This is a genomic window from Pseudomonas sp. UBA5666 (assembly GCF_002420785.1).
Lineage (GTDB): Bacteria > Pseudomonadota > Gammaproteobacteria > Pseudomonadales > Pseudomonadaceae > Aquipseudomonas > Aquipseudomonas fulva.
Window position 1 is genome coordinate 56,885 of sequence record NZ_DIIQ01000042.1, and the last position, 57,671, is coordinate 114,555.

Annotated in this window: 48 protein-coding genes and 1 riboswitch (1 of these 49 cut by a window edge); of the genes, 20 read left to right on the forward strand and 28 right to left on the reverse strand. The window is 61.5% G+C overall.

The features are described 5' to 3' along the window. Positions 1-94 precede the first annotated feature (94 nt). On the reverse strand, positions 95-3,904 hold the full coding sequence (locus B2Y33_RS18225) for a dermonecrotic toxin domain-containing protein (protein WP_206405518.1): 3,810 nt from the start codon (positions 3,902-3,904) through the stop codon (positions 95-97). Between the two features lie 314 nt (positions 3,905-4,218). Here B2Y33_RS18225 and B2Y33_RS18230 point away from each other — a divergent pair, with 314 nt between their 5' ends. The 3 genes from B2Y33_RS18230 to B2Y33_RS18240 all read left to right on the forward strand — a co-directional run bounded on the left by B2Y33_RS18230 (position 4,219) and on the right by B2Y33_RS18240 (position 7,392). After that, complete coding sequence (locus B2Y33_RS18230; protein ID WP_206405519.1) at positions 4,219-5,370, forward strand: hypothetical protein; 1,152 nt, start codon at positions 4,219-4,221, stop codon at positions 5,368-5,370. Between the two features lie 66 nt (positions 5,371-5,436). Further along, positions 5,437-6,567 carry a glycosyltransferase 61 family protein gene (locus B2Y33_RS18235; protein ID WP_027914924.1) on the forward strand — a complete coding sequence of 377 codons (1,131 nt, stop codon included), beginning with the start codon at positions 5,437-5,439 and terminating at the stop codon, positions 6,565-6,567. Between the two features lie 36 nt (positions 6,568-6,603). Next, positions 6,604-7,392, forward strand: coding sequence for a helix-turn-helix transcriptional regulator (locus B2Y33_RS18240; RefSeq protein ID WP_206405520.1), 789 nt, complete (start codon positions 6,604-6,606; stop codon positions 7,390-7,392). Here B2Y33_RS18240 and B2Y33_RS18245 read toward each other — a convergent pair. Next, positions 7,385-7,966 carry a LysE family translocator gene (locus B2Y33_RS18245; RefSeq protein ID WP_027914926.1) on the reverse strand — a complete coding sequence of 194 codons (582 nt, stop codon included), beginning with the start codon at positions 7,964-7,966 and terminating at the stop codon, positions 7,385-7,387. The two genes, B2Y33_RS18240 and B2Y33_RS18245, sit on opposite strands and share 8 nt — an antisense overlap. Before the next feature lie 285 nt (positions 7,967-8,251). Here B2Y33_RS18245 and B2Y33_RS18250 point away from each other — a divergent pair, with 285 nt between their 5' ends. Then, positions 8,252-9,823: a TerC family protein gene (locus B2Y33_RS18250; protein ID WP_206405521.1), complete on the forward strand. Its 1,572-nt coding sequence runs from the start codon at positions 8,252-8,254 to the stop codon at positions 9,821-9,823. On the opposite strand, the gene rarD is transcribed toward B2Y33_RS18250, so the two are convergent. Beyond that, on the reverse strand, positions 9,786-10,673 hold the full coding sequence (gene rarD, locus B2Y33_RS18255; protein WP_027914928.1) for an EamA family transporter RarD: 888 nt from the start codon (positions 10,671-10,673) through the stop codon (positions 9,786-9,788). The two genes, B2Y33_RS18250 and rarD, sit on opposite strands and share 38 nt — an antisense overlap. A gap of 33 nt (positions 10,674-10,706) precedes the next feature. Continuing rightward, the gene (locus tag B2Y33_RS18260; protein WP_206405522.1) at positions 10,707-12,293 is read right to left on the reverse strand and encodes an EAL domain-containing protein; all 1,587 of its coding nucleotides are present in this window, start codon (positions 12,291-12,293) and stop codon (positions 10,707-10,709) included. A 296-nt stretch (positions 12,294-12,589) separates the two neighbouring features. Between B2Y33_RS18260 and hppD the strand changes: the two genes are divergently transcribed. Then, positions 12,590-13,666 (forward strand): 4-hydroxyphenylpyruvate dioxygenase, encoded by a 1,077-nt coding sequence (gene hppD, locus B2Y33_RS18265; protein ID WP_027914930.1) that lies wholly within the window; start codon positions 12,590-12,592, stop codon positions 13,664-13,666. A gap of 15 nt (positions 13,667-13,681) precedes the next feature. Here the strand turns inward: hppD and B2Y33_RS18270 are convergent, their stop codons facing one another. Then, positions 13,682-14,494 (reverse strand): CSS-motif domain-containing protein, encoded by an 813-nt coding sequence (locus tag B2Y33_RS18270; protein ID WP_206405523.1) that lies wholly within the window; start codon positions 14,492-14,494, stop codon positions 13,682-13,684. Between the two features lie 473 nt (positions 14,495-14,967). On the opposite strand from B2Y33_RS18270, the gene B2Y33_RS18275 reads away from it, so the two are divergent. Further along, entirely contained in the window at positions 14,968-16,860 is a 1,893-nt protein-coding gene (locus B2Y33_RS18275) for a hybrid sensor histidine kinase/response regulator (protein ID WP_080992871.1), read from the forward strand. 18 nt (positions 16,861-16,878) lie between these two features. On the opposite strand, the gene B2Y33_RS18280 is transcribed toward B2Y33_RS18275, so the two are convergent. The 7 genes from B2Y33_RS18280 to B2Y33_RS18310 all read right to left on the reverse strand — a co-directional run bounded on the left by B2Y33_RS18280 (position 16,879) and on the right by B2Y33_RS18310 (position 26,518). Then, entirely contained in the window at positions 16,879-17,934 is a 1,056-nt protein-coding gene (locus B2Y33_RS18280) for a hypothetical protein (protein ID WP_027914932.1), read from the reverse strand. A gap of 188 nt (positions 17,935-18,122) precedes the next feature. Further along, positions 18,123-19,538: an efflux transporter outer membrane subunit gene (locus B2Y33_RS18285; protein WP_027914933.1), complete on the reverse strand. Its 1,416-nt coding sequence runs from the start codon at positions 19,536-19,538 to the stop codon at positions 18,123-18,125. Beyond that, positions 19,535-22,714: an efflux RND transporter permease subunit gene (locus B2Y33_RS18290; RefSeq protein ID WP_206405524.1), complete on the reverse strand. Its 3,180-nt coding sequence runs from the start codon at positions 22,712-22,714 to the stop codon at positions 19,535-19,537. The genes B2Y33_RS18285 and B2Y33_RS18290 overlap by 4 nt, the downstream gene beginning before the upstream one ends. A 12-nt stretch (positions 22,715-22,726) precedes the next feature. Beyond that, positions 22,727-23,968, reverse strand: coding sequence for a multidrug efflux RND transporter periplasmic adaptor subunit MexE (mexE, locus tag B2Y33_RS18295; RefSeq protein WP_027914935.1), 1,242 nt, complete (start codon positions 23,966-23,968; stop codon positions 22,727-22,729). A 175-nt stretch (positions 23,969-24,143) separates the two neighbouring features. Continuing rightward, complete coding sequence (locus B2Y33_RS18300; protein WP_027914936.1) at positions 24,144-24,431, reverse strand: hypothetical protein; 288 nt, start codon at positions 24,429-24,431, stop codon at positions 24,144-24,146. Between the two features lie 85 nt (positions 24,432-24,516). Continuing rightward, entirely contained in the window at positions 24,517-25,869 is a 1,353-nt protein-coding gene (locus tag B2Y33_RS18305; protein ID WP_027914937.1) for a GntP family permease, read from the reverse strand. A 109-nt stretch (positions 25,870-25,978) separates the two neighbouring features. Beyond that, complete coding sequence (locus B2Y33_RS18310; protein ID WP_028687460.1) at positions 25,979-26,518, reverse strand: gluconokinase; 540 nt, start codon at positions 26,516-26,518, stop codon at positions 25,979-25,981. A 205-nt stretch (positions 26,519-26,723) separates the two neighbouring features. Between B2Y33_RS18310 and B2Y33_RS18315 the strand changes: the two genes are divergently transcribed. Then, entirely contained in the window at positions 26,724-27,743 is a 1,020-nt protein-coding gene (locus tag B2Y33_RS18315; RefSeq protein WP_206405525.1) for a LacI family DNA-binding transcriptional regulator, read from the forward strand. Positions 27,744-27,771: 28 nt separating this feature from the next. Here the strand turns inward: B2Y33_RS18315 and B2Y33_RS18320 are convergent, their stop codons facing one another. The 8 genes from B2Y33_RS18320 to B2Y33_RS18355 form a co-directional block, all read right to left on the reverse strand. Then, entirely contained in the window at positions 27,772-31,053 is a 3,282-nt protein-coding gene (locus B2Y33_RS18320; protein WP_028687459.1) for a transporter substrate-binding domain-containing protein, read from the reverse strand. A gap of 16 nt (positions 31,054-31,069) precedes the next feature. After that, positions 31,070-31,684, reverse strand: a complete 615-nt coding sequence (locus tag B2Y33_RS18325; RefSeq protein ID WP_027914941.1) for a response regulator transcription factor — start codon at positions 31,682-31,684, stop codon at positions 31,070-31,072. A 220-nt stretch (positions 31,685-31,904) separates the two neighbouring features. Then, entirely contained in the window at positions 31,905-32,147 is a 243-nt protein-coding gene (locus tag B2Y33_RS18330; protein WP_206405526.1) for a DUF1272 domain-containing protein, read from the reverse strand. A gap of 63 nt (positions 32,148-32,210) precedes the next feature. After that, positions 32,211-32,957, reverse strand: coding sequence for a precorrin-4 C(11)-methyltransferase (gene cobM, locus B2Y33_RS18335; RefSeq protein WP_027914942.1), 747 nt, complete (start codon positions 32,955-32,957; stop codon positions 32,211-32,213). 34 nt (positions 32,958-32,991) lie between these two features. Further along, complete coding sequence (locus B2Y33_RS18340; protein ID WP_028687457.1) at positions 32,992-33,378, reverse strand: cobalamin biosynthesis protein; 387 nt, start codon at positions 33,376-33,378, stop codon at positions 32,992-32,994. After that, positions 33,375-34,061: a CbtA family protein gene (locus tag B2Y33_RS18345; protein WP_028687456.1), complete on the reverse strand. Its 687-nt coding sequence runs from the start codon at positions 34,059-34,061 to the stop codon at positions 33,375-33,377. The genes B2Y33_RS18340 and B2Y33_RS18345 overlap by 4 nt, the downstream gene beginning before the upstream one ends. Before the next feature lie 10 nt (positions 34,062-34,071). Continuing rightward, positions 34,072-34,263, reverse strand: a complete 192-nt coding sequence (locus tag B2Y33_RS18350; RefSeq protein WP_027914945.1) for a CbtB domain-containing protein — start codon at positions 34,261-34,263, stop codon at positions 34,072-34,074. 88 nt (positions 34,264-34,351) lie between these two features. Continuing rightward, positions 34,352-34,574: riboswitch (cobalamin riboswitch) on the reverse strand. A gap of 44 nt (positions 34,575-34,618) precedes the next feature. Then, a complete protein-coding gene (locus B2Y33_RS18355; protein WP_028687455.1) occupies positions 34,619-35,098 on the reverse strand; it encodes a GNAT family N-acetyltransferase in 480 nt (159 codons plus the stop codon). A 134-nt stretch (positions 35,099-35,232) separates the two neighbouring features. Between B2Y33_RS18355 and B2Y33_RS18360 the strand changes: the two genes are divergently transcribed. The 4 genes from B2Y33_RS18360 to B2Y33_RS18375 all read left to right on the forward strand — a co-directional run bounded on the left by B2Y33_RS18360 (position 35,233) and on the right by B2Y33_RS18375 (position 38,187). Further along, positions 35,233-35,856: a LysE family translocator gene (locus B2Y33_RS18360; protein ID WP_033736985.1), complete on the forward strand. Its 624-nt coding sequence runs from the start codon at positions 35,233-35,235 to the stop codon at positions 35,854-35,856. Between the two features lie 20 nt (positions 35,857-35,876). Beyond that, complete coding sequence (locus tag B2Y33_RS18365; RefSeq protein ID WP_088523472.1) at positions 35,877-36,797, forward strand: alpha/beta fold hydrolase; 921 nt, start codon at positions 35,877-35,879, stop codon at positions 36,795-36,797. Positions 36,798-36,842: 45 nt separating this feature from the next. Continuing rightward, positions 36,843-37,706: a pirin family protein gene (locus B2Y33_RS18370; RefSeq protein WP_206405527.1), complete on the forward strand. Its 864-nt coding sequence runs from the start codon at positions 36,843-36,845 to the stop codon at positions 37,704-37,706. A 220-nt stretch (positions 37,707-37,926) separates the two neighbouring features. Continuing rightward, a complete protein-coding gene (locus B2Y33_RS18375; protein ID WP_027914949.1) occupies positions 37,927-38,187 on the forward strand; it encodes a DUF1652 domain-containing protein in 261 nt (86 codons plus the stop codon). A 33-nt stretch (positions 38,188-38,220) separates the two neighbouring features. Here B2Y33_RS18375 and B2Y33_RS18380 read toward each other — a convergent pair whose 3' ends face one another. Together B2Y33_RS18380 and alkB are read right to left on the reverse strand one after the other, a co-directional pair. Then, the gene (locus tag B2Y33_RS18380; protein ID WP_049695925.1) at positions 38,221-38,508 is read right to left on the reverse strand and encodes a hypothetical protein; all 288 of its coding nucleotides are present in this window, start codon (positions 38,506-38,508) and stop codon (positions 38,221-38,223) included. A 142-nt stretch (positions 38,509-38,650) separates the two neighbouring features. Further along, the gene (gene alkB, locus B2Y33_RS18385; RefSeq protein ID WP_027914951.1) at positions 38,651-39,298 is read right to left on the reverse strand and encodes a DNA oxidative demethylase AlkB; all 648 of its coding nucleotides are present in this window, start codon (positions 39,296-39,298) and stop codon (positions 38,651-38,653) included. Between the two features lie 171 nt (positions 39,299-39,469). Between alkB and B2Y33_RS18390 the strand changes: the two genes are divergently transcribed. The 8 genes from B2Y33_RS18390 to B2Y33_RS18425 all read left to right on the forward strand — a co-directional run bounded on the left by B2Y33_RS18390 (position 39,470) and on the right by B2Y33_RS18425 (position 48,781). After that, positions 39,470-40,213, forward strand: a complete 744-nt coding sequence (locus B2Y33_RS18390; RefSeq protein WP_028687450.1) for a gluconate 2-dehydrogenase subunit 3 family protein — start codon at positions 39,470-39,472, stop codon at positions 40,211-40,213. Between the two features lie 3 nt (positions 40,214-40,216). Beyond that, positions 40,217-42,001, forward strand: coding sequence for a GMC family oxidoreductase (locus tag B2Y33_RS18395; RefSeq protein ID WP_027914953.1), 1,785 nt, complete (start codon positions 40,217-40,219; stop codon positions 41,999-42,001). Between the two features lie 12 nt (positions 42,002-42,013). Beyond that, complete coding sequence (locus tag B2Y33_RS18400; protein WP_206405528.1) at positions 42,014-43,333, forward strand: cytochrome c; 1,320 nt, start codon at positions 42,014-42,016, stop codon at positions 43,331-43,333. A 300-nt stretch (positions 43,334-43,633) separates the two neighbouring features. Beyond that, positions 43,634-44,653 carry a LacI family DNA-binding transcriptional regulator gene (locus B2Y33_RS18405; protein ID WP_104926241.1) on the forward strand — a complete coding sequence of 340 codons (1,020 nt, stop codon included), beginning with the start codon at positions 43,634-43,636 and terminating at the stop codon, positions 44,651-44,653. 74 nt (positions 44,654-44,727) lie between these two features. Further along, complete coding sequence (locus tag B2Y33_RS18410; RefSeq protein WP_027914956.1) at positions 44,728-45,516, forward strand: sugar phosphate isomerase/epimerase family protein; 789 nt, start codon at positions 44,728-44,730, stop codon at positions 45,514-45,516. Then, positions 45,509-46,474, forward strand: coding sequence for a sugar kinase (locus tag B2Y33_RS18415; protein WP_027914957.1), 966 nt, complete (start codon positions 45,509-45,511; stop codon positions 46,472-46,474). Before B2Y33_RS18410 ends, B2Y33_RS18415 begins: the two co-directional genes overlap by 8 nt. A 43-nt stretch (positions 46,475-46,517) precedes the next feature. Beyond that, entirely contained in the window at positions 46,518-47,822 is a 1,305-nt protein-coding gene (locus B2Y33_RS18420; RefSeq protein ID WP_028687445.1) for an MFS transporter, read from the forward strand. Beyond that, a complete protein-coding gene (locus B2Y33_RS18425) occupies positions 47,819-48,781 on the forward strand; it encodes a 2-hydroxyacid dehydrogenase (protein ID WP_104926239.1) in 963 nt (320 codons plus the stop codon). Before B2Y33_RS18420 ends, B2Y33_RS18425 begins: the two co-directional genes overlap by 4 nt. Positions 48,782-48,805: 24 nt before the next feature. Here B2Y33_RS18425 and B2Y33_RS18430 read toward each other — a convergent pair whose 3' ends face one another. The 5 genes from B2Y33_RS18430 to B2Y33_RS18450 form a co-directional block, all read right to left on the reverse strand. Then, entirely contained in the window at positions 48,806-49,756 is a 951-nt protein-coding gene (locus B2Y33_RS18430) for an endonuclease (RefSeq protein ID WP_027914959.1), read from the reverse strand. Between the two features lie 122 nt (positions 49,757-49,878). After that, positions 49,879-50,874 carry an aldo/keto reductase gene (locus B2Y33_RS18435; RefSeq protein ID WP_206405529.1) on the reverse strand — a complete coding sequence of 332 codons (996 nt, stop codon included), beginning with the start codon at positions 50,872-50,874 and terminating at the stop codon, positions 49,879-49,881. A gap of 94 nt (positions 50,875-50,968) precedes the next feature. Next, positions 50,969-51,820: a LysR family transcriptional regulator gene (locus B2Y33_RS18440; RefSeq protein ID WP_206405530.1), complete on the reverse strand. Its 852-nt coding sequence runs from the start codon at positions 51,818-51,820 to the stop codon at positions 50,969-50,971. 160 nt (positions 51,821-51,980) lie between these two features. Continuing rightward, positions 51,981-53,165, reverse strand: coding sequence for an MFS transporter (locus B2Y33_RS18445; RefSeq protein ID WP_027914962.1), 1,185 nt, complete (start codon positions 53,163-53,165; stop codon positions 51,981-51,983). A gap of 155 nt (positions 53,166-53,320) precedes the next feature. Then, complete coding sequence (locus B2Y33_RS18450) at positions 53,321-54,202, reverse strand: LysR family transcriptional regulator (RefSeq protein WP_027914963.1); 882 nt, start codon at positions 54,200-54,202, stop codon at positions 53,321-53,323. A gap of 168 nt (positions 54,203-54,370) precedes the next feature. Here B2Y33_RS18450 and B2Y33_RS18455 point away from each other — a divergent pair, with 168 nt between their 5' ends. Beyond that, positions 54,371-56,014, forward strand: a complete 1,644-nt coding sequence (locus B2Y33_RS18455; RefSeq protein ID WP_027914964.1) for an acetolactate synthase large subunit — start codon at positions 54,371-54,373, stop codon at positions 56,012-56,014. 128 nt (positions 56,015-56,142) lie between these two features. Here B2Y33_RS18455 and B2Y33_RS18460 read toward each other — a convergent pair whose 3' ends face one another. After that, positions 56,143-57,671, reverse strand: the 3' portion of a protein-coding gene (locus B2Y33_RS18460) for an HWE histidine kinase domain-containing protein (RefSeq protein ID WP_206405531.1). The gene runs 1,018 nt beyond the window's last position; 1,529 of the gene's 2,547 nt are visible here — the last part of the coding sequence; its start codon lies off the right edge, out of view — the gene reads right to left on this strand; its stop codon occupies positions 56,143-56,145.

The following is a 57,671-nucleotide window of genomic DNA, read 5'->3' on the forward strand; positions in this document are numbered from 1 at the left end:
GTTCAGCGACGAGCATGCGCCTGAGGCGACCAGAATACCAGCGCACAGCAAGCGCTTGAGCAGTGCGCCGGTCGCCCGGCGCCTGATCAGGGTGTCACAGGTCGAGCTCGAACAATCTCTCTGCTGGTTGTTCCAACAGGGCCTGCCGGTCTGGCCCTGCGTTATCGATCACAGACAGCCGACGCCAGAACTCCCGGCGCGCTCGTTCGGGGTAGGTGAGGAAAGGATCGTCGTCCAGCAGCGCCCTGAGGTCGCGCCGATATTGCAATGGCAAGCGGCGCCACAGGCTGTATTCATGCGGGCCTGCAAGTTCGAAGAATTCAGTGTAGTCGCCCTCGTTCACTAACAGATCCACGTCATGAATCTCATTGTACGTTTCGATCTGACTCAGTATCGGCTCTGCCAGCCAACTGCTTTCCATGGACAGGGTGTCAGCTACGGGAACGGGCAAAGTGAAGTCCTCGGGTAACTGCACGAACTGGTTGTTCGTCAGGTCAACGGCGAGCGGCTCCGTTAATTGCGCCAACCCCTGTGGCAACTCGGTCAGCGAGCATCCCGACAGGAACAGCGATCTGATGTCGGGATGCAGGCGCAGATCGGGCGCGACCAGCAGCGGGTTTTCACTCAGATCAAGTACGGCCAGGCCGGGGTATCGTTGCAGGGTAATTTGATCCGTAGGGTCCCAGGTAATCCGGTTGCGGTCCACATCCAGCCAGCGCAGGCGCTGACCGAAGGCCAGGCGAGGCAGGTGGTCGAAGCGGCAATCGCTGAGCAGTAACCGCGTGAGGTTCGGGAGTCGCTGGTGGAAGACCGCAGGCAGTTGGCTGAGTGCGGGGTTGCCGCACAACGTCAGGTGCTCGATGTGATGGAAGTCATCCCTCAGTGGCAAGCTGGCCAAGTCATCATGAGTCAGGCCCAGCCCGGAGAGATCGAGGCTGTACAGACAACCGCCGCCATCGAGTACCGTGCACGAAACCCGTCGCCAGGCATTGATGATGGGCTGCACGGCAAGGTGGCGTTGATGTGGGCGCTGGGGGTTGGGGGCGGCCCACTGGGCCAGATCACGACGCAAGTTCTCTAGGCGCGCTTGTAGGTCGCGCAAGCGTTGGGTGGGTGAGCGCATGTCATGCAGGTTGTCCTCGTCTTCCCCTTCATTGAGCCAGTCGGCAAATTCTGCGTCGGTCGCAGTGGGGTAGAGACGCCGATAGGCCGCGCTCAACGAGGTGGTCTGGCGTGGCGCTGCCGGCAGTGGTTCGAGCGGCTTTCCACCCCGCAACCAACCCCGTGTTACCAGGCGTTGGCTGCGTTGCCCATAGAGCCTGGGGGCGAGCGTGGCGCGGTTTGCCCTGACCCAGGTCATCACCCGACGGCGAAGGTGGACGCCGTCAGGGTGCTCGATACCCAGCAGGTCGCGACGGGCGCGGGGCAGTGCCTGTTCGATGGCGCGGCAAAGATCGATACTCACCACGCCGGGCGCAGGACGCTCTCCCAAGAAAGCTTCATAGCCTTGGCTTGATTTGATCACACGAATGAGCTTACCTGTGCCGGTATGAGCGAGGGTGGGACCGTCAGGGTTGCCGGCACGCAGTTCCAGACGTATGTCGGCTTGCCAGTCCGACATGGCCTCCAGTGCGCTGAATAGCAGGCGCTCGGTCTCAGCGTTGGCGAGCGCCGGCTGCACCAGGCCCTCCAGCGCCCGAACCAGAGGTAATTCGCTATGCACCTGTTCTACCGATTGTCGAATCCGGGCAGGCAGTGTTCCTTCTTGCTCCCAGGTCAACGCTTGGGCGGCCTCCAGCTGGCCCAGCAGTTGCCTGGCCAAAGGCGGCGTGAGACGCGGGTAGGTGGTAAGCAAGCGGTCCAAGCCGGGATCGTGCGGCATGCTTGGGCTGTAGCGCTGCTCGAACCACTGCGACGCGCCTTGTACATCCATCGAAGGGCGTTCGGCGATTATGCGCAGACGCTGTAGAACGTCCAACAGCAGCGGCGGCGCCGGTTGCCCGCGAAGGTGCAGGTCTCGCAGGTTGTCGGCGTCGATGCCAGTCACATCGCACGCTTGCTGGATTTGCTCAGCTGTAAAGGCCTCGAACGGCTCACCCAGGCGCTCTACCAGCGTTACCAGCGGCCACTCGCCTAGCGGCTCGTGCTGGGCGCGCCAAGCGCCTTGACCGTTGTGCTCAAGGGGAGGCTGCCAGGCATCTGGCCGCTCGGGGTGAACAATTTGCCAGCGCGACAGTGAAGGGTCCAGCCGTTGCTCATAGAGGTGTCCGTCCATCTTGATGAAGTATCGGCCATCATGCAGATACTGGCCCTGCGCATTGGGCCGCAACTGCGTTGGCAGCACTTCCTTGGAACGGTAAGGGGCCAAGTCCTGGTTCCAGAGCCTGAATGTGCCGTCGCTGCCGCGTACCTCTTGCAGCGTCGTACCGGACAGTTTGCCGAACAATCGTGGCAACGCGTGTCCGGCTGCGGCGAAACCGCCCAGCAAAGCAAGGTTTATCCCAACCGACTCGATGTGCTCGAGCGCCAGGTGACGATCCCCGGCTTCCCAGGCTTCATACCCTTCGAAAGCTTCGCCCAGGAGCTGGCAGGCAGTGACGGCCAACATGAAAGTGCCCACCCCAGGTACGAAAAAGCTGGCGATGTTGAGCAGGTCCCAGCCGCGACTTTCCCACGTCGCCAGACGTTGGGCTCTGGCGCTGGCGTCGAACTGTGCAGTAGGAACGGCGAGCAAACTGGCTTCGTGCTGCAAACGTGCCCAGTGCCGGACGTAGCAGTCGCTGAACGGGTCTCCCTCGATGGGCTGACGAGCCGGGCGCAGGTCTGCGTCCAAGGCGCGCTCCCAGGGTTTGTCGGCCGGAGTGTTGCCAGCCGCGTCGAGGTTTTGCTGCAACAGATCGAAGAAATGTTCGCGTTGGTCTTGGGCTACATACCCTGTGAACGCTTCACGTGCTGCAGGCTCGAGCAACAGGATGGCCAGCGCTTCATGCACGGCTGCCAGGTCCTTGCAGCTGCGCAATGCAGGCTCGTGGTTGGGCAGGTACACGCCTAGGCCGTTCTGCCCCAGGTCGATCAGCATGACTTCGTAAAGATCGGTCCCGAACAAGCTCAGCCGCCAGCACGTCAAAGGCTCTCCCTGCAGCAGGCGGTCAAGGTCATCGCGAGCGCTGCCGCTGATCAAGTGCCTGAGCACAGCTAAGTCTGCCGCCATCTGCAGACGCGCTTTGAACACCTGCAACATGTGCGCTTTTACGGCCGGGCTGTCGAAATAGCCTTGAAGATGACCATGGTAGGCACTTCCCAAATCAAGCGCTCGCGTCAGGGTGGCGAAAGCGGCCGGCGTGAGGGGCAAGGGTGTTACTTGGTAACGCTCCGAGTCGATGGGAAATTGTGCAGCCGGCTCTTGCATGCCAATCGGCGCCGTGCCCGTCACCGTGATGGGCGTTATGTGAATATCCTTGCTCAGGGCGATTGCACTCTGGGGAGAGAACACTTCATCCTCCGCAAAGTTCTGCAATGCAGCCCTTACGATGTTTTCCCGTTGGTGGCTAAACACATAGCGCAGGCCGACCCATCGCCAAGTTTGCTCGACGCGCAGCAACTCGCAGGCGTTGACGTCCACATCTAACCCCTGACGCTGCAAGCACTGCTGTAGTGCACGTTCGGCGAGTTCTGCCACTTGCTCAAGGCCGCGCATCGCCCGACCTAGCGCTGCCTGCGCGCTGATCAATCTTCGATGACTGGCGGCAACGGTTTCCCTCAGATCCGGAGGGGCATTGCAGAACCAGTCTTGCGTTTGCCAAGTGGGGTGTTGAGTGTGCTTGAGGGCCTGCCATTGGTGCGCGGTGGCCCGTGCAGCCCAATGAGGCAAAGTCACAGGTGAAACTGAGTTGCTTTCAGACATGTGGTGCGAGCTCCTTGTATTGAGGCGCTATCACACGTCATGGGTGACTGATGCGGTGGTGCTGGGTTATTACCCAGGCGCTATGACTCATAGCCTGGCCCAATCGAGGCCAGGCGGCGCCGTGGATTATTGGCGCCATAAAACATATGGCCTTTATATCGGCTCGCTACTTGCCAAACACTTTGGCAGCACCTTAAATTGTTACTGAATATGAATATTAAAGTAATGCAATGCTCAATTAATCAATAGGTTAGTCGTGCCTGGCATTTTATATGTCTGCAAGAACGCAAAACTTTCAGTGGACGTTGAACCTGATGAAACAGACGCTCTCGGCAGTGGCTCGTCGCTCACTGTCACCTTCTCAGCGCTATCGGTTAAGGCATTTGGCAAGCCAGGCGCGTGAGCTTGCCGCCCGTGCTTGTGTATGGCGTTGGGAAATCAGTCGGTTTCGCCTGCAACACGAAAGTGCCCATGACATCCTTTACGTGGGCCGCAAACAGCAACGCGACATGGCGAAGTTGCTGATGACCGGACTGGCCAGCCCCCCCTCTGCAATGATCAGCCCTGCTGAACCCACCACGCGACGACCTGTGGTGATGGTCAGCGAAGTGCCCACCGCAGGCGCCCTGACGGTGCCTCACTATGTGAGTGCCGTCGTGCCATTGGGGCGCCCCCTTGAGGACATCACCGCGCGCTATGACAGCGAGTTGCGCCGCAGCATTCGCAAACACCGGCCCCTTTATCACATGCGCCAGGCGCTGTCTGACGAAGACATCGAGACCGCGGACCGGGAGTTTCTGCGCCCCTATGCCACAGCCCGCAAGGGTCTTCTTGCGTCGCAGATACCGACCGATGAAGTCTTCAGAATCGCCAGGCAGGTCGGCAGGCTCGACCTCATCGTCCAGGATGATCAAGTGATCGGTTGTCACCTGGGTTGTGAAGTGGTTCGCGCCGGCAAGCGCTACTGGAGCACGGTGCGTTTCGGCTATTGCGAAGCCGTGTTCTCCGATGCCAAGCGCCTGCGTGAAGTCAACTCGATTACAACTTACATGGCGATGGAGTGGGCGCTTGGGCAGGGCTTCGATTACTACGACATCGGCCTGTGCCTGGCGCGGCCTGACGACGGGCTGTTGAAATGGAAGCGCCGCAGAGGCGGCGACGTCGACTCGCTGGGCAACCACGCCCACCTCTTCGTACGCCTGCCTAAATCCGGTATCGCTCATTTTCTCTGGGAGACACCCCTGTTCGCCGTCGAAGGTGACAAGCTGACGCTGCACCTCGGCGTGCCTGACGGTGCGAGCGAACAGGCGCTGGCCAGTCGTTATCACGAAATGGTCTTCGGCGGGCTCAGCAAGATCTACTTGTACGGGGCCACGGGAGCGGGCGATCAGCTGATCGCGGCGCTCAGGCAGCGTTATGCAGGCGTGCCATCAGCGCCGGCGATGGAGATCATCACCTGTACCTGAGTGCGGTCCAGGCAACGCATGGGCCAGGCGGCCACCTTAATCGACAGTTTTGCGGGGAGACGTTCAATGGCAGGTGATAGCTTGCAGCCCAGCACTTTGCCCGCGGCCCTGTCGTCGCGCTCATGGACCCTGGCCGCTTATCAGTACATGGTGCGCAAGCGCCTGCTCAGGCAGCCGTCGCCAGACATCAGGAGCATTGCCGAGCGTTCGTGGGACATTGCGCCGGGCGAGATGTCCATAACCCCGCCCGCGATATTCTTGCCAGGCCAGCTCGAACGCGTCACAGGCTGGGAAGGCAAGCGGTTCTATCCCTTCGTGCACCCGCGCTCGACCATGGAGGGCGGCATCCGCACCGCGCATGGGTCGACCCGCGGCTACCTGTGCAGGGACGTGTGGTTGATCGACGGCGCGTTGTACAAGGGCAGGGCAGCGCAGTGGCTGTCGCACAGGCACAGCGCGTTCCCCCCCCTGAGCGTTGAGCATGAAATCGACCGCGGGGCCATCTACTGCACCCATAACGGCAATGCATGGTTTGGCACCTGGTTGATGGAGGACTGCCCGACCTATGCACTGGCCTGCAACGAGGGCATGCCCGTCACTACCGCGCCCTCTGCAAAGTACCCAATCTTCACCCAGGCCCCTGCCTATGAAGCATGGCTTGGCATGCAGCCGCATCGCCTGCGCACGGCGTTCTTTCGCGAACTGGTGCTGTTCGACGACCAGAGCAACAACCGCGACCGCCACGCCCGCTATCGGGCGATGGGCGACAAACTTCGGGCGCATGTGGCCCATTGCCCGCATCCAGGTGTCTTTCTGCTGCGCGGAGGCGACGGTGATCTGCGCTTGCTGCGCAACGAACTGGCACTGGCTGAGCACTTGCGCGTCACCCGGGGGTTCCGCGTGGTCGATCCGTTGAAAAGCGACGTGCCTTCGATCGTCGCAGCCTGCGCCGGGGCGCACGTGGTCATCGGGGTGGAGGGCAGCCAACTGGTGCACGGCGTGAACGTGCTGGAGGCGGGCGGGTGTCTGCTGACCCTCCAACCCCCGAACCGCTTCGTCAGCTACTACAAGTACCTAACCGACCGTGACCATCAGCATTTCGGGTTCGTGGTTGGCGTGCCCGACGGGGACGGCTTTCGTATCGACATCCAGGAGGTAGAGCGAACGCTGGACCTGTTTCCCTCTCCGGCGGTGTAGTATCGGCCGATTGCATGGGAAGGGGATAAGGCGGCGATGCTTGAGGTATCTCGGTTCTGGCGTGATTCGGCACTGCCTTTCGTCGAGGCGCGAGTGGTCGGAGACGGGCGTCAGGTATGCCATGCCGCTCATTCCCACGAGAGTTTTTCACTCGGGGTAATCACCGGCGGGCGCAGTACTTACGTCAGCGGTCATGACCAGTTCGAGGTGGCGGCCGGCAGCACGGTGTTGATCAACCCGGGTGTGATTCACGCGTGCAATCCTGTCTCGGGTCTGCCGTGGTCGTACATCATGCTGTTCATCGACACGCCATGGTTGGCATCGGTGGGCTTAACCTTGCCGAGCCAACGTTACAGCGCAGCCCCGGGCCTGTACCAGCAAGTGCTATCGGTGTGCGCTGCGCTGTTTCACCCTGATGCGGCTGATCGCGAGCAACGACTTAGAGCGATGCTGTGCGACCTGCCCAGGTTCCTTGGCCAAGAACCGGCGTCAGAGGATGGAATCAACCCACGCCTTGAAGCGGCCGCAGCGTTTATCCGCGCCCATCGAAGCGACCCGCTGACGCTTGAGGACATCGCCACGGCCTGCGGCTTGTCGCGTGCCTACCTGATCCGCGCCTTTGGCAAGCGCTTCGGCTTGACGCCCCACGGTTACCTGCTTGATCAGCGTGTGCAATTGGCCCGCTCGCACTTGCGCCACGGGCAATCGATCGCCGAGGCTGCCCAGTCCGCAGGCTTTGCCGACCAGTCGCACTTGCAGCGGGCATTCAAGCGTCATCTGGCGGCCACCCCCGGGCATTATCGGCAAACCACAGCGTTTAGATGACCAGCCCCAACGCGCTGGCGACCAACAAAGCGGCAAGCGTACGATTCAACAGGCGCAGCGGCCGCGGGCTCTGCAGGTGCTGGCCCGCCACGCTGCCTGCCCAAGCCCAGCAGGCCACGGACACGAAGCATATCGGTGCGTATATCCAGGTAAAGATCCACAGCGCCTGTTGCTCGCCAGCCGTGTAGGCGCCCACCCCGGCCACGGCGGCAAGCCACGCCTTGGGGTTCAACCACTGCATGGTTGCGCCGCACCAGGCTGAAGGGGGTGCGCAGGCATGACCGGCCCCCAGTGCGCCGTCGTCACTGGCGAGTCGCAAGGCCATGTAAAGCAGAAACAGCACCCCACCTGCCTGGAGTACACCCTGTAGCGGCCCCCAATGTCCCAGCAACTGGTGCAGGCCGTTGCCCACCAGGAGCAGGAGCACACAAAAACCGAATGTCGCGCCTGCTGCGTGGCCAAGGCTTGCGCGCAGGCCGTGTCGAACGCCGCTGGCCAGGGCCACCACATTGACTGGCCCAGGCGAAATGGAGGCCGCCAGTGCGAAGGCAGCCATGGACAATGCTAGATTCATGGGAACGTACTCGTGGGTCATTTACCGCACATCATCCAGGCGCAACGTCAGTCAGGTATTGAACAAAAGTGCCTACCTGGTGCCAGGGGAGCGCACCGGCCGTGCACGGGCATAGCTGCTAACGGTTTGTAATAGTTTTGCGCTTACCGAAAAACCTGCTGTGCTTGTAGGATCATCTTCCCTAATTGTTATTCAGGTCACTATGAGCACCTTCGCGGAGCCTCCCAGTCCCCGGCCTTGCTGGCCACATCGTTCAACCCCTTCAATTTTGACGAGTACTCGCTGATGGAATGGCTGGCTGATCCGACGGCCTGGCTAGGCCTGCTCACGCTTATCGTCCTGGAATTGGTGCTGGGTATCGACAACCTGGTATTCATCGCCATCCTGGCAGACAAGCTTCCCCCTCATCAGCGCGACCGCGCGCGCATCATTGGCCTGAGCCTGGCGCTGATCATGCGCTTGGGCCTACTGGCGAGCATCTCCTGGATGGTCACCCTTACGGCGCCGCTGTTCGAGGTGTTCGACAAGAGTTTCTCCGGGCGCGACTTGATCATGCTGTTTGGTGGTGTGTTCCTGCTCTTCAAGGCGACCATGGAATTGCATGAGCGGCTCGAGGGCCATGTTGCCCAGGCCAGCGGCCCCGTTCGTCACGCCGCCTTCTGGCCAATCGTGGCGCAGATCGTGGTACTCGATGCGGTCTTCTCCCTGGATGCGGTGATCACCGCAGTCGGCATGGTCGAACACCTGTCCATCATGATGATCGCGGTGATTTTCTCCATCGGTATCATGATTGTGGCCAGCAAGCCGCTGACCCGGTTCGTCAATGCCCACCCGACGGTCATCATGCTGTGCCTGGGCTTTTTGATGATGATCGGTTTCAGTCTGACCGCAGAAGGCCTGGGCTTCCATATCCCCAAAGGCTATCTGTACGCAGCGATCGGTTTCTCGATTCTGATCGAGCTGTTCAACCAGCTGGCCAGGGCGCGGCGCAAGCGCAGCCTGCAGCAGCATCGACCTTTGCGTGAACGTACGGCGCATGCGGTGTTGCGCCTGCTGGGCGGTCGTCGCGTCGAAGCTGACGAAGTTGGGGAAGAAATCGCCGACATGCTAGAGGGCAATGGCGAACAGGTGCTGTTCGATCGTCGTGAGCGGATCATGATCAGCGGCGTGCTGAACCTGGCCGAACGCCCGATCCGGACAGTCATGACCGTGCGCTCGGAAGTCGACGTGATCGATCTGGCCCAACCGGCCGACGCCATCACGCGAGCCTTGATCAATTCGCCTTACTCGCGGCTGCCGCTGATCCGTAACGGTCGGGTGGACGAGCCACTGGGCTTCGTGCACAAGAAGGAGCTACTCAAGGAGCTGCTGTCGGGCAATCAGCCTGACCTGGAAGGCATGGCCCGGGCACCGTTGAACCTGCTGGACAGTTTCAGCATCCTCAATGCACTCGAACAGATGCGCAGCCAATCCACCCACATTGCTTTCGTGGTCAACGAGTTCGGTGATTTCACGGGTGTGCTGACCATGACCGACATTCTTGAATCCATCGCCGGTGAGCTACCTGACGCCAGTGAAGTGGAGGGGCCTGGGATCATCCAGGATGGGGAGGGCTTCGTCGTCAGCGGCGCAGTGATCCTGGCTCAGGTGCAGGCTCGAACGGGCTTCGCCGCCCGTGCGACCGAGGACTACCAGACCCTGGCGGGCCTGGTGATGAGCTTGCTCGATCGCCTTCCGGTAGTAGGCGATCGTCTTGCCTGGAATGACTGGACGCTGATCGTCGAGGCGGTAGAAGAGCGTCGGGTGCGTCAGGTGCGCCTCAAACAGAACGCCGACGGTGACGCAGCATGTGCTTGAATCCTTCGATGACCAGCACCACCACGGCCCCCCAGATGGGCAGGTAGGTCAGCCATTGGTCTGCACCGATGGTTTCGCCCAACAGCAAGGCTACGCCGACCAGCAAGACAGGCTCGACGTAGCTGAGCAACCCGAACAGGCTGAACGGCAATAGCCTGCTGGCCATGACGTAGGCGATCAACGCAGACGCGCTGATCGCTCCCAGCACGGGAATGAGTACGTAAAGGCCGGGATGGGCCTGCATGTCGGCGCTGGAAAGCGGCCCTTGCACCACGAAGTAGAGGGCCCAAGGCAACAGCAGGCACATGTCGCACCACAGCCCGCCCAGATGATCCGTGCCGCAGCGGCGCCGGAGCACGAAATAAATGGGGTAGCCGACCACCACTACCAAGGTTTCCCAGGCGAAACTGCCATGCTGATACAGTTCATGGCCCACACCAAGCGCCGCACAGCCCACTGCAATTTTCTGCAAGTGCGACAATTGCTCGCCGTAGACCAACCGGCCCGTGAGCACCATGGCCAGGGGCAACATGAAGTACCCCATCGACACTTCCAGACTGCGTCCGTGCAGCGGCGCCCACAGGAACAGCCACAGTTGCACGCCCATCAGCCAGGACGTACCCACCATACCCAGCAGCAGCTGTGGTGTACGCCGGACCCTGCGCAGCAGTTCGCCCACCCTTGCCCAGTCCTTGGACACCAGCATGAACAGGGTCAGGCATGGCAGCGTGAGCAGGGTGCGCCAGCCGAAGATTTCCTCGCCGTCCAGTGGCTTGAGCAGCGATGTATAGAAGTACATCACGGCGAACAGGCAGGACGCCGTGACCGATGTAACAATCCCTTTTGACACAAGTGCCTCGTATGCAGGAGATGAGCGTTGAGATCAGCCGCGCATGATCTCAGGGGGCGTGCTCTGCGGCAACCGCGAAGCGGCGGGCTGCGCCGCCAGCGCCTGCAGAAACTGAGCGGCAGGCATGGGTTTGGCGTATAGATAACCCTGCTGGAAGTGAACCCCATGTTGTTCGAGGTAATCACGCTGAACCGCCGTTTCGACGCCTTCGGCTACGATGCCAAGACCCAACTTGACCGACAGCTCGATGATGGTTTCGAGAATGGCAACGGACAACGCGTCCCCGCCGATCAAGGCGACGAAGCTCTGGTCGATCTTCAGGTAATCCACCTTGAACTGCCTGAGGTAGTTGAGGCTCGACTGGCCCGTGCCGAAATCGTCGAGGGCGATCATTACGCCGATCTCATGCAACTGCTCGAACAGCTCCAGCGTCGTGGGCGAGGGTTCGAGCAACTTGCGTTCGGTCAACTCCAGGGTGAGGATGACCCGACCGGGTGGGAAGTGGGCCAGGAATGCGCGGCAGTCATCCAGAAGCTCAAGGCTGCGGCAGTGGTCGGCCGTGATGTTGATGCCGATGTGGAACCCGTCCTCCATCAGGGCGACATAGGGCGCCAGGCTGCTCGCCGTATGCTTCATCAGCGAACGGGTCATCGCCACGATCTGACCGCTGTGCTCGGCATAGGGAATGAACAGGTCGGGCCTAACCAGACCTTCACTCGGGTGATTCCAGCGCATCAGCACTTCTGCACCGGCCCAGCGGTAATCCCCTCGACGAACCACAGGCTGGAAGTAGGGCATGAACTCGTCGGCCTCCAATGCCCTGCGCAGCTCGGCACGCGGCGAGGTGGCCCGCCTGATCTGCCAGCGACAGACAACGCCGGCAACAACGCCCAGCACCGCCAGTAAGCCCAGAAGCGCCAGATAGTGGCTGCGCCAAAGCCGGCTCGACTGGTGCGCCATATAGCCGCCTTCAACGCTGAACGGATAATGTGCAGACGCCATGAACACGGGGGCGCTAACCGCAACCGGTGCCGGCCCCCGGTGAACGATGCCGTCTCGGCCCATCCAGGCGTTTCCCACGCGCAGGTACAGTGCGTGGCCTGCACCCAGCAGACGCAGCGCCATCAGCAGATGATCGCCATCGACCGTGGTGATTGCCGCGCGGTCTTTGTCACTGGCGCGATAGACCAGCAGCGGGTGCCCAGGTGTGACGGAATTGCCGTCCATCAACCACAAGTGCCCATCGACATAGTCGCTGGCTGTTACCGGTTCATCGAACGCCCCGAATAACGAACTGCAGTACAACCGATCCTGCTTGACCAGGTTGGTCGAGCGAATGAAGGCGTTGCGGGTCACTTCGCCACGTAACAGCAGCTGCGCCTCGGTACACGGCGTACCCGCCGAGGGTAGCAACGCGATCGCCGTACGCAAGGCGCCGTCGAGGATGCGCTCGACATGCTCGATGACTTGCTCGGCAGTCGCTCGGCTGCCGGCTTGCAGATCACGCTCAATCTGCCAGTTCATAACGGTCAGGCCGCATGCGATAGGGAATGCGCCGACCATCCAGGGCAGCAGGGTTCGCCAGCCGAAGCCTGAGCGCGATTTTCTAGAAAGGGGCATAGTGGCAACTGATCGAAGGAGACGTTACAAAGCATAGCCCTGTGCCCAGGGGTGAGGAACTAATGCGGGACAAAACAAATTACGCTGTGTAGAATCGGTTTACGAAAAAAAACAATAAGGCGCCTTTGTTCCGAAGGCGTCACACCTGCTGAGTACGGGTCCTATGACATACCCTGGCTTCAGATTGATCATTGGTGACTTCCTCGCGCGCAGTGTGCGGGGCATTCCGTGCTCCCCGCCGGCGCTGTTCGACATCCCAGGCAAACATTGAATTCGCTGCAGATGAGGACACGCACATGGCTGATATTTTCGACAATCCTATGGGTTTGATGGGCTTTGAGTTCATCGAGCTGGCTTCGCCTACTCCCGGGGTTCTGGAGCCTGTATTCCAGATGCTGGGCTTCACCAAGGTGGCCACCCACCGCTCCAAGGATGTGCACCTGTATCGACAGGGCGACATCAACCTGATCTTGAACAATGAACCCAGAAGCGTAGCTTCGTATTTCGCCGCTGAGCATGGCCCGTCCATTTGCGGCATGGCGTTTCGTGTGCGCAACGCTCACGATGCTTACGCCCGCGCCCTGGAGCTGGGCGCACAGCCCGTCGAGATCGAGACGGGCCCGATGGAACTGCGTCTTCCGGCGATCAAGGGCATCGGCGGTGCCCCGCTTTACCTTATCGACCGTTTTGAAGAAGGTAGCTCGATCTATGACATCGACTTCAACTTCATCGACGGCGTGGATCGCCACCCGACCGGTGCAGGCCTGAAGGTCATCGACCACCTGACCCATAACGTCTATCGCGGGCGCATGGCCTATTGGGCTGGGTTCTACGAGAAGTTGTTCAACTTCCGCGAAATACGCTACTTCGATATCAAGGGGGAATACACAGGTCTGACCTCCAAGGCGATGACTGCGCCCGATGGCATGATCCGGATTCCGCTCAACGAAGAATCGTCCAAGGGTGCGGGACAGATCGAAGAGTTCCTGATGCAGTTCAATGGCGAAGGCATTCAGCATGTCGCGTTCTCGACCGACGACCTGGTCAAGACCTGGGATGCGCTCAAAGGTCTGGGCATGCGCTTCATGACCCCGCCGCCGCAGACTTACTACGAGATGCTTCCCGAGCGCCTGCCTGATCATGGTGAGCCGGTGGATCAGCTTCAGGCACGTGGCATTTTGCTGGACGGTGCAGCACAAGCCGGGGACAAACGACTGTTGTTGCAGATATTCTCCGAAACGCTGCTGGGGCCGGTGTTCTTCGAGTTCATCCAGCGCAAGGGTGACGACGGATTCGGAGAAGGCAACTTCAAGGCGCTGTTCGAATCCATCGAGCGTGACCAGGTTCGCCGCGGCGTGCTCAGCGTCGAGTAAATACCGGCGGTGCCGTCATGGTCCTGGGCGATCGACGGCACTGTTTCGCTGCCTGCCGCGCATTTTGCTCAACACCATGTAGATCACCGAGCCCGTCATGAGCCCCACCAGCATCAATGAAGGGAGCATCTTGAACACGGCAGTGCGCAGTTCCTGGGCGGCGTAACCCGCGGGATAGCCAGCGACCACCCGGTAAGGGTACTGGGTGGACCCCAGTTCATGGGTGAATTCCGCGACGGAAGGCCTTGTACCGTTCAGGCTATCGCCATCCTTCCAGACAGAGTGCTTGTCAAACTCCAACACCAGCGCGAGTCCGTCCTTGAAAGCGTCAAGTTCAGTGCGCAATTGCACTGGAAAGCTTGTTGCGATCACGCCTTTTTTCTCACCTTGCACGTACATGTTCATCAGCAAGTAACCCTTCGCATCCAGCATCAGGTGGTTGAACGTCAACAGTTGCCCGGTCGAGGCAATTTCAGTCAGCAGCTCATGCGAGTCCGAGGCGGAGCTGCAATAGGCCTTGCCGTCATCAATCACAGCCAGCGACCTGAGCATCGAACGGCTGGTCACCTGGTCGACAAGGGCGCGTCTGATGCTACTGCAAGGCTGACCAGCCAGTGGCAGCGTGCTCAGGGCCACCTCTTGTACGCGGTCCAAGGCTTGATCGACGCTGAAAACCGCCTCCCGAACCGACACTTCAGCGTTGTCCGCAAGCTTGGCCTCCTGCTGATAGTTGATGACCAGTAGTCCTGAAAAGACAGGTACCAGACCTACAGCCATCAGCAGTACCAACTCAAGCAGGCTCCGCCCCGCATGCATGAACTTGTCCATCGATCATCGTTCCTCAAGCCTCGCGCTGCCCAGGGTGGGCAGCTGGCTCAAGCCTAGGGCGTTGTCGAAAGCACCACTGTAGGGGGATAGCCGAGAAGGTGTGGGATTTGGTTAGGCTGAACGTAGCTGCCATCCGTTTTCATAAGCGGTGCAGCAACAGATGAATGGGCTTGCGCCGGCACATCCGGGGCAGGAGGGTCTGCGTGTCGCGCTGGCCTATGCTAACGTGGCACGGCGCATGGAGCTTGCGTGCAGGCCCATCACTAAGGCCACCGGCTTTCGCTTAACGACGGAGAACCACATTGGTCGGCAAAGAAGGACCTGGAGTCTCAACGAGATCGGTCGCAACTAGACTCTCCAAACGGACACGCCCAAGCGATTTCAAGGAACAAGTAATCCGCTTCGATTGGTCGCATACGCCTCTGGGGGCCTTGCCCCACTGGCCTGCCTGCTTGCGCATCGCAGTCGACACCATGTCTCGCTCGCCGTTTGCGTGTGCTGTGGTGTGGGGCAGTCAACTGACGGTCATACCCAACGACGCCTATGTGGCGCTCAAGGGATCGCCAATCACGTTAGGTGCGCGTTTCGATACGCTGTGGCACGACGACTGGGAAAGTCTGGGCCCGTCTGTGTTCGACGCGCTAGCGGGCCGTTCCAGTTTCATCGAACATCCGCCAGTCCACATCGCTCGCTGCGATCACGCTGACGGCATCTGGTGCGCCTTGGGTTATACCCCCCTGAACGATGAGTTAGGGGAGGTCGCAGGGTTTGTCCATACGATCATCGAAACCACGGCAACCAAGGGGGGCCGTGAGCATTGGCGAAGCCAGGCCATGTCGTTGGAGAGGCAGATTGCATCTCATGCCAGCGAGCTGGAAAGAATCTGGCAGCTGTCAAACGACGCCATGATGACGGTCACCTCCGACCTCAAGCTGCACAATGCCAATCCCACCTGGCTAAGCATTCTCGGATGGGAGCTGGAGCAGGTGCGGCACTTGCCCATCTTGTCCCTGGTCCACCCTGCAGACCTTGCACAGGTCCAGCTAGCGATTGAATCGCTGCTGCGTCGCAACGATACCCATCAGATCGAGACGCGCCTGCGGCACCGTGAAGGCCACTACCACTGGTTTAGATGGCGTGCGCGAGTGGGTGCGAGATTGGTGACCATCGTAGGGCGAGACATCACCGGAACACGCGAAGAGGCCATGCGCCAATCCCGCATGTTGATGCGTAACACCGAGCGCATGGAGGCGGTGGGACAATTGGCCGGCGGCATGGGCAACGAGATGAACAACCTGCTGTCGGGTATTGGGGGTGGGCTTGAGCTACTGCAGCTGCGACTCCAGGAAGGGCGCCTGGAACGTATCGAGGAGTATGTGAAGCTTTCTCGTGATTCGGTACTACGCGCCATGGAACTGACCCATCGCCTGCTCGCCTTTTCTCGTGATCGGCCTTCGGCGCCGAGACCGTTTCACCTCAATCGCCAACTGCGCCTGAGCGAGCCGCTGCTGCTGAGCGCTCTGGGCCCCGAGATGCACATCGACTGGCAACTGGACGTCGCATCCTGGGTCGTAGCCTTGGACATTGCGGCGTTCGAAAACGCATTGCTGTGCCTGTGCGCCAATGCGCGCGAGGCAAGCCTAGGCAAGGGCACCGTGAGGGTTCGCAGCGTCAACGAACGGCTGAGCGTGCCCTTTCCGGATGAAACAGGGTTGCCTGCCGGCGACTATGTGGCCCTGCATATAGCCGATGAAGGTCATGGCATGCCGGCCAGCGACGTGGCCAGGGCTTTCGAACCCTTCTTCACCAGCAAGCCTCCAGGTCGGGGGGCTGGGCTGGGGCTATCAATGGTCTACGGTTTCGTTCGTCAATCGGGTGGCTATGCGTGGATCGAGTCTACGGTGGGCGAGGGGACCAAGGTAAGCATGCTGTTCCCACGCTGCTTTGAGGCCGTTCACGAAACGCTCGCCGGTCGCAAGAGCTCAAGCCGGGTAGGGAGCGGCGAGCGCGTACTGCTGGTCGATGATGAATCGAACCTGCGTACGGTGATGCGCGAATACTTGATTGAATCTGGCTTCGATGTAACCGATGTCGCGGATGCCAACAGTGCTCTGCAGCGCTTTCGCCAGGATGAACCTTTCGAGCTGGTGATTACTGACATCGGGTTGCCCGGCAGCTTCAGTGGCAGGCAAGTGGCTAAGGCCATGCGCATGCTCAAGCCAGACCAGAAGATCCTGTTCATCACGGGCTATGCCTTGCAGGAAATCGACTCCGACGCCACTGAGCAGCCCGGAACGGCGCTTCTGCGCAAGCCATTCCAGCTGGCGCAGTTGGCGGAGCAGGCATTGGAGATGATCGACAGCTGACGCAGGGTGGCCGCGAGTCTAAAGGTCTTTCTGCAGGAATGGATCATCAGGGTTCTGGCGCTCGAGTTCGGCGAGCAGCACCTGGACATTCTGCAACTGTCCGGACGCTTTCCAGTACTCGATCAACAGGACTCTGGCTTGCCGATTGGCTGGCGCTCTGCTCAAGATGGCTTCCAGCTGTCTCTGAGCCGCATCCAGCTGTTCAAGGTCATGCAAGGTCGTGGCAAGGGTCAGACGATACTCGGCATTGTCCGGCTCCAGTTCGACCGCCCGCGACAGCGCCAATAGCGCGTATTCCTGCTGGTCGTGACGAATCAGCCAACGGCCGAGTTCATGCTGCAAGAACGCCGAATCGGGTGTCACTGCCAACGCATCGGCCAGCACCTGACGTGCAACATCGTGCGCCCCTTGGCGCTCGAGCACGGTCACCTTCAACGCCACGGCATCGAGGTTGCTGTTATCGCCCGCCAATGCCCGCTCGATGGCAGCGGCCGCCTTGGCATACTCGTCCTCGTGCAGGTACAGGCGGGCCAGCTGGACCTGTGCATCGACGTCCTGGGGCTGGGCGAGCAGAACCTGCTCCTGCGCCCCAATGGCTTCGTGCAAGGCACGCAGATACAGGCCCATGCTGTCAGCGTCCACGTCCAACAGCGCCCCTACGGCCGCAAAACGAACGCTCTGATCGCTGTCTTCAAGCAGGGGGCCAAGTATCAGGCTCCGCTGAGGCCCAGGCAGCAGGCGGCTGATCGCGGACACGGCGGCGCGACGAACGATGGCATCGGCATGGTCCAGATCTGCCTGGGCCAGCTTGAAGGCTAGCGCAGACGGGTAATTGGGCAGCTCGGCATACAGGGCCGCTCGGCGGATGGCCGGCAGGTCATGGCGCTGAAGCTGTTGGTACAAGACCCGTGCAGCGCCGGGCTGACCGTCATGGGCCTGGCGCAGTGCCTTCACGTAGCTATGCGGGGGCAGTGCTGGCTGATCAGGCTCTACGTCGCGCCACAGATAACCGAACAGCGCTGACAGCATCATCAACGCCAGCAATGCAATCAGGTAGCGGGTACGTCTTGGCATCGGACGGTCCGTGTGTCAGGAGAGGCAAAGCTTGGGCCAGCCTTCGGTTAAATGCAACCGGGCTGGGTACGCCTGTGGCAGGCTTTGCCTGAAACCCGCAGGCCCGAGCAAAAAAAGCCCCGCAGAACTCGATCTGCGGGGCAAACGGCCGGTCCGGGACCAACCAAAGGAGCTTGTTGAGCTGCGGTTCAGTGCGAGCTGGCTACCGTGTCAGGTTGCCAGCCGCCACCGAGTGCCTTGTAAATTGAAACGATTCCCCGATAGAGGTCGACCTCGCCAAGGGCCTGTGCATCCTCCGCACTCAGGCGCTCGCGCTCGGCATCGAGCAGCACCAGGTAATCGACTGACCCCTCGCGGTAGCGGATCGACGCCAGGTCGGCCGCTTTGCGGCTGGCCTCGCTCTGGCGCATCAGCGACAGCAGCCGCTGCTGGATCTTGTCGTAGTCGCTGAACGCATTGGCCGACTCTTCCAACGCCAGCAGTACCTGCTGCTCATAGTTAGCCAGCGCGCCTTGCGCGTCGGCTTTGGCGCCGCGCAGGCGTGCCCTCACGCTGCCCAAGTCAAAGGCCGCCCAAGTAATGCTGGGCCCCAACCCCCAGGCGCCCGCTGCCGAGGAGCCGAGCTGGGAGCCGCGCGCTGCGGTGAAGCCCAGGAAACCGCTCAGGCTCACCCGGGGAAACAGATCTGCCGTCGCCACCCCGACGTTTGCGGTGGCCGCAGCGAGCTGGCGTTCGGCGCTGCGTATGTCGGGGCGTCGGCGCAGCAGTTCACCAGGGTCACCGACAGGCAAGGCCTTGGCGATGGCTGGCAGTGCTTTGGGGGACAGGTCAACGCCGATTGCGTCAGGTCGACGGCCCAGCAAGGTGGCGATGCGATGCCGTGATCTGGCCTGTTGGGCCTGCAACTGCGGCACACTGGCTTCGACCCCTGCCAAGCGCGCGTCGGCCCGTACCACGTCCAGTTCATTACCCACCCCGGCATCGCGCAGCGTTTCAGTGATGGTGCGCGATTGTTGCTGGGTCTTGAGGTTCGCCAAGGCTATGTGTTCACGCAGTTGCGCGCCGCGCAGCTGACCGTAGGCGTCGACCAGCTCGGCGATTAGGCTGACCTGAAGTTGCTGAAGGTCAGCCGCCGCTGCTGCTTCCTGAGCCTGGCTGGCTTCGATCTGGCGCGTAATCCGCCCGAACAGGTCGACTTCCCACGCCATGTCCAGGCCAAGGTCGTAGCGCTCGGCATTGACCCGATGGTCAGTCTGGCCAGGCACCTGGCCTTTGCCCACTTCACTGCTGGCACGGCTGGTCACGACCGGGAACAGATCGTTTTCGGCATCGTCCCGAATCGCCCTGGCCGACTTGAGTCGTGCGAAAGCGACCCGTAGATCTCGGTTACCTTCCAACGAGGCCTGCACCAGTTGGTTCAGGGTCGGGTCGTCGAACTGTTTCCACCACAGGCTCTCGAAACGGGTGCGGTCATAGGCCTTGGCCTGGGCATCGACGTCCAGCTGAGCTGGGGCAGTAGCCGGCGCGTGGTAATCAGGCCCTACCGCGCAGGCCGCCAGGGCCAGGCTGAGCAGGCTCGGTGTCAGGTGTTTGAACAGGTTCATGCAGGGTTCTCCAGCGGATGGATGCGCTCGGCCTTGCGGGCCTGACGTCGCTCGACAAAACGGCGGATCAGGAAGAAGAACACCGGGGTCAGGAACAGGCCGAACACCGTGACGCCGATCATCCCGGAGAACACCGCCACGCCCATGGCATGACGCATCTCCGAGCCTGCTCCCGAGCTGAACACCAGCGGTACGACACCCATGATGAACGCGATGGACGTCATCAGGATGGGGCGCAAGCGCAGACGGCAGGCTTCCAGCACCGCAGCCAGAGGATCGAGGCCTTTGGCCTGCTCGTCTTTGGCGAACTCCACGATCAGGATGGCGTTCTTGCAGGCAAGCCCGACCAGAACGATGAGCCCGATCTGGGTGAAGATGTTGTTGTCACCACCGGAGACAATGACGCCAGTAATGGCCGAGAGCAGCGTCATCGGCACGATCAGGATCACCGCCAAGGGCAGGCTCCAGCTCTCGTACTGGGCGGCCAGTACCAGGAACGCCAACAACACGCACAACGGGAACACGAACAGCGCAGTGTTGCCCGAGAGGATCTGCTGGTAGGTCAGGTCCGTCCACTCGAAGGTCATGCCGTTGGGCAATTCCTGCTTCAGGAGTTTCTCGATGGCCGCTTCTGCCTGGCCTGAGCTGTACCCAGGCGCCGCTGCGCCATTGATTTCTGCGGTGATGAAGCCGTTGTAGTGCATCACGCGGTCGGGCCCGGAGGTGTCGGTGACCTTGAGGAACGTGGCCAATGGGATCATATCGCCCCGATTGTTGCGCACCTTCAACTGTCCGATCTGCTCGGCGTTGAGCCGGAACTGCTGCTCGGCCTGCACGTTGACCTGGTAGGTACGTCCGAATCGGTTGAAGTCATTGGTATACAGCGACCCCAGGTACACTTGCAGAGTGTCGAAGATATCGTTGATGGCCACGCCGTGGGTCTTGGCTTTCTCACGATCGATGGCCGCATCGACCTGCGGCACGTTGACCTGGTAGCTGGTGAACAGTCCCGCAAGCTCAGGCACCTCATGGCTCTTGGCAATGATGTTCTGGGTTTCCTTGTACAGCGCTTCGTAACCCAGGTTGCCACGGTCCTCGATCTGCAGGCGGAAGCCACCGATGGTGCCGAGCCCTTGCACGGGCGGCGGTGGGAAGATCGCGATGTAGGCGTCCTGAATGTCGGCGAACTGGGCGTTCAAGGCTGCGGCGATGGCAGCGGCCGACTGGCTGGGGTCCTTGCGCTCGTCGAAGGGCTTGAGAGGCGTGAACACGATGCCGCTGTTGGGGCTGTTGGTGAAGCCATTGATGGACAGGCCCGGGAACGCGACAGAGTCCGCCACGCCCGGTTGCTTGAGGGCAATCTCGCTCATGCGCTTGATCACCGCTTCGGTGCGATCAAGGCTGGCGGCATCCGGCAATTGGGCAAACGCCACCAAGTACTGCTTGTCCTGGGCAGGCACGAAACCGGTCGGCGTGGAGGAGAAGCCCAGATAGGTCAGGCCCATCAAACCGGCATAGACGAACAGGGCGATGCCACTGGAACGGATCACTCGGCGGACACCGCCCACGTAGCGATGGCTGGCGCGGTCGAAGAAGCGGTTGAAGGGCGCAAAAAGCCAGCTACCCAGCAACCTGTCCAACAGCCGCGAGAATTTGTCCCTGGGCGCATGGTGGTCCTTGAGCAGTACCGCCGCCAAGGCAGGGGACAGGGTCAGCGAGTTGAACGCCGAGATCACCGTGGAGATCGCAATGGTCAGGGCAAACTGCTTGTAGAACTGTCCAGTCAGCCCCGAGATGAACGCTGCGGGTACGAACACCGCGCACAGCACCAAGGCGGTGGCGATGATCGGGCCTGTCACCTCGCTCATGGCTTTTTGCGTGGCTTCGAGCGGTTTGAGACCCAGCCCGATGTTGCGCTCGACGTTCTCCACTACCACGATGGCGTCATCGACCACGATGCCGATTGCCAGCACCAACCCGAACAAGGAAAGGGCATTGAGCGAGAAGCCGAACAGGTGCATCACGGCGAAGGTGCCGATCAGCGATACCGGTACGGCCAGTAGCGGAATGATCGATGCACGCCAGGTCTGCAGGAACAGGATGACCACCAGCACCACCAGTACCAATGCTTCGAACAGCGTGTGCACCACCGCCTCGATCGAGCCGCGCACGAACACGGTAGGGTCGTAGACGATGCTGTAGTCCATGCCCTCGGGGAAGTCTTTCTTCAATTCCGCCATCTTGGCGCGTACTTCATCGGAGATGTCGATGGCGTTCGAGCCCGGGCGCTGGAAGATTGGGATGGCCACGGCAGGCTGGTTGTTGAGCAGCGAGCGCAGCGCGTACTGGCTAGAGCCCAGTTCGACACGAGCGATGTCCTTCAGGCGCGTGATCTCACCGTCCGCACCGGCACGGATGATGATGTTCTCGAATTCTTCCTCATTGACCAGGCGGCCCTGGGTGTTGATCGAGAGCTGGAAGCTGGTGGAGCCCGGCGCCGGCGGAGCACCCAGCTGACCCGCGGCCACCTGGCGGTTCTGCTCGCGAATTGCAGTGACCACATCGGTGGCCGTCAGGTTGCGCGAGGCGGTCTTGTTCGGGTCCAGCCAGACGCGCAGGGAGTAGTCGCCCATGCCAAACAGCTGCACATCACCCACACCACCCAACCGTGCCAGCTCGTCCTTGATGTTCAGGATGGCGTAGTTGGACAGGTAGAGCATGTCATAGCGGTTGTCCGGTGAAGTCAGGTGCACGACCATGGTCAGGTCGGGCGACGCCTTGTCCACCGTGATACCGATACGTGTCACTTCCTCGGGCAGCTTGGGCTGCGTGCGGGTCACACGGTTCTGCACCTGCACCTGGGCATTGTCCAGGTCGGTCCCCAGGGCGAAGGTGATGGTCAAGGTCAGCTTGCCATCGGCGGTGGATTGCGAGGACATGTAGAGCATGTTCTCGACCCCGGTAATGGCTTGCTCCAGGGGCGCGGCAACGGTTTCGCCGATGACCTTGGGGTTGGCACCCGGGAAGTTGGCGCGTACCACAACCGTAGGCGGTACGACCTCAGGGTATTCACTGATGGGCAACTGGAACAGCGAAATGGAGCCTGCGATCAGCAGCACCAGTGACAGCACCGCCGCGAAGATGGGCCGTGTGATGAAGAATTTGGAGAAGTTCATCGGTGGGGTTCCTCAACCGCGCGGCGCAGGCGCGCTGGCGCCCTGATTGGTGTTGCCGGCCACTTTGGCCGTGCGGGTGCTCGCCTCCAGAGCCTGACGTTGCTCGGCAAGCGCGGCCAGTGTCTGCTCGCTGGCCATTGGCGCTTCTTCAGGGGTGACCTGGGAGCCTGGACGCACTCGCTGCAGGCCCCTGACCACAATGCGGTCGTCCTTGCCCAGCCCGCTGCGCACGATGCGCAAGCCCTCAAGCTTTGGCCCCAACTCGACAGCGCGATAGGCCGCCTTGTTGTCTTTGTCCATGACCAGCACGAACTTCTTGCCAAGGTCGGTGCCCACCGCTTCGTCGTTGATCAGCACCGCATCGTATTGAGCGCTGCCGACCAGCTTCAGGCGTGCATACAGGCCAGGGGTGAATTCACCGCGTTTGTTGTCGAACACGGCCCGGCCACGAATGGTGCCGGTGCGCGGGTTGACCTGGTTGTCGACGAAGTTCATCTGCCCCAGGTGCGGGTTGCCAGTCTCGTTGGTCAGGCCCAGGTAGACCGGGGTGCTTTGCCCGCGCTGGCCTTGGCGGGCCAGCTGTGTGTACTTGAGGTAGACGCGTTCGTCAGCATCGAAATAGGCGTACACCTTGTCAGTGGAGACCACGCTGGTCAGGGGCGTGACATCGGCAGTGACGATGTTGCCGGCGGTGAACTGCGCGCGGCTCACGCGGCCGTTGATAGGGGAGGTGACACGGGTGAAGCTCAGGTTCAAACGTGCCAGGTCAAGTTGGGCCTGGATGGCATCTACGCCGGCGCGTGCTTCGGCCGCAGCACTGTTGCGTGACTCTGCCAGTTCGGCGGAGATGGCGTTGCTGTCTCGTAGACGCTCACCCCGGCGAGCTTCATTGGCGCTTCGGATGGCACTGGCCTTGGCTTGCTGCAGCTGGGCCTCAAGGCGGCGGACTTCAGCCTGGAAGGGCCGAGGGTCGATCTGGAACAACAGGTCACCCTTGCGTACCTGGGCGCCTTCGGTGAACGCCACTTGGTCGATCTGGCCCGACACACGGGGGCGCACCTCGACGGTTTCCGGTGCTTCCAGGCGTCCGGTGAACTCGTCCCATTCGTTGATCGGCTGTTCGATCACCTTGGCCACGGTGACCTTCGGAGCTGCCGGGGCCTGCGCGGCATCGGGGGTTTTGCTGCAAGCGCCGAGCGCTACCACTGCGAGGGCTGCAAGTGGAACACCGAAAGGTTTGAGTGACTGCTCCATGGAGAACTCCGCCAATATATTAGGAATGGGCGGAGTGTGAGTGTGTTGCGTGCGGGGAACGAATCGAATGGGCTGAAGGTTATTATCATGGTGAATGATATGAACCCATCGGCTATCGCCACCTGGTGATGAAGGAGCCGCTCAGCGGTGGGGCGCCCCCGGCGCCCCCAATGAGTCAGGGCTGGCTTGCACCCTTGCTTGATGCGCCTTCCGAGCCAGTGCCGTCCATGCCCGGTAAATCCTGGTTGTCGTTCTGCTGCGCCGGCGGGCTGTCTGGATCATTGCCCTGTAGCCTTGGATCGGTATCACGGGGCATGGGCTTCTCGATCGGGTTGAGCGTGCTGTCTGCACCCGGCTTGGGTGCCTGGTTGTGCGGGTCATCCGGGTAGGTAGGCCCGGTGCCGGCCGCCAGGGCCAGGGGCGAGGCAAGCAGGGCAAGCAACAGGAAGCTGGGACGATTCATGGCAATCTCCTTTGCAACGGGCAGGGCAGGTTCGTAACCTTTGGCCTTGCCCGGCCGTTCAAAGTGCCAGCACTCCGATCAACGGTCACACCACCAGCGACAGCGCCATGATGAATACAATGCCGACCACCGACAGCAGGGTCTCCATCATGCTCCAAGTCTTGAAGGTCTCGGCCACAGTCATGTTGAAGTACTGCTTGACCAGCCAGAAACCGGCATCGTTGACATGGGACAGGATCAGCGACCCGGCACCGGTCGCCAGCACCAGCAGTTCACGGTTGACCCCAGGCACCAGGTCGATCACAGGTGCCACGATTCCCGCACCGGTAATGGTCGCCACGGTGGCAGAGCCCGTGGCAATTCGAATCACTGCGGCGACCAGCCAGGCCAGCAGAATCGGTGATATCTCGGCCTGTACAGCCATTTGCCCGATCACGTTACCGACACCGGTATCGACCAGCATTTGCTTGAAACCGCCGCCGGCGCCAACGATCAGGACGATGGCAGCCGTGGGCGCGAGGCTGTGATCGAGCATCTTCATGATCTGTTGGCGGTTGAAGCCGCGCGCCGAGCCAAAGGTGTAGAACGCCAGCAGCAAGGCGGCGAGCAGCGCAGTGATGGGGTGCCCGATCAGGTCCATCCATTGGCGCACGATGTGCTCAGCAGGCAATACCACATCGGCGAAGGTCTTGAGCAGCATCAGCACCACCGGCAGCAAGACGGTGATCAAGGTGACGCTGAAGCTCGGCAGGTTGGCCTGGTCCGATTCCTTGGCGATCTGGTCCATCAGCTCCTGTGAAGGGTGCCCAGGGATATAGCGCGAGATGAAGTTGCCGAACAGTGGGCCGGCGATGATGGCCGTGGGCAGGGCCACGATCAGGCCGTAGAAGATGGTCTTGCCGATGTCGGCATGGAAGATGCCGATGGCCAGCAACGGCCCCGGGTGCGGCGGTACCAGGCCGTGCACGACGGACAGACCTGCCAGCAAGGGGATGCCGATCTTGATCAGCGACACTCCGGAGCGCCGCGCGACGATGAAGACCAGTGGGATGAGCAGGACGAAGCCAATCTCGAAGAACAGCGGGATGCCCACCAGAAAGGCAGCGAACATCATGGCCCAGTGCACGTTCTTCTTGCCAAAGGCCCGAATGAGGGTCTGAGCGATCTGATCGGCCCCGCCGGAATCGGCCATCAGCTTGCCCAGCATCGTACCCAGTGCGAGCACGATGCCGACGAACCCGAGCACGCCTCCGAAACCGTCCTGGAACGACTTCATGACCTTGGCTACCGGCATACCAGAGGTCAGGCCGAGGAAGCCGGCAGCCAGGGTGAGGGCAACGAAGGGGTGCACCTTGAAATGAGTGATAAGCAGGATCAGCCCGACGATGGTAACCAGCGCGTCGAGGAGCAGGAAAGTATCAGTAGCCAGTCCGAACATGGTGTATAGGCCTCGGTCTTATCGTTGTTTTTGGCGTAGCTTGTTGGGTAAGTCATTGCATGAATGGGCTAAGACAGCGCTGTCTTGACGGTCCGAAATGCGAGCAGACTCAGGCAGTCTGCGCAACACTGTGCTCGGCGCAGCGCTTGAGCCAGCCGTCGACCGCCTCGGCAAGCGCAACGATCGGCTGAGTGGCGTCCAGCGTCAGGGTGAGCGGTTCATCGTAGGGCGGCTCAAGGGCGGCGAACTGGCTCTGGATGAGGCTGGCCGGCATGAAATGCCCTGGTCGCGCCAGAACCCGTTGCTCAGCTTGGGCAGGGGTGAGCTCAAGAAAGACGAACATCAGCCCAGGCATCGCGCAGCGCAATGTGTCGCGGTAGCTGCGCTTGAGTGCGGAACAGGTGAGAATCGGCCGCATGCCGGCCTCACTCGTCGCTTGCATCTCCTGGCCCAGGCGTACCAGCCAACCGGCACGGTCATCGTCATCCAAGGGAATACCGGCGCTCATCTTGTCGATATTGGCCTGCGGGTGGAACGCGTCACCTTCGATCAGGTGTCCGCCGCTGTAGGCGGCGATGGCAGACGCAATGCAGCTCTTGCCGCACCCGGCCACACCCATGACCACGATGGCGGGCAGTGGAGAATTCATCTGTACCTCCTGCTGGGTGGGACAGCGCTGTCTTAGGCTCGGGCAGCGCGGTCTCCCCAATGTTTATTGATCTTGTGCTTACGCAGTATGGACGCCGTGCGGCAATCACCTGAGAGCAACCGGCAAACAGCCGTTGCCTACAACCTGAGACAGCGCTACCTTAGAGGCCGTTCCCAGTCCTTGCAAGTAGTAAAATTACAACATTATGGCCCGCATTGGTTCGCGCACAACTGGTCGTCCCACCCTGGCTGAAGTCGCCAGACTGTCCGGGGTTTCCCCCATCACTGCATCCCGGGCCTTGCGCGGCGTCAGTACCGTGGCCCCTGAACTCGCGGCCAAGGTGGTGGCTGCGGCCACCACCCTTGGCTATGTGGCCAATCCCGCCGCCCGCGCGTTGGCATCTGCCCGCAGCCACTCGGTCGTGGTGCTCATACCGTCGCTGTCCAATCAGTTGTTCATCGACACACTGGAAGCCATCCATGATGTGATGCGCCCACGAGGGCTGGAGGTGCTGATCGGCAACTACCACTACGATACCGCCGAGGAAGAAAACCTCATTCGCAATTACCTGGCCTATCAGCCTTGTGGCATGCTGCTGACCGGTTTCGAACGCACCGACGCTTCGCGTCAGATGCTCGCGGCCAGTGGCGTACCCTGCGTGCACATGATGGAACTGGACGGGGAGGCCGACGCGTTGGCGGTGGGCTTTTCCCAACACCAGGCTGGCCGGGCCGCAGCCCAACACCTGATCGAACGCGGTTGCACCCGGCCTGGGTTTATTGCAGCACAGCTGGATCCCCGGGTCATGCAGCGGGCTGAGGGCTTTCGGCTAGCGCTGGCCGAAGCTGGATTGCACGCGCCCGAGCGGGAGGTCCTGACCCCGGCCCCGTCCTCGATCGCACTGGGAGGGGAGTTGTTCAGCCGCCTGATCAGGCAAGCCCCCGAGGTGGATGGCATCTTCTTTTGCAACGATGACCTTGCCCAAGGCGCGGTGCTTCAAGCGCTGCGCCAGGGCATCCGTGTCCCGCAGGAGGTTGCCATGGTCGGCTTCAACGATCTGCCGGCTTCGGCGCACATGGTGCCCAGGCTTACTTCCATTCGCACGCCAAGGGCTGCGGTGGGACGTGTCGCCGCCCAGGCGTTGTTGACGCTGCTCGATGGCAAAGCCGTGACGCCAGCCCGGCAGGACCTGGGGTTTGAGTTGATGGTGCGAGAAAGCTCCTGAGGTTTCACGCGCACCTGGTGCGAGTGACTCAATTCGGCTCTGATGGTCTGGGCATGGCTTCCAAGGTAGCGATCAGGTCTTTGTGCAGTGTTTGCAGGGTGTCCTGGAGTACCCGACACAAGTTGTCTACAGGATCACCTGCTACAAGCGCCTGCTCGAGTGCTTCGCAGTCGGCGACCAAGTGACGTACCTTAAGCATCTTGGCCCCACCCTTGATGCGGTGAACCAATGCCTTGAGCGTCCCGTCCGGCGGCTGCCCATCCAGGGTGCGCAGCGTTGAAAGGTCTTCGGCCACGCTTTGCGACAATTGCTCGATCAGATGCCTGATCAAATCGTCGTCGTCGCGGGTCAAGTGACGCAGCTCGGCCAGGTTCAAGCCGCCGGGCCGGGCAGGTGCAGGGGCTGCTGGTGGCTTGCGAGCCGCCTGCGGCAGGTGTGCCTTGAGGCCATGCAGGCCGATAGGCTTGAACAGGCAGTCATCCATCCCGCTCGCCAGGCATCGCTCCCGCTCTTCGGCCTGGGCATTGGCGGTTACCCCCAGAATCGTCGCGGGCGACAGTCCTTGCTGGCGTTCTTGAGCACGGATACAGCAGGCCAGCTCATGACCGTCCATCACAGGCATGCTGCAGTCGGTGATCACCACGTCAAAGCGCGTTTCTCGCCACAGCTGCAACGCGATTTCGCCGTTCTGCGCCTGGGTCACCTGATGGCCCAAGGCGCGCAACTGACGTTCAAGCAACAGCAGATTGGCCGGGTAGTCGTCCACGACCAGGATGTGCAACGGGCAAGCATCAAGGCCCGTGGTTGGGTCCTGCCCGTCAGAAATGATCTGGGGCGTACACTGGGGCAGGGCCATGAGGATCTGGACCCTGGTACCCACTCCCTCCACACTCTGCAGTGTCAGCGTACCGCCCATGAGCTCGGCCAGGGCACGGCTGATGACCAGGCCCAGCCCAGTGCCCTGGCGCGCACGGGGCCCGTCGACCTGTACGAATGCATTGAACAGGCGTGCCTGGTCCGCAGGGCTTATGCCGATACCCGAATCGCGCACACAGAGCTCGACGCGCTGGAGTTCGCCCTGTACCGAGGTGCGCATCGCGGTGTGGACTTCACCACGGTCGGTGAACTTGATCGCATTGCTGATCAGGTTCGACAGCACCTGCTTCAGGCGCGCAGCATCTACCTGGACCCAGACCGGTTCGGTGGGTAGGTCACAGGCGAGCTCAAGGCCCTTGAACCTCGCATTGCCTTCGAACACGCGAAGGGTAGCGCGCACCAGGTCCACCAGGTCGGTGGGGATCGGCTGCAAACTGATGTGGCCTGACTCGATCCTGGAAATATCGAGAATATCGCCTATCAACCCTAGCAGCCCCAGTGCCGACTCATGGGCTGTCTCGAGCATGTGGGTATCGCATCGACCGGCGCGACTGTCCTCGAGCGCCAGTTCCAACAAGCCGAGCACGGCGTTCATGGGGGTGCGTATCTCATGGCTCATGGTGGCCAGGAACGTGCTTTTCATGAGGCTGGCCTGCTCGGCTTCATCCTTGGCATGGCGAAGTTGCTCCAGCAAGCCTCGGCTCAGCGCCAGTTGTGTCTGCAGGGCGCGCTCGGCTTCGACCCGCTTCTGGATCAGTTTGCGCAGGTAGCTGTTCCAGAAGACGACACCTGCGATCAGCAACGCGGCAATCACCAGCACCTGGAGCGCCAGTTCTCGGTAGTTGCGCCATGGGCTGTCGCTGACCACGGTGCTCGTCCTCCAGCGATTGATCAGTTGCTCAAGTTCTTCGGGCGCTATACTCAGCAATGCTTTGTCCAGGATCGATTGCAGTTGGGGTTGATCGGCCGCGACGGCAAACGCCGCAACGGCTGGGTCTTCGTCAAGGATGCTCGCGATCTGAAGGCGGTTCTTGAAGACGTGACTGATGTAGTAGGCCGCGTTGATATGGCTACTCAACGCGGCATCAGCGCTGCGATTGACCACAGCCTCCATCAGGTCCAGCGGGTTGTCGACTTCGACAAGCCGCGCGCGGGGGTAGCGCTGCTGGAGCATGGCGCGTTGCGGAGAATTGCGAATAAATGCGATTCGTTGCGGTTCAAAGCGCTTGATGCCGGCTTGCGAAGGGTTATCGACGCGGGTAACGAGCACGCGCGGGCTGATCAGGTAGGGCCGTGTGTAGCGCACTTGTTTGGACCGTTCAGCGCCGTAACCCAATGCGCCGATCATCAGTGCGTCGCGCTGGCCCAGACGGTCGATCATGGACTGGGCAGACTCGGCTTGCCTGGTATGAAAATGCAGCCCGGTCCTTAGGGTAATTTGTTTAAGCAGGTCCAGGGTTATGCCACTGGGTCGCTGCTGATCATCGTAGAACGTCAAGGGTGCCAAGGCCGGATTGATCAACACGTCTACCACCGGGTGAGCCTTGATCCAGGCTTGCTCCTCATCTGTCAGTACACTCAGGTGGCGCTGCAACAAAAGACTGGTATTGCTGTTGCTCCAGCGCTTGAGGATGGCCAGGCGCTCGCTTTCCCCAATCCGGCGCAGTGCCTTGTCGAGCAGTTGACGCAGCGCATCGTTATCGCGTGCCACTGCAAAGGCAAACGCTTCTGGGACGATGGGTGAGAAGTGATCGATCCGCAGGGCACCTCTGAAGGTCTTGCCGATCAGATAGTCTGTGCTGATTGCATCGCCCAGGTAGGCATCGGCTTCGCCCATAGCCACAGCGGCAAGGCCAGCCTGGGTGGAGCGATACAAAACCAGCTGCGCTGCCGGGTAAAGGGCGCGGGCACGATTGGCGGGTAGATAATGGTCAACCATGGCCAGACGCAGCCCTGCAAGATCGTGGGCCGGTGCAAGACGCTGGCCTTCGCGCGTGACGATCACCGGCAGGTCATCGGCATACGATGTACTCAGGCTCAACCCAGCGTCTGCAGCCTCAAAGCTGTTGGAGCTGCCCAGTACGTCCACACGTCCTTCATGCAGCGCCTCAATGGCCTGATAACGGCTATCGAAACGCTTTACTTCGACGGCTATACCCAACAACTCAGCGATGATGCCGACGTAATCCGCTGTCAGACCTTCGTAGTCACTGGGACTTACGTTGATATCAAATGGTGGATAGTCCGGCCGTGAGGTGCCCAGCACCAGGCGCTTGCGAGCGTCTAGCCACTGGCGCTCGGCCGTTTGCAGATTCAAGGGCTGCGTGGCGCTCACCGAACGGGCCAGCAAACTGCGCGTCTCGCTCGCCAGCGACTGCGCGACAGGCCCTGCCAGTACCATCAGCAGGAGGGTACTGGCCAGCAAACGTTTAATCGTCATGCACCGCTCATCAGTAGACGTGGTTGCGCTTGGCCAGGTCCACCATTTCCACCAGCGACTCGGTCTTGAGCTTATCCATGATCCGGCCACGGTAGGTGCTGATGGTCTTGGCGCTGAGGTTCATGCTACTGCCGATGTTCTTGTTGCTTTCTCCACGGGCCAGACGCCTGAGAACCTCCATTTCGCGGTTGGAAAGGCTCGCCAGGCGCATGGGCTCGCTTTCGAGCGAATTGCTGTTGACCGACATCTGCGGGAACGTCGAATAGCCTTTTACCAGGGCCTTGAGCGCGAACAGCAAGGCGTCGTGATCTTCATCCTTGGTCACGAATGCGCCGATGCCTGCGTCCAGACAGCGGCGTACATACAAGTCGGTCGCCTGGCCAGTGAGCACCATGATCTTGGGCACCTGATCGAGTGATTGCAGGCGCTTGATAACTTCCATTCCGTCCAGCCCAGGCAAACCGATGTCGAGAATCACCACGTCCGGTTTGAGCTCGCGTGCCATTTGCGCGACTTCACTGCCATTGCCCACTTCTGCAACGACATTGAAACGTTCATGTTCGAGCAGCATGCGCAGGGACATACGGACGACGGGGTGGTCGTCCACGATCAGCACATTGGTCATTGGGAAAACTCCTGTTCAGATATGGTCCGCTTCCTGGGACACTCAGGAATACTTCTGTAAGCGGGTTAGTCAGAAGCGCAGCAAGATACGACCATTACCGAACTTTGATAATGCCGAGTATAGAAGTGTTGAATAACCTTGAAGGAGCCGATGAAAAATCCTACAAAAAGGCGGGCGGTTCAGCAGCTTGTGGCCTCGCGTTGGCTGCCGAACCGTATGATCAGGTACAGGCAGTGTGTACTTTGTTTACGCGCAGTGAAGATGCAGGGTGTTCAGCCAACGATTTGCCCACGCGCGCGGGACGAATCGAAAGATCGCCCTGGCAGTTGGGGCATCGACCATGCAAGCGTCCCTGCGCACACCCTCGGCAAAACGTGCATTCGAAGGAGCAGATGAAGGCATCGAGGCTGTCACCGGGCAGGTCGGCATCGCAACACTCGCAGTTGGGGCGTAATTCCAGCATAGGCGTGGTTCCTGTCGGGAGGGTCTGGAGGCAGTGTGCTCCGGGCTGGAACTGGCTCGCAAGCTAGGCGCGGTACAGGTGCGCATGTCCGGCACGGTAAAGGGCCGATTCGGCGAACGGCGTGTCACCCAGCACTCGGCCCACCACAATCAACGCGGTGCGGCGATAACCTTTGAGGGCGGCGCGCTCGACGATGTCGTCCAGTGTGCCTCGCACCCAGTCCTGGTCCGGCCAGGTGGCGCGGTAAACCACGGCAATGGGGCAGTCGCCACCGTAGTGAGGCCGCAGCTGCTCAACGATGCGTGCCAGGTGCTTGACCCCCAGGTGAATGGCTAGCGTCGTGGCATGGCGCGCAAGCGCCTCCAACTGCTCGCCGGCTGGCATGGGCGAGCTGTCTGCGAAGCGAGTAAGGATCACGCTCTGAGCGACGTCGGGCAAGGTCAGTTCGCATCCCAGCAACGCGGCGCTCGCAGCCACGGCGGTGACGCCCGGCACAATCTGATAATCGATGCCAAGACGCTGTAGGTGGCGGATCTGCTCACCGATAGCGCCATAAAGACTCGGATCACCGCTGTGCACGCGTGCGACATCCTTGCCCTGGGCATGGGCGCACTCAATGGCGTCGATGATCTGCTCAAGATGCAGTTCTGCGCTGTTGATCAGGGTGTCGGCGCAGTGACCTTCCAGAACGGCAAGAGGGACCAGGGAACCGGCATAAATGATGACAGGGCAGGTGCGAATCAGGCGCTGCCCCTTGACCGTGATCAGCTCGGGGTCGCCGGGGCCGGCGCCGATGAAATAAACCGTCATGGTATTCCTGAATGATTGACAAGGGTGAGCGGGATCAATGAGCGATGGCGAGGGTCGCAGGGCCCAGGGTTTGACGCGTGATCAGAAGCTTCGTTTCGCCATTGTACTGGTCGGCCATTGCCAGTGCTGCACTCTCTGCCACGCCCCAGCACCCGCTGTGCGCAAAAGCGACGGCTGAGCGGTGGCTCAGATGCGCTTCGAAGCGATTCAAGTGCGATGCAGGGTAGAACAACAGAGGCAGCGCCAGATGGCTCGCCAATGCATGCAGCCCCGGCTCGTGCGCCTTGAGATCGATGCTGGCGATACCGTGAAGGTACGCAGCGTCCAGGCCCCGCTGAGCGAGGCCTTGTTCGAGCAAGGTCAACAACCTGTCCATCGGGCAACCACCACGGCAGCCAAACCCTGCATAGAACGGCTTCACACCGAGCGGCTGAAGCGACGATACAGGCCTGCGCTGATCAGGCCAAGGGCGAGCCAGAATGCTGCATTGGTAAGCCAGGACGCCACCTGGAACTGGGTCTCCAGGGCTGCTGGAGCCAAACTCTGGTGCACTTCAGGCTGAGGGGCGCCTATGACGTGCGGCAACACCAGGACAATGACGCCCAACACCTTCAATGCCCAATGGCGGGCGAATACCAGCAGTGCCAGGCCTACGGCCGTGGCACCCGCAGCGCCAGCCCACCAAACCTGGCGCTGCGCCAGGTCAGCCGCCGCGGTTCCCGGGAGCTCCGGCGGCAATCCGAGCGTGGGCGCCAGACAGAACACGGCGAAACCAGCAAGGCCCCAGGCAGCACCGCTGGCCGTGGTGCGCGGTTGGCGCAGGCTGTACAAGCCAGCCAGTATCAAGGCGAACCCCACCGCCACCACCAGGTTGCCGCCGGTGGTCGAGAGCGTGCGCTGCCAGCCCTCTTCAGGCGACCAGGCCTCGTCACTGTGCTCATGGGCGGCCTCGGTACCTTGGGCATGCGAATGTGCCGGCGCCGACGCCTCGTATGTCTCCGCTTGCAGGATCAACGGGCTGACCCACAAACTTTGCAGTACGGTCAGCAACAGTGCCGCCAGCAGTCCGCTGAAGCCCGCCGTACGGGCGATGTGCGTGATCATGGGCGGCAACTCAGTGGCAGGGGAAGGCGGCGCTGTGACGGGTGTCATGCGCAGCATTATGAACGGCTTCGATGTGCGAGAAGCCGGCAAAGTAAACCAGGCACAGGCCCAGCAGGCCGGCGCTTGCAGCCACGACAATGCGTTGACTGAGGGATACGGGTGCAACGATGCTGCTAACGTGCGGGCGGGTAGTGACGGGCATTGGCGCCTTCCTCTGCGTGTAGGCGACGGGCAGGCGCGGCAGCTGCGGGCGATACCCGCAGGAATGCGACAGCGCCCGCCCACCGCGGGGTGTTGATGAACGTCAGGCCGGTCTCCGGGCTTGCGAGGAGGAGGGTATCTCCTGGGCAGCGTCACCTTCCCATGCCGTATCTGCTGGCACAGTGGTAAAGACGCCTCACTCGCTTACCGTTGCGGGGGCAGCACCGGAATAGTCCAGGCCTGTAAGGCAAGCCTGCGACGCACCGATTTCCCGTTTCACCCTCTAGGGGCACCTGACGCAATGCGATAGAAAAGCACGCGGGCCGCGTTGCGTCAAATGCACAGGCTACGCTCGATCATTGCTGGGCGAAGGCAATCAGCCGCTCGCCATCGAGCCGATAACGCAGCCACTCCGTTTGTGGTTGCGCCCCCAGTGCGTCATAGAACCCGATGGCCGGCTCGTTCCAATCCAGCACACTCCATTCAAGGCGACCGCAGCCTTTGGCAACTGCCTGCTTGGCAATGTACCTGAGCAACTGGCGCCCGGCGCCATCGCCACGGTCGTTGGGCGAGATGTAAAGGTCTTCCAGGTAGATGCCATTGCGCCCGAGCCAGGTCGAGTAACTGTAGAAGTAGATGGCAAAACCAATCGCACGGCCTTCACGTTCGGCCATCAGGCAATGAACGGTGCTGTCGGCGTCGAACAGGCTGCGCTCGATGTCCTGGGTAGTGGCCAGTACCTCTTCTCGGGCGCGTTCGTACTCGGCCAATTCAGTAATGAAGTCCAGAATTTGTTGGGCATCGGTGCGTAGGGCAGGGCGAATTACAAGACTCATCGAGCGCTTATCCTTTGTCGGCTGCGAGTGATACAGCTATGTGTATCTGCAAAATTCTCTATATCTGTACTGCTAGGGGGCAAAGGGCTATGGGCTAGTGTGAACCCTTTCCTGAACCCAGTGGAATACCCGTCATGTTCGCCTCGCTCGACCTCTTGATCGCCTTCGTGCTGTTCGCTTTCGTTTCTTCCATCACCCCCGGGCCCAACAACACCATGCTGTTGGCTTCGGGCGTGAATTTCGGTGTGCGCCGCTCGGTGCCACACGCGCTGGGCGTCAGCGTCGGGTTCATGGTCATGGTCCTTGCCGTCGGCTTGGGTCTGGGAGAGGTCTTCAAGGCCTGGCCTGTGCTCTATACCGTGTTGCGCTATGCCGGAGCGGCCTATCTGCTGTACCTGGCCTGGAAAATTGCCACCTCAGGGCCGGTTGGCACCGCCTCTACGGCAGAGCCAAAGCCGATTGGCTTTTGGGCCGCGGCTGCCTTCCAATGGGTCAACCCAAAGGCTTGGGTGATGGCCATAGGTGCGATAACGACCTACACCCCAGCGCAAGGCTACGTTGCCAACGTGGTGGTCATCGCCGCCGTGTTTGCCTTGGTGAACTTGCCCAGCGTCGGTGTGTGGGTCATGTTCGGCAGTGCCCTTCGTGGCCTGCTGCAAAACCCACGCTGGCTGATGCTGTTCAATGTCCTGATGGCTGCACTGCTGGTCGTTTCGCTCTACCCGCTGCTGTTTGTAGAATCTACGTTCCACCCTTGAGGCAGAAGGCAGCGCCCACCATGCAACTGACACCGTGGTCCCACGATTGTAGCGAAGGGTTCACCCTGCGCGGCTGGCGCAGCGAGCCTACAGGGCGGCCCCTGCTGCACTTTCTGCACGGCAACGGGTTTTGCTCGCTCGCCTACCAACCGCTGCTGATGCAACTGGGACAACACTTCGATCTCTGGCTCAGCGACGTTCAGGGGCACGGAGACAGTGACCACGCAGGCCCGTTCCGTGGCTGGAATCGCACGGCAGCGCTGGCGGCTGAAGCTTTCAGCGCGCATGTGGCTGAGTACGCAGACGTACCCCGCCTTGCCATCGGCCACAGCTTCGGCGGGGTGCTCACCGGGTTGTTGCTGGCCAGTGAGCCGCAGTTGTTCGAGCGCGCTGTGCTGCTCGACCCGGTGATTTTCAGTAGGCGCATGCTGTTTTCGATGAAGCTGGCCGCCTGCTTCGGGCTGAACCGGCACCATGCGCTGGCGCGCAAAACGGCCGGCAGGCGCAGCACCTGGCCCGACCGCCACTCAGCCATGATTTCCCTGCAAGGGCGGGGCATCTTCAAAGGCTGGAGCGACGCGGCATTGCAGGCCTATGTGTCGCATGCGATCGCCGAAGGCGAGGGCGGCGTGCTGCTCAAGTGTCGCCCAAGCCGCGAAGTGGACATCTTCAGTACCTATCCGTCCCACCTGTGGTCAAGCCTGTCGCGTATCGGCGTGTCGACGCGTGTGCTGTACGGCAGCCAGACCTACCCTTATGTGCGGGCCTCGGCGTTACGGCTGGCAGCGCTCAACCCTCATGTCAGTGTTCAGGAGGTGGGCGGCGGACACTGTTTCATGCAGGAATACCCTGAGGCTGCGGCGCAGGAGGTGCTGGCTTTCCTTCGACCCAGCGTCCTACCGGTAGAACAGGCTGGACCGTTTCAGGTAGCTAGCCCGTGAGTCGATGCAACGTTAAGGTGGCACCCGGACGTTGAGGAGCGCACGATGAAGACGATTTTGCATACCCATTCCAATCCTGCCGGGCACTGGGTAGGCGATGGCTTTCCGGTGCGAAGCCTGTTCACCTATGACGACGACGTCAGTCGCACCAGCCCGTTTCTGCTTCTCGATTACGCTGGGCCCCACACCTTCGCCCCCACCTCGACGCGTCGCGGCGTAGGGGCTCATCCGCACCGGGGTTTCGAGACAGTCACGATCGTTTACCAAGGCGAACTGGAGCATCGCGACTCAACGGGCGCCGGCGGAGTAATAGGACCGGGTGACGTTCAGTGGATGACCGCTGCAGACGGCATCGTTCATGAAGAGTTTCACTCACCCGGATTCGCCCGCAGCGCAGGCGTGTTGGAGTCAGTGCAACTGTGGGTGAACCTTCCGGCCCGATTCAAGCGCGCTCCGCCCGGCTATCAGACCCTGGGCAGCGCCGATATCCCCACGGTGAATCTGGGTGCGGGCGCGGGCAGCCTGCGTGTGATCGCAGGTGAGTACCAGGGGGTGAGCGGGCCGGCGCGCACGTTTACGCCGATGGACGTGTGGGACCTGGACCTTGAGGCCGGCGCTAAACTGGTGCTCCCTATCCCGGCAGGCCGCACGGCTGCGGTGGTGACCCTGCAAGGCGGTTTGCGGTTGAACCAGGTCAGCGAGGCCGGCCCGTGCTCAGTGACGCTATTGGCCCGTGACGGTGCCGATGTGCTGCTTGAAGCCCTGCAGCCCGCCCGTGTGCTGGTGCTGAGCGGTGAGCCTATCGACGAGCCTGTGGTGGCATACGGTCCCTTCGTGATGAACACGCGGGAAGAAATCATCGAGTCCATCGAAGGCTTTCAGTTGGGGAAGTTCGGCCGTATGCCCTGAACGCGCACCGTCCTGGAGCGCGAAGCACCACCCGTCGCACCGATTCGACACGGCTCGAACTACCCAGCACCTCTCGGGTTCTTCAGCTAAGGTGCAGATGGAACCCCGCACGATCGATAACGCATATCCACATGCGCACCGACAGGTTCCTCTTCCTGTGGCCCTGTGCCTGGCCCCAGGCCTGTCCAACCGCAAGTTAATACAGAGAGGGCTCTCTGCCATGTCACTGTTAGGCGTATCGACACTGGAACTGCGACAGATGATCGAACAGGCATGCTTGCCAGATCGTTGTGAAATCAACTGTGCCGATGGCTCACACCTGACCATCCGGCTCGGCAATGGTCAGGATCTGACAGAGGCCGTCACGCTTTGCGATGTTCCGCTGAGCAGTCTGAACAGCAGCAGGGACTTGGTTAACCTGGTCGGCCAATTACACGCAATGCGTGACAGTGCTCCCATGCACTCGAAGAAATTAGCCTGACCGCGCGGCGCAAAGCTCGCTTCTAACCGGCCGTCACTGCAACTCAAGCAGAAGATTGAGCCCACCGTCGCCGCACTTGCCCTGGTCTCTGACAACGCCATGGTAACTGCGCCCGTCCCAGATGAACGCGACACTGTGCGCACGGTGCACCTTATTAGGCAGAGGCGGGCAGATGTGCAGACGCAGTGCAGGCCGACCTTGCAGGTTGAGCGGCGCAAGCTGGCACTGGCACTCGACGCTTTGCGCCACGGGACCGAACAGGGTGTCGCGGACGTAGTCGAGTTGCACCGATGCATTTGGAGCGCGGCCTGGCATTCTCATGATCGCTGCTCTCTGATCGAAGTACGTGCTAGGGCATGCAGATTTGTCATGACGATCTCCTGTAGGAAAGACATTCGAGGAGGTTGCAGGCTGCATGGGAGCCCAGTCCTGCTCCATGCGTTCAATTCGATTGCTTCGTCGTTCAGGCCCCTGCCTTGCGAAACGTCAGGTTGATGCGCCGCGGGCCCATGCGTGGGTGCACGCCAGGCTTGATGGGCAAGACGCCATGAAAGCGTAGACGGTCTTCACCACCCCACACCAGCACATCGCCATGATTCAAGGCAATACGCTGGGTCTTGTCCGCGCGTTGCAAGCCACCCAACAGGAACACGGCAGGCAAACCCAGGGAAAGGGACACGATGGGTTGGCTGAAATCCTGCTCATCACGATCCTGATGCAGGCTCAGACGAATGCCCGGCAGGTAGTGATTGATCAGGCACGCATCCGGTACGAAGCCATCGAACCCTGCACGCGCAGCGCACTGCGTGGCCAAGGCCAGAAGCACGGGCGGCATCATCGGCCAGGGTCTGCCGGACAGCGGGTCCACGGGGCTGTATCGGTAACCGCGTTTGTCACTGATCCAACCGAGTGCGCCGCAGTTGGTCAGGCCCACAGCCATGCTCAAACCGCCAGGCGTACGCATGTGCCGCCATGGCGCTGATCGCAGTATCGGGCGAAGCGCATCCAGTACGTGCTCGACGTCATCTAGCGCGACGCCAGGCAACAGCACCGTGCGGGGTGCCAGCTGCTGCGGTTGGGCCCCGAACAGGTCCAGATCGGATTGGATCATCAGTCTGACTATTCCAGTAAGCCTGTTATCCAGCAGAAGAAAGCTGGCGTCTTTGAGCGTTCACTATCAGCCAGCCGCCAAATAATTCAAAACGTTTCTGAACGCCATTCGTCCGTTGATGGTCTTCATCGTGCCGTGGCCGCGGTAGCCGATTGACGATGAGGATTACATATGTCTGAGCATGTACCGGACAACCCCCGCAGGGACTTCCTGCGCAAGACCTTGACCTTGATACCGGTGGTAACGGTGGCCAGTACCGGTATTGGGCTGGGCGCAGCCACCGCCCTGGCCGAGCCGGTACGCCCGCCTGAGCAGCCTGAAGCCAAACCCGCTGACACTGCCTACCATCCTGCGTTCTTCACCCCAGAGGAGTTCGCCTTCGTCCAGGCAGCGGTCAGCCGGCTCATTCCAGCCGACGCGCTAGGGCCTGGTGCCCTCGAGGCCGGCGCTGCGCAGTATATCGACCGTCAGATGGGCACGGCCTACGCCAGCGGCGGGCTCTGGTACATGCAAGGCCCGTTCGAGGCCGATGCGGCACCCGAGCTTGGCTATCAATTGCAACTGACCCCGCAGCAGATCTACCGCTTGGGAATTGCAGGTGTGCACCAATGGTGCCTGGCCAACGGCAACAAGGCGTTTCACGCGCGCAGCCCCGAGCAGCAGGACGAGGTGCTGGCGCAGTTGGAGTCTGGTGAGCTGGCGTTGAAGGATGTGCCGGCCAAAGCATTTTTCAGCCTGCTGCTGCAGAACACGCGCGAAGGCTTTTTCTGCGACCCGGTGCATGGGGGCAACCAGGGCATGGTCGGCTGGAAACTGATCGGTTTTCCCGGCGCGCGCGCCGACTTCATGGATTGGGCCGAGCGTAACGAACGCTACCCGTTCCCTCCTGTGTCCATCCGCGGCGAGAGGGCTTGAGGCATGGCCAACACATTGAAGAAGGTCGACGCTGTGATCGTCGGCTTTGGCTGGACGGGGGCAATCATGGCCAAGGAACTGACCGAGGCCGGCCTGCACGTGGTGGCGCTGGAGCGCGGGCCTATGCAGGACACTTACCCCGATGGCAGCTACCCGCAAGTGATCGACGAACTGACTTACAGCGTGCGCAAGAAGCTGTTCGTGGACCTTTCCAAGGAAACGGTGACCATACGCCATACCGTCAACGATGTAGCGTTGCCGTACCGCCAGCTGGGCGCGTTCCTGCCCGGCAAGGGCGTAGGCGGTGCCGGTTTGCACTGGTCGGGCGTACACTTTCGTGTCGACCCGATGGAGCTGCGCATGCGCAGCCACTACGAAGAACGCTACGGCAAGTCCTTCATCCCCCAGGACATGACCATTCAGGATTTCGGCGTCAGTTACGAAGAGTTGGAACCCTACTTCGACTTCGCCGAGAAGGTGTTCGGCACCTCGGGGCAGGCCTGGACGGTCAAGGGTGAACTGGTCGGGCAGGGCAAAGGCGGCAATCCGTTTGCCCCGGACCGCTCCAATCCGTTCCCGCTGCCCTCGCAGAAGAACGTGGTGTCGGCTCAGGTTTTCCAGAAGGCCACCTCGTCGTTGGGCTATCACCCTTACAACCTGCCCTCGGCCAACACATCCGGCCCTTACACCAACCCGTATGGCGCTCAGATGGGACCGTGCAATTTCTGCGGATTTTGCAGCGGCTACGTGTGCTACATGTACTCCAAGGCATCGCCGAACGTAAACATCCTGCCCGCGCTGCGCCAGGTGGAGCACTTCGAGCTAAGGCCCAATGCCCATGTACTGAAGGTGAACCTGGACGACAGCAAGCAGCGTGCGACCGGGGTCACCTACATCGACGCCCAGGGCCGTGAGGTGGAACAGCCGGCCGACCTGGTGATCCTGTCGGCTTTTCAGTTCAACAATGTGCGCCTGATGCTGCTTTCTGGCATCGGCAAGCCCTACGACCCGGTCAAGAACGAAGGGGTGGTCGGGCGCAATTTCGCCTATCAGAACATGGGCACGGTCAAGGCCTTCTTCGACAAGGACTTGCACACCAACAACTTCATCGGCGCCGGTGGTAATGGCGTGGCGATCGACGACTTCAACGCCGACAATTTCGACCATGGCCCTCACGGCTTCGTGGGTGGCTCCCCGATGTGGGTCAACCAGGCGGGGACCCGGCCCATCGCAGGTGTAGGCAACCCGCCGGGCACGCCTGCATGGGGCAGCGCCTGGAAAAAGGCCACCGCCGACTACTACACCCACCAGATATCCATGGATGCCCACGGCGCGCACCAGTCCTACCGCGGCAATTACCTGGACCTGGATCCTACCTACCGTGATGCTTATGGCCTGCCGCTGTTGCGCATGACCTTCGATTGGCAGGAAAACGACATCCGAATGAACCAGTTCATGGTCGGCAAGCTCAGCGCCATCGCCAAGGCCATGAACCCCAAGGCCATTGCGGTGCTGGGGAAGCAGGTCAAGGAACACTTCAATACTGCCTCCTACCAGACGACTCACCTCAACGGTGGGGCGATCATGGGGACCGACCCAAAAACCAGCGCTTTGAACCGCTATTTACAGTGTTGGGATGTACACAACGTGTTCGTACCTGGGGCCTCGGCGTTCCCGCAGGGGCTTGGCTACAACCCGACCGGTCTGGTCGCTGCGCTGACCTACTGGTCGGCACGGGCCATTCGTGAACGGTACCTGAAGAATCCCGGCCCCCTGGTGGCGGTGTAAGGAGCGATGAGCATGAACAGAATGTTGATCGCCACTGTGCTGGTGGGTATGGGCATGACGGCGCAGACAACGCAGACAACGCAGGCAGCGCAGGCCGAACAGACGCTGGTTAGCCAGGGTGAGTATCTGGCGCGTGCAGGGGACTGTGTGGCTTGCCACACGGCCAAGGACGGCAAGCCCTTTGCGGGTGGGTTGCCGATGGAAACGCCCATTGGCACGATCTACTCGACCAACATCACCCCCTCATCCGAGGGCATCGGTCAGTACAGTTTCGAAGACTTCGACCGAGCCCTTCGCCGTGGGATCCGCAAGGATGGCAGTACACTGTACCCGGCCATGCCGTACCCGTCCTATGCGCGGTTGACCGAACCCGACATGCAGGCGTTGTACGCCTACTTCATGAAGGGCGTAACCCCCGTGCAGGAGCCGAACAAGGACACGGACATTCCTTGGCCCCTGAGCATGCGCTGGCCGTTGTCGATCTGGCGCGGTGTATTCGCCCCGAAGCCTGAACATTGGCAGCCGTTGCCCGAGCGAGATCCGGTGATCGATCGCGGCGCTTACCTGGTCGAAGGCCTGGGCCACTGCGGTGCCTGCCATACCCCAAGGGCACTGACCATGCAGGAAAAAGCGTTAAGTGCAAAGGAGGGCGATGCTTTCCTGGCCGGCAGCGCGCCGCTCGAAGGCTGGGTGGCGAAGAATCTGCGAGGCGATCACAAGGATGGTCTGGGCAGTTGGAGCGAGGCACAGCTGGTGCAGTTTCTCAAGACTGGCCGCAGCGACACCAGTGCCGTGTTCGGTGGCATGAGCGATGTGGTGGAGCACAGCATGCAGTACATGAGCGACGCCGACCTGACAGCCATAGCGCGCTACTTGAAGACCTTGCCGCCCAGCAATCCGAATGACACGCCCCACGTCTACGACCGGCAAGTGGCGGATGCGCTGTGGAAAGGCGACGACAGCAAGCCAGGGGCTGGGGTATATATCGACAATTGCGCCGCCTGCCACCGCACCGATGGCAAGGGGTACACGCGCGTCTTCCCAGCGCTTGCCGGTAACCCCGTGGTGCAGACCCAGGATGCTACCTCGTTGATTCATTTGGTACTCAAGGGTGGGACCCTGCCCGCGACCCGCACGGCGCCCTCGAACTTCACCATGCCGGCCTATGGCTGGCGCCTGAGCGATCAGGAGGTGACTGACGTGGTCAACTTTATCCGCACCAGCTGGGGTAACCAGGGTGAGCCTATCGAGGTCAAGGCGGTGAAAAAGCTTCGCACAAGCGACATGAAGCAGACATCGGGTGATGATCTCGGGCAGGTGACCGAGCACTAGCGCTGCAGGGCTATGCCGCTGCCAGGGGCCCTGTGTTTGCACTGCCCCTGCAGCCTGGAATCCCAAGAGTCAAAGCCCTTCCGGCCGCGATAGACCGCGCAGCGGCCCCCAGATTTTAGCTTCGTATCCTACATCGCTGGGCTTCTGGGCGGCCCATCGCGGCCGGTCCCACAGGGCCCTCATACTGTTTGAACCGCCAGTAAACAGCTTTCCCGATCAACGGTGGATTGACGCGTATAGGCATTTTTTGTTCTAGTGAAACCGGTTTCATCATGATCACAACAACCACAAGGTCCCATCATGAGCCCAGCACCCGCGCCAGCGCGCGACCGTGTCACCATCAGCGAGGTGGCCCGTGTCGCAGGTGTCTCCAAGGCCACCGTTTCCCGGTACATCGGAGGCGATCGCCAGTTGCTGGCCGATGCCACGGCCCAACGCCTGGGCGAGGTGATCGAGCAGCTTGGCTATCGGCCGAACCAGATGGCGCGCGGGCTCAAGCGCGGGCAGACACGACTGATCGGCATGCTGGTCGCCGATATTCTCAATCCCTATTCGGTCGCAGTCATGCACGGCGTGGAGACGGCTTGTCGCCAGCATGGCTACAGCCTTGTAGTGTGCAACACCAATCGCGATGACGAGCAAGAGCGCCACCATCTGCGCGCGTTGCAGTCCTACAACGTGGAAGGGCTGATCGTGAACACCCTGGGCCACCACCCAGGTGAGTTGCTTACCGTCATGCGTGACCTGCCCATCGTGCTGGTCGACCGGCAGTTACCTGAGATTAACGCCGACTTGGTCGGCCTGGACAACGCTCAAGCGATGCAGCAGGGTGTCGAGCATCTGCACGCCCGGGGTTACCGGGACATTCTCGCCGTCACCGAGCCGCTGGATGGTACCAGCTCGCGAGCCGAGCGGGTCCAGGCGTTGACCGCCTGTGTCCAAAGCCGCGCCGACATGCAGTGCGAGGTCGTGCAGACCGGCTTGGCATTGTCGCAAGCGCTCATCCGTTTCCTGGGCAGCAACGGCACCCGTCCCAAGGCACTTTTCCCCCTCAACGGCGTTGCAACGCTGGCGGTCACCAGCGCATTGCGCGAGGCCGGGCATGCGCTGTTCGGTAATGTTGGGGTGATCGCCTTGGACGACCTTGACTGGTACCCCTTGGTAGGCAACGGCATCACGGCCCTGGCGCAGCCCACCGAACGCATCGGCATGGCAGCGTTCGAGCACTTGCTCAGTCGCCTGCATGGTGAACAAGGCGCCGCCCGGCGCATCGATTTCAAAGCGTCGCTGATCATACGAGGTTCCACCCCCCTACGCTGAACATAACGGCGGCTAGCGGCCTATCCGCAATGCCTGACGTTCAAAAATGAAACCGGTTTCATAGGACAATAACAATGCATGCAAATCCTGTTTCCATCAGCCTGTCCAGCTACGGCGCAGACTTCGTCCGACAACGCGGCCAGGAGCAGTTCATCGATCTGCTGGCAAGCGCCGGGGCAAGCCGCGTTGAGTTACGTGAGGAATTGTTCTCATGCCAGCCCGACCCGACTGCCTTGGGTGCATTCATCGCCGGTGCAGGGCTGCAGTGCCTCTATTCCACACCGCTGGAGCTTTGGTGCGCAGAGGGTACGCCCGCGCCCGAACTGGGTGCCAAGCTGCGCATCGCCAAGGCACTTGGGGCTGTAGCGGTGAAGGTGTCTTTGGGGCATTACCGAGCTGGCGTCGACATGCAGGTATTGCGGGCGGTGCTACCCGAGGACGGCCCCGTGTTGCTGGTCGAGAACGACCAGACTGAGCACGGTGGGCGGATCGCGCCGCTCGTGGGCTTTTTCGAACAGGCACACGCGTGCGGCGTGCGGGTCGGCATGACGTTCGACATCGGCAACTGGCAGTGGCTGGACGAGCCGGTGCTGGAAGCCGCCAGCCTTCTTGGGCGATGGGTTGAGTATGTGCACTGCAAAGCAGTGACTCGCCATGGTGGTGGGCGACTGGCTGCCGCTGCACCTCAGGCGCCCGATCTTGAGCACTGGCAGCAGATCCTGGCCCATTTCACACCTGGGGTCATGCGTGCTGTGGAATACCCGCTGCTTGGCGAAGACTTGCTGACCGTGACGCGCAGCCACGTACATCAACTGTCCGCACTGGGTGCGCGGCACTGCGCACGGGAGCTGAGCCATGCCTGATCATGACGTGTTGTGCTTCGGCGAGACCATGGCCATGTTCGTGGCCGATGATGTGGGGGATCTTGCACAGGTCGGGCGTTTCGGCAAACGCATTGCCGGCGCCGACAGCAATGTCGCCATCGGCTTGTCGCGGCTTGGCTTTGGCGTGCGCTGGATCAGCCGGGTCGGCAACGACTCGCTGGGGCGCTTCGTACTCGACAGTTTGCGCGCAGAGGGGATCGACTGCGCGGATGTGCAGGTTGACCCAACGCATCCGACGGGTTTTCAACTGAAGGCGCGTTGCGATGACGGCAGTGACCCTGTCGTCGAGTATTTCCGGCGTGGCTCTGCAGCCAGCCACATGAGCGCTTCGATGCTGGATCCGGCCTGGTTGCGCGCGGGCCACCTGCACGTAACCGGCATTCCGCTGGCGCTGTCGGACGGCTGTCGGGGGCTTGCCCAGGCGTTGGTCAGCCAGATGCGCAAAGCCGGTCGCACCCTTTCATTCGACCCCAATCTGCGCCCGACGCTATGGCCCGACAAACAGCGCATGATCACCGAGATCAACGCCATTGCTGCCCAGGCCAATTGGGTGCTGCCGGGGCTGGAGGAGGGCCGCCTGCTCACGGGCAGGCAGACACCTGCCGAGATCGCCGGCTTTTACCTGGACCTTGGTGTGGACCTGGTGGTGATCAAGCTGGGCGAGGCGGGCGCCTACTACCGCAGTGCCAACGAGGAGGGCCAAGTCGCGGCCGTACCTGCGCCCTGCGTGGTCGATACCGTGGGCGCTGGCGATGCCTTCGCCGTCGGTGTGCTCAGCGCCTTGCTTGAAGGCCAGCCCGTCGAGCACGCCGTTGCCCGCGGCAATTGGTGCGGCAGCCGCGCGGTGCAGTCGCGCGGTGATATGGAGGGCTTGCCGCACCGGCAGGACCTGACGGCATACGAATCCCCACAAAACCCTGAAATACGCACGGCCTGAATCACCTGTCGCACAAAAACAACAAGCTCAGGAGAAACTCACCATGAAACGTACAAGCCTGGCGCCACGCCGCTGGTGGTACATCATCCCCATCGTGTTCGTCACCTACAGCCTTGCCTATCTGGACCGTGCCAACTACGGCTTCGCAGCCGCATCGGGCATGGCCGAAGACCTGCACATCACCCCTGTGCTGTCCTCGCTACTGGGTGCGCTGTTCTTTCTGGGCTACTTCTTCTTCCAGGTACCGGGGGCTATCTACGCCCAAAAGCGCAGCGTCAAGAAGCTCATTTTCGTCTGCCTGATCCTGTGGGGTGGGCTGGCCACGCTGACCGGCATGGTCAGCAACGTGTACATGCTGATTGGCATCCGTTTTCTGCTGGGTGTTGTAGAGGCGGCGGTGATGCCGGCCATGCTGGTCTACCTGTGCCACTGGTTCACCCGGGCGGAACGTTCGCGCGCCAATACCTTCCTGATGCTGGGCAATCCAGTGACCATCCTGTGGATGTCGGTGGTGTCCGGCTACCTGATCAAGCATTTCGACTGGCGCTGGATGTTCATCATCGAGGGTTTGCCGGCGGTCATCTGGGCGTTTTGCTGGTGGCGCCTGGTCGATGACCGGCCTGCGCAGGTTTCATGGCTGAGCGAGCAGGAGAAGAATGATCTGCAACAGGCGCTGGCGGCAGAGCAGCAGGGCATCAAGCCGGTCAAGAACTACCGAGAGGCGTTCCGCTCGCCGCAGGTGATCATTCTGTCACTGCAGTATTTCTGCTGGAGCATTGGCGTGTACGGTTTTGTGCTGTGGCTGCCCTCGATCCTCAAGCAGGCAGCCAACGTCGACATCGTCGAGGCCGGGTGGCTGGCCTCGGTACCCTACCTGGCAGCAGTGATCGCGATGGTGGGCGTCTCCTGGGCCTCCGATCGGATGCAACGGCGCAAGCGCTTCGTGTGGCCACCGCTGCTGGTGGCAGCGCTCGCGTTCTACGGCTCCTACGCTTTGGGGACCGAGCACTTCTGGCTGTCGTATGCACTGCTGGTGGTCGCCGGGGCCTGCATGTATGCCCCCTACGGCCCGTTTTTCGCGATCGTGCCCGAGATTCTGCCGGCCAACGTGGCCGGTGGCGCCATGGCCTTGATCAACAGCATGGGTGCGCTGGGCTCGTTCGGTGGTTCGTGGCTGGTGGGCTATCTCAACGGTGCCACGGGTAGCCCTGCGGCCTCGTACCTGTTCATGTGCGGCGCGCTGCTGTGCGCCGTCGCCCTGACCGCAGCGCTGAACAACTCAACCACCTCCGGGCGTGCCAAGACACCTTGCCTGCGCCCGGCCATCCCTTCCAGGAACCCGACATGAAAAAACGCATCGTGCTGTACAAGGCGTTGTCCCCCGACTTACTCGCTCGCCTTCAGGCCGCGGCAGAGGTCACCACCGTCGACCTGGCCCGTCCCGATGGCATGGCGCGCTTGCGTGATGCGCTGCCTGGCGCCCACGGGGTGCTGGGCGCCAGTGTGCGCCTGGATGCCAGCCTGCTTGACCTGGCGCCCGAGCTCGAGGTCATTTCCAGTGTCTCGGTGGGCGTGGACAACTATGACATCGCCGACCTTGATCGACGCGGTATCGTGCTTACCAACACCCCCGATGTGTTGACCGAAACCACGGCCGACACCGGCTTCGCACTGATCCTGGCCACCGCCAGGCGGGTGGTGGAACTGGCCAACTGGGTACGCGACGGTCACTGGCGATCGGGCCTTGGTCCTGCGCAGTTCGGCAGCGACGTGCACGGCAAGACGCTGGGCATCGTCGGCATGGGACGGATCGGTGAGGCGCTGGCGCGGCGAGCGGCCGCTGGTTTCGGCATGCAGGTGATCTACCACAGCCAGCGACCCAAGCCTGACGTCGAGGCCCGCTACGGGGCCAGACGCTTTGCTCTGGACGAGCTATTGGCGCAGGCAGATTTCGTCTGCCTCACCGTCCCGTTGAGCGCAGCTACCGAAGGGCTGATCGGGCGCGGGGAGCTGGCGCTGATGAAGCCTGAGGCCATCCTGATCAATATCTCCCGAGGGCGGGTCGTGGACGAACAGGCATTGATCGATGCCCTTGAAACACGGCGCATCCGCGGCGCGGGCCTGGATGTATTCGTTCAGGAGCCATTGGCGGCCGACTCGCCTTTGCTCCGGCTGGACAACGTAGTGGCCACCCCGCACATAGGTTCGGCCACAGAAGAAACTCGGCAAGCGATGGCGCGTTGCGCCGTGGACAACCTGCTCGCCGCGCTGGCGGGTAGGCGCCCGGCCAACGCGGTCAATGGCTGATAAGCCGCCGCTGAGGGTGGTGGATCAACGGCAGTTGCCGGCTTTTCGGTAGCCCGCCGCCTGGGCTTCTACCTCGGTCGCGAACGCGACCTGGTTCTTGGGCGCGACCTGGTGATAGCCCGGGCACCCGGCAGCCAAGTGATACACGTGGCTGTTGCGGTTGCCCAGCACGGCGCCCACCGGGGCTTGGCTAGCGGCGGAGGTACGGACTGGCGCCGCCAATGACGGCTGCACGCCATCGCCCGTGGGTGTGTAGTTCAGCGTCCATTGGCGTTCGCCCGTGACGAACGGATTGGCGTGGCCCATGATGGCGGAGATGCGTCGGTCGCGCTCTTTTTCCCAGGCTGAGACGGGGTGCTGGCGGTCCCATGCCATCAGCAGTTGTTGCTGTTGGCGCGACATGTTCAGGCGGTAGCGATCGAACATGTAGAACGTGGTACGGGCGACCAGGCCTTTGACCTCATCCCTTGGCTCAGCCGCACGTTGGGCGAAATCCACCTTGGTCGTGCACTGGCCATACTCGCCTTGGTTGCCACTGACCATGCCGTAGTTGAAATTGCTGCGGTCACCGTTCACCTCACCCACGGCTGGGTAGAGGTTGAAGAGGTCGGCCTCCATGGCGCGGAACACCGGGTCGCTGTCCACGCAATGCTCCCGACCGCCGTTTTTCCAACACTGGCGTTGGTTACCGAAGGTATGGGCTGGCACGATGTGCTCCCACTCGGTGCGCTCGGCGCGGTTTTGCTGTTTTCGGGTCTGGTACCCACACGAAGCCGCGTCGATCCGTCCGCCTGACTTGCCTACCCATGTCCATTGGCAGCCGCAGTACAGTTCGCCCATGGCGCTCTTGCCTTGGTCCATGTAGACCTGCTGCTTTGCCACGACCTTGGCTTCAGCAAAGGTGGAGGGCGGATTAGCCCAGGTATAGCCACTTAGAATCAGCAGTAGATGAAGGGCGTAACGCAATGATTTCATGGGTAAACAGCACACAGATTACAGGGGCGTGCATTGTAGTACTTCTACCCAGAGCAGACAGCACACATTGACCACCACGTGTAGGAAAAGGGGTGGCCAATGGGTTTTATCGCACGCTGAGGCTACTTGAAACCGGTGACTGCATGGGGCACGTAGGGTGCTTCGAGCCGAGCGGTTTCCTCAGCCGTCAGGTGCAGGTCGATAGCGGCCAACGCGTCGTCCAGGTGCGCAGGCTTGGACGCACCTACGATGGGCGAGCTGACCCCTTGCTTACCCAGTACCCAGGCAAGCGCCACCTGCGCCATCGGCACGCCGCGTCCCTGCGCAATCTGTTCGACCACGTCGATGACCCGTCCGTCTTGTTCCTCGCTGTTTTCGAAGAATGACTGCCCGGACAGATCAGTGCGAGTCCGCTCGGTCTGCTGGCCATTGGGGCGTGTCAGGCGACCCCGTGCCATAGGGCTCCAGGGCATCAGCCCGACGCCCTGATCCAGGCACAGCGGAATCATTTCGCGCTCTTCCTCGCGGTACAGCAGGTTCAGGAAGTTCTGCATCGACACGAAACGGCTCCAGCCGTTGCTGGCGGCTACCTGTTGCGCCTTGGCAAATTGCCAGGCGTACATCGACGAAGCGCCGATATAGCGCGCTTTGCCCGCCCTGACCACGTCGTTGAGTGCTTCCATGGTCTCTTCGATGGGCGTGGTGTAGTCCCAGCGATGGATCTGGTAAAGGTCGACGTAGTCGGTGCCCAAACGCGAGAGGCTGGCGTCGATACTGGTCATGATCGCCTTGCGCGACAGCCCTTGCTCGTTGGGACGGCTGGCGCCTTGCCACATGTTGGCTGGGTAGAAGACCTTGGTGGCGATCACCGTCTCGTCACGCCGGGTGAACTCCTTGAGCAGTTTGCCGAGGATCACCTCGGAAGTGCCCGCTGAATAGCTGTTGGCCGTGTCGAAAAAGTTGATGCCTTGCTCAACGGCGTGGCGAATGATAGGTCTGCTCGCTCCTTCGCCCAGTGTCCAGGGGTGCGTGCCGGCATCCGGCTCGCCGAAGGTCATGCAGCCCAGGCACAACCTGGAAATGTCCAACCCGGTGGTACCCAGTTTCACGTATTGCATCAGTGTGTCCTCGACAGCCTTTGAATAGGTGCAGCGTACCCTTGTTGGCCATGCAGGCACATTCCCTGTTGCTGCAAGTGGGACATGCAGGAATTCACAAGCGCAACAGGGGCTTGACCTGCTGGTGCAGGAAATCGGTCACTGCCTTTATGCGCGGCGTGGCGCGCACGTCTTCGTGCACCGCCAGCCAGATCTCGATGCTCATGGTCTGCTCAGGCAGCCCCACCACGATCAACCCTTGCTCATGGGCCATGAAGGCGGGCAGGCAAGCGATGCCGATCCCCCCGGCACAGGCCTGGGCCTGAATGCGCAGGTCGTTGCTCAGCAGGGCAAAGGGTTGCGCGCCCGCCTGGCGGTTGAGCCACTGCTGCTGCGGCGAATGGGCCTGGGAGGCGTCATAACCGATGTATCGCCGTGCCGAACCGCTGGCTTGGTAATCGGCACTGGCATACAAACGGTAATCCAGGTGACCGAGCAGACTGACCACCAGGGTGGGCTCGGTGGGCCGTGACAAGACGACGCTGATGTCGGCCTCGCGCCTGGCCAAGGATGCCCGGGACTTGCTGCCGACCAACCGCAGCCGCAGTTGGGGGTATTGCTGGTAGAGGTCCCCCAGGCGCCTGGCGATGATGCTGCCCAGCAGGGCGGGCGGCGCCGAAAGGATCACTTCACCTTCTACCGTCTGTTGACCGGCGCTGGCGAAGTGTTCGAGGGCGAAGGACGACGCGGCCATCTGGCCGGCCAACTCACCTACGCGTTCGCCTTCGTCGGTGAGTACATAGGCCCGTGCGCGGCGGTCGACCAGCTTCAGATTCAGCGAAGCTTCGAGGGAGGCGATCCGCCGAGCGACGGTGGCGTGGTCGACTGACAGAAGCCTGGCGGCGGCAGATAGCGACCCGGTGGCGCAGAAAGTCGAGAAATGGCGTAGGCCTTCCCAATCGAACATGAGCAGGCTCGGCAGTGGTGGGTCTGAGAGGGGTTAGGTGGGGTTTAGGGTACTAGCCCGTGCCGGCCGTTTGGCAAGGCCCGCTTCTGGCAACGGGCTGTACTGGTGCGCCGGCCACGCCACCGCCAGGCACACCATCAGCGCGGTGCTCTCCTCTGTCTCAAGCGCCGCCTTTCATGCGCCGCGCCACCGCATAGAGTCCCAGGCCCAGCAGCGCCATGGCGGCGCCGATGTAGCCTGTACTGGTCCAGCCCAACCCCGCCGTGATAGCCATGCCACCCAGCCATGGGCCCAGGGCGTTGGCCAGGTTGAAGGCGGCATGGTTCGAGGCCGCTGCAAGGCTTGGGGCTTCGTGCGCGATGTCCATCAGGCGGATTTGCAAAGGCGCTGCCAGGGCGATCATGGTGCCCACCAGGCCAATGCCCAATAGCAGGCTCCACAGGTTCGCCGCGGCAAAGGTGAAGAACAGCAGGACCAACACTGACCACGCCAGCACCAGCCCCACGGCGCGGAACTGCAAGCGGTCGAATAATTTGCCGCCCACGATGTTGCCGACGATGCCGCCCAGGCCGAAGGCTGCCAGGCCGAACGGGATCCACTGGGGCGCCACGCGGGTCACCTCGAGCATGGTCGGGGCCAGGTAGCTGAACACGCAGAACATGCCGGCAAAGCCGATGGACGCAATGCCCAGCGCCATCCATACCTGGGGCAGGGTGAAGGCCTTGAGTTCCTTGCGCGGGTCACTGCGCACCTCATCATGACGCTGGGGCACAAAGCGCCACACCATCGCGATGGTGCAAACGGCGATCAGGCCGACCAACACGAACGCCGAACGCCAGCCGAAGTACTGGCCCAGAAAGGTGGCGATCGGGTTGCCCAGCAACATGGCCAGGGTAAGCCCCATCATGACCCGGGCCACGGCGCCCGCGCGCTGGTTGTTGGGCACCATGCTGGAGGCTACGACTGCGGCGATGCCGAAGTACGCGCCGTGGGGCAGGCCGCTGATGAAGCGAAACGCGATCAGACCGCCAAACGACGGTGCGAAGGCAGTGGCCAGGTTGCCCAGGGCGTACAGGGCCATCAGCATCAGCAGCATGTGCTTGCGCAGAACCTTGGCGCCCAGAATGGCCAAGGTGGGTGCGCCCACCATCACCCCTAGCGCATAAGCGCTGATGGCGTGACCGACCTGCGGTTCGCTCAAGTTGAGGTTGCTGGCGATATCCGGCATCAGACCCATGATGGCGAACTCGCCGGTACCAATGGCGAAGCTGCCCAATGCCATGGCGGCTTCCATCTTTACGACGGTACTTTTACCGGGCAGTGGGGAGGGTTCTAGAACAGACATCTGGCTCCTTGAAACATGCTGAAACGTTCAAGTGATGATAATGGAGACGCGAACGGTGCGTCGAGGCGCGCTGACTCACTAGCCGACCCAATTAACGAAGCTATGTGGGCGCAGACAGCGTCGAGCGGCCTGGAGTACAGATGTACTCCAGGCCGCTAGCGATCCAGATATTGACTCTGTCCGGCAAAATCGATGAAGCGCTGGCTGGCCAGCGACAAGTACTCACCCGAGCGCCAGCACAGCCGAAAACTCATCTGCTGGGCAGGCTCGAACGGCACGCCAACGATCCCTGGTGTTCTCAATTGCACTGAGCGCAGCAATGTGGCCACGCCCATGTTGTCCAGGGCGGCCTGGACCACCAACGAGACGAAATTGCTCTGCAATGCCACTTGGTAAGTGATGCCGTGTTCGGCAAAGAAGGCGTCAAGCAGCTGACGCTGTACGAATGTGCGGTCGAACACCACCATGTCAGTGTTGCGCAGATCTTCGGCGGTCAGACTTGCCTTGCTGGCGTAGGGGTGATCCGGGTGCATGCAGGCCAGCATCTCATCGCTACCCAACAGGATCGACTCCTTGTCCGAGGGCACGCGGCGAGACTCGAGCAGCGCCAAGTCGATTTCCCGTTGTTCAAGGCGTTGGCCAATGTCTTCGGCGCTGCCCTCGAAAACCGTCATGGCGATGCCGGGATAAAGCCGGCGAAAGGCGTTCATCAGCCCGGGCACATAGTGCAGGCCGAACATGGGCGGGATCCCCAGCCTCACTTCGCCACGCTTGAGGTCGGCCATGTCGCGCAACGCCTGGCGGGCCACGTCCATCTCCCGCAACGCTGATGCGATGCGGGGCAGAAACTGCTCGCCTTCTACCGTCAGCACCACCTTGCGTGTGGTGCGGTTGAACAGACTGACGCCCAGTTCTTCTTCAAGACGCGTCACAGCCATGCTCAGCGCCGGCTGGGCGATGTGCAGGTGCTGAGCGGCCTTGGTGAAGCTGCCCTGGCGGACGATTTCAACGCAACAACGCAGCGCCTTGAGATTCATTTGAGGTATTCCGGAATTGATAACGTTTTGTGATGCTCAGCATCATAACAATATATTTACTATTATTAACGCCAAGGCCTACGATGCGCGGCACTGAGACATCCTGCAACATCTCAGTCACGCAGCCAGCCGGCTGCATCCTCCCTGGATCTTGAGGTAGTACATTAAATGGCCAAGGCCGCCGATGTCGTTGTGCAATGCCTGGAAAACGAAGGTGTCGAGTATGTGTTCGGCATTCCCGGTGAAGAAAACCTCGACCTGCTCGAATCCCTGCGCAAGTCGAAGATCAAGCTGGTACTGACCCGCCATGAACAGTCTGCAGGCTTCATGGCCGCCACCTACGGTCGGCTGACCGGCAAGACCGGCGTCAGCCTGTCCACCCTGGGCCCCGGCGCCACCAACCTGGTCACCGCCAGCGCCTATGCGTATCTCGGCGGCATGCCGATGATGATGATCACCGGGCAGAAGCCGATCAAGAAGTCCAAGCAGGGCCGTTTCCAGATCATCGACGTGTGCGGCATGATGGACCCCATCACCAAGTACACCCACCAGTTCGCCTCGGCCGACAACATCCCGGCCCGCATGCGCGAAGCCTTCCGCCTGGCCGAGGAAGAAAAGCCGGGTGCTGTGCACCTGGAACTGCCTGAAGACATCGCCGCCGAGCAGACCGATGCCCTGCCTATCCCGCGCAGCCTGCACCGTCGCCCGCTGGCCGAGCACGTGGCCATCGACGCAGCCGTGGAAAAATTGCATAAAGCGCGCAGCCCGATTCTGGTGATCGGTGCCGGCGCCAACCGCAAGATGACCGCCAAGGTGCTCAAGCAGCTGATCGACAAGACCGGCATCCCGTTCATCACCACCCAGATGGGTAAGGGCGTGGTCGATGAGCGTCACCCACGCTTCCTGGGCAACGCGGCGTTGTCGTCCGGCGATTTCGTGCACCGTGCGATCGAGGCGGCCGACCTGATCATCAACATCGGTCACGACGTGATCGAGAAGCCACCGTTCTTCATGGTCCGTGGCGGCACCGAAGTCATCCACATCAGCTTCCGCTCCGCCGAAGTCGATGCCGTGTACTTCCCTCAGGTCGAAGTGATCGGTGACATCGCCAACGCCGTGTGGCAGATCAGCGAGCAACTGACCGACACCGCGCACTGGGACTTCACCCGCCTGATGGCGATTCGTGAAGCCAACGAGGCGCAGATCGCCGAAGGCGGCGACGACGACCGCTTCCCGGTCTACCCACAACGCCTGGTGGCCGACATCCGCCGCGTACTGCCTTCCGAGGGCATCGTGGCCCTGGACAATGGCATCTACAAGATCTGGTTCGCTCGTAACTACAAGGCTCACAAGCCCAACACGGTGCTGCTGGACAACGCCCTGGCGACCATGGGTGCCGGCTTGCCATCGGCCATGGCCTCGCATCTGGTCTACCCGGACCGCCCGGTGATCTCGGTATGCGGCGACGGCGGCTTCATGATGAACAGCCAGGAACTGGAAACCGCAGTGCGCTTAGGGATGCACATCACCGTGGTCATTCTGCGTGACGACGGCTACGGCATGATCCGCTGGAAGCAGGCCAACATGGGCTTCACCGACTTCGGCCTGGACTATGGCAACCCGGACTTCGTCAAGTACGCCGAAGCCTACGGCGCCACCGGCCACCGTGTCGAAAGCGCCGAGGGCCTGCTGCCCTTGCTGGAGCACTGCATCACCACCCCAGGCGTTCATGTGATCGACTGCCCGGTCGACTACAGCGAGAACGACCGCATTCTCAACAGCGAGCTGCGCGAGCGGGCGCTGGCGATCTGAAGCGTGCCCACACGCTGCGTCTGATCGCCGAGTCGATCATCCTGCTGCATTGACCAGCTGCAGCAGGATGCGTGGATGTGATCTCAGGCTGTGTACGGCGGCCGCAATGGCCGCCGTCTTGAGCGTCTTCAGTCCTGCGGTTCGAGCAGGCCACGAAGGCTCATCACGATGGTACTCATGTCATAAGGTTTGCGTGTGACCGGAATGTGCTTCAGGTGCGCGGGAATACTGATGCCATCGCCATAACCGGTTGCGAACAGGAAAGGGATGCGCCGACGCATCAATGCCTCGGCCACGGCAATGGACGTACCGCGCCCCAGGTTCACATCGAGAATGGCGGCGTCGGGTGAGTGCTGCTCCAAAACCTGCAAAGCTTCCTGCTCGGAACTGGCCGTGATGACATGCTCGATGTGGGCGTCGTTGAGAATTTGCTCGAGGCCGATGGCAATGACCAACTGATCCTCCAGGATCATCACGCTCAGGCCAGGTCGTGCGGCGAATGGGTCAGAGGAATCGATCATGGGCGCGGCAGCAGCAGGCGCAGGCTCGGACTCGGCAACCGCCAGGTGCCTGGCTGGCAGCGTGAACAAGCCCTGCACCCCATCAGGGTAGTACTCCACGCTACTGGTACCGCCCAGATCGAACGGGATGCTGCGCTCGATGAGTACCGAGCCGAAGCCGCGGCGCCGGGGTACCTGCACCTGCGGGCCGCCGCTTTCCTGCCAGATGATGGCGCAGGCGCCTACAGCATCGATCGCCCAGCTCACAGACAGCCGCCCCCCTGGACTCGACAGCGCACCGTACTTGGCCGCGTTGGTCGCCAGCTCGTGCAGCACCAGAGCCATCACCGAATAGGCCCTGGCATCGAGAATCACGTTGGGTCCTTGCATGACGATGTCGGCAATAGCCATGCGGTAAGGCGACAATTCGGCATCGAGCAACATCGCCAGGCGCCCACCGCCATCACCCCGCACGACCTGGTCGTGGGCCAGCGACAGGGCCTGGATGCGGCCTTGCAAGGTGTTCACGTAACCCTTGAGCGTCTGGCCCTCGGCCGTGGGATGGGCAACCAGTGCGCCAATCAGCGACAGGATATTCTTGACCCTGTGGTTGAGCTCTTCGTTGAGCACCCGCTGGCGCACCTCGGCCTTGGAGCGTTCGCTGGCCAGCAGTTCGCTGTTGTGCAGCAACACCTCGACGATGGCCGTACGAATGGCGTCCCCGAACTGTCGATCCTGCTCCGTCCATGGCGCAGACTGCTGGTGCACAGTCTGTTTCCAGATGGAAAAACTCGTGCGCGGCGTCAGCCGGTCGCCCATCGCGCCACTGGTATAGGTCTTGTTGGGGTCGCCCGCCCAGTCGAGGGTCTGCACCACCTCCTTGCGAAAGAACATGATGTAGTCTTGCGGGCGCTGCGAAATGGGGATGAGCAGCACGCCCGACACGTCGCTGAAGTAGGCCTGGGCCGCCGGATGGGCCAGTGAAAGGCTGTTCGATGCCCACGTCCTGGCTTCGGCCACGCTTTCGGCGAAGCGCAGCAGTTCAGGCACGCAAGCTCTAGGCGGAACGGTACCGGCACTCGACCAACGCCCTTGCAGGGAGATGCCGATGCCATCGCACGGAATCAGCGACATCAGCCTTGGCAGCCGGTCTTCGA

Bases quoted from the DNA above. Each gene is read 5' to 3' on its own strand.
- B2Y33_RS18225 (WP_206405518.1), bottom strand. From the start codon at position 3,904: ATGTCTGAAAGCAACTCAGTTTCACCTGTGACTTTGCCTCATTGGGCT.
- B2Y33_RS18230 (WP_206405519.1), top strand. From the start codon at position 4,219: ATGAAACAGACGCTCTCGGCAGTGGCTCGTCGCTCACTGTCACCTTCT.
- B2Y33_RS18235 (WP_027914924.1), top strand. From the start codon at position 5,437: ATGGCAGGTGATAGCTTGCAGCCCAGCACTTTGCCCGCGGCCCTGTCG.
- B2Y33_RS18240 (WP_206405520.1), top strand. From the start codon at position 6,604: ATGCTTGAGGTATCTCGGTTCTGGCGTGATTCGGCACTGCCTTTCGTC.
- B2Y33_RS18245 (WP_027914926.1), bottom strand. From the start codon at position 7,966: ATGAATCTAGCATTGTCCATGGCTGCCTTCGCACTGGCGGCCTCCATT.
- B2Y33_RS18250 (WP_206405521.1), top strand. From the start codon at position 8,252: ATGGAATGGCTGGCTGATCCGACGGCCTGGCTAGGCCTGCTCACGCTT.
- B2Y33_RS18260 (WP_206405522.1), bottom strand. From the start codon at position 12,293: ATGCCCCTTTCTAGAAAATCGCGCTCAGGCTTCGGCTGGCGAACCCTG.
- hppD (WP_027914930.1), top strand. From the start codon at position 12,590: ATGGCTGATATTTTCGACAATCCTATGGGTTTGATGGGCTTTGAGTTC.
- B2Y33_RS18270 (WP_206405523.1), bottom strand. From the start codon at position 14,494: ATGGACAAGTTCATGCATGCGGGGCGGAGCCTGCTTGAGTTGGTACTG.
- B2Y33_RS18275 (WP_080992871.1), top strand. From the start codon at position 14,968: ATGTCTCGCTCGCCGTTTGCGTGTGCTGTGGTGTGGGGCAGTCAACTG.
- B2Y33_RS18280 (WP_027914932.1), bottom strand. From the start codon at position 17,934: ATGCCAAGACGTACCCGCTACCTGATTGCATTGCTGGCGTTGATGATG.
- B2Y33_RS18285 (WP_027914933.1), bottom strand. From the start codon at position 19,538: ATGAACCTGTTCAAACACCTGACACCGAGCCTGCTCAGCCTGGCCCTG.
- B2Y33_RS18290 (WP_206405524.1), bottom strand. From the start codon at position 22,714: ATGAACTTCTCCAAATTCTTCATCACACGGCCCATCTTCGCGGCGGTG.
- mexE (WP_027914935.1), bottom strand. From the start codon at position 23,968: ATGGAGCAGTCACTCAAACCTTTCGGTGTTCCACTTGCAGCCCTCGCA.
- B2Y33_RS18300 (WP_027914936.1), bottom strand. From the start codon at position 24,431: ATGAATCGTCCCAGCTTCCTGTTGCTTGCCCTGCTTGCCTCGCCCCTG.
- B2Y33_RS18305 (WP_027914937.1), bottom strand. From the start codon at position 25,869: ATGTTCGGACTGGCTACTGATACTTTCCTGCTCCTCGACGCGCTGGTT.
- B2Y33_RS18310 (WP_028687460.1), bottom strand. From the start codon at position 26,518: ATGAATTCTCCACTGCCCGCCATCGTGGTCATGGGTGTGGCCGGGTGC.
- B2Y33_RS18315 (WP_206405525.1), top strand. From the start codon at position 26,724: ATGGCCCGCATTGGTTCGCGCACAACTGGTCGTCCCACCCTGGCTGAA.
- B2Y33_RS18325 (WP_027914941.1), bottom strand. From the start codon at position 31,684: ATGACCAATGTGCTGATCGTGGACGACCACCCCGTCGTCCGTATGTCC.
- B2Y33_RS18330 (WP_206405526.1), bottom strand. From the start codon at position 32,147: ATGCTGGAATTACGCCCCAACTGCGAGTGTTGCGATGCCGACCTGCCC.
- cobM (WP_027914942.1), bottom strand. From the start codon at position 32,957: ATGACGGTTTATTTCATCGGCGCCGGCCCCGGCGACCCCGAGCTGATC.
- B2Y33_RS18345 (WP_028687456.1), bottom strand. From the start codon at position 34,061: ATGATCACGCACATCGCCCGTACGGCGGGCTTCAGCGGACTGCTGGCG.
- B2Y33_RS18350 (WP_027914945.1), bottom strand. From the start codon at position 34,263: ATGCCCGTCACTACCCGCCCGCACGTTAGCAGCATCGTTGCACCCGTA.
- B2Y33_RS18355 (WP_028687455.1), bottom strand. From the start codon at position 35,098: ATGAGTCTTGTAATTCGCCCTGCCCTACGCACCGATGCCCAACAAATT.
- B2Y33_RS18360 (WP_033736985.1), top strand. From the start codon at position 35,233: ATGTTCGCCTCGCTCGACCTCTTGATCGCCTTCGTGCTGTTCGCTTTC.
- B2Y33_RS18365 (WP_088523472.1), top strand. From the start codon at position 35,877: ATGCAACTGACACCGTGGTCCCACGATTGTAGCGAAGGGTTCACCCTG.
- B2Y33_RS18370 (WP_206405527.1), top strand. From the start codon at position 36,843: ATGAAGACGATTTTGCATACCCATTCCAATCCTGCCGGGCACTGGGTA.
- B2Y33_RS18375 (WP_027914949.1), top strand. From the start codon at position 37,927: ATGTCACTGTTAGGCGTATCGACACTGGAACTGCGACAGATGATCGAA.
- B2Y33_RS18380 (WP_049695925.1), bottom strand. From the start codon at position 38,508: ATGAGAATGCCAGGCCGCGCTCCAAATGCATCGGTGCAACTCGACTAC.
- alkB (WP_027914951.1), bottom strand. From the start codon at position 39,298: ATGATCCAATCCGATCTGGACCTGTTCGGGGCCCAACCGCAGCAGCTG.
- B2Y33_RS18390 (WP_028687450.1), top strand. From the start codon at position 39,470: ATGTCTGAGCATGTACCGGACAACCCCCGCAGGGACTTCCTGCGCAAG.
- B2Y33_RS18395 (WP_027914953.1), top strand. From the start codon at position 40,217: ATGGCCAACACATTGAAGAAGGTCGACGCTGTGATCGTCGGCTTTGGC.
- B2Y33_RS18400 (WP_206405528.1), top strand. From the start codon at position 42,014: ATGAACAGAATGTTGATCGCCACTGTGCTGGTGGGTATGGGCATGACG.
- B2Y33_RS18405 (WP_104926241.1), top strand. From the start codon at position 43,634: ATGAGCCCAGCACCCGCGCCAGCGCGCGACCGTGTCACCATCAGCGAG.
- B2Y33_RS18410 (WP_027914956.1), top strand. From the start codon at position 44,728: ATGCATGCAAATCCTGTTTCCATCAGCCTGTCCAGCTACGGCGCAGAC.
- B2Y33_RS18415 (WP_027914957.1), top strand. From the start codon at position 45,509: ATGCCTGATCATGACGTGTTGTGCTTCGGCGAGACCATGGCCATGTTC.
- B2Y33_RS18420 (WP_028687445.1), top strand. From the start codon at position 46,518: ATGAAACGTACAAGCCTGGCGCCACGCCGCTGGTGGTACATCATCCCC.
- B2Y33_RS18425 (WP_104926239.1), top strand. From the start codon at position 47,819: ATGAAAAAACGCATCGTGCTGTACAAGGCGTTGTCCCCCGACTTACTC.
- B2Y33_RS18430 (WP_027914959.1), bottom strand. From the start codon at position 49,756: ATGAAATCATTGCGTTACGCCCTTCATCTACTGCTGATTCTAAGTGGC.
- B2Y33_RS18435 (WP_206405529.1), bottom strand. From the start codon at position 50,874: ATGCAATACGTGAAACTGGGTACCACCGGGTTGGACATTTCCAGGTTG.
- B2Y33_RS18440 (WP_206405530.1), bottom strand. From the start codon at position 51,820: ATGTTCGATTGGGAAGGCCTACGCCATTTCTCGACTTTCTGCGCCACC.
- B2Y33_RS18445 (WP_027914962.1), bottom strand. From the start codon at position 53,165: ATGTCTGTTCTAGAACCCTCCCCACTGCCCGGTAAAAGTACCGTCGTA.
- B2Y33_RS18450 (WP_027914963.1), bottom strand. From the start codon at position 54,202: ATGAATCTCAAGGCGCTGCGTTGTTGCGTTGAAATCGTCCGCCAGGGC.
- B2Y33_RS18455 (WP_027914964.1), top strand. From the start codon at position 54,371: ATGGCCAAGGCCGCCGATGTCGTTGTGCAATGCCTGGAAAACGAAGGT.